This is a genomic window from Sphingopyxis sp. sgz302558 (assembly GCF_057220455.1).
Genome location: NZ_JBXPUZ010000005.1, coordinates 1 through 54,433 on the forward strand (window position 1 = coordinate 1; position 54,433 = coordinate 54,433).

Here is a 54,433-nt window from a genome sequence, read left to right on the forward strand (position 1 = left end):
GGCTCGTCAATGGCGATACGCTGAGCGGTCTGTTGGCAATTTCCGCCACGACGACCAGCAATGTCGGCAGCTATGCGATCATGCAGGGGACGCTGACCGCCGGCGACAACTATGCCTTGAGCTACACCGGCGCGCAGTTGGCGGTGACACCACGCGGGTTGACGATTACCGCTGACCCGCTGAGCCGGATTTACGGCGATGCGAACCCTGATCTGACCTATCAGGTTGGTGGTTTGGGCCTGGTCAATGGCGATGGACTAACCGGGTTGCTGGCCAATTCTGCTACCACGATCAGCAATGTCGGCAGCTATGACATCACGCAAGGCTCGCTAAGCGCGGGCGGCAACTATGCGCTGACCTATGTCGGCAGTCAGCTGGTGGTTACGCCGCGCGGCCTGACGGTCACCGCTGATTCACTGGGCCGGACTTATGGCGATGCCAATCCACTGAGTGGTTCAGCGACCGGCGTGGGCCTGGTCAATGGGGATACGGTCGGCGCGGTGACGTTGTCGAGCGCGGCTGATGCGGCGAGCGCGGTCGGTCGCTATGACCTGCTGGCATCCAACGCGGTTGGCACAGGTCTTGGCAATTACATGATCAGCTATGCCAAAAATGCCGGCGGCCTGACGGTCACTTCGCGCGGCCTGACCATCACTGCCGATCCGCTGAGCCGCGTCTACGGCGATGCGAACCCTGCGCTGACCTACCAGGTTGGCGGTCTGGGCCTCGTCAATGGCGATCGGCTGACCGGGGCGCTGGCGACTGCCGCCACGACCGCCAGCAATGTTGGTGGTTACGACATTACGCAAGGCTCGCTGAGCGCCGGCAGCAATTACGCGCTGACCTATGTCGGCAACCAGCTGGCGATCACGCCACGCGGCCTGACCATTACGGCGGACCCGCTGAGCCGGATTTACGGCGAGGCTAATCCGGTGCTGACCTATCAGGTCGGTGGCGCGGGCCTCGTCAATAGCGATGGGCTGACCGGGGCGCTGGCCACCGCGGCCACGACGACCAGCAGTGTTGGTAGCTATGTAATCATGCAAGGCTCGCTGAGCGCGGGCGGCAATTACGCGCTGACCTATGTACCGGCCACATTAACCATCCTTCATAGAATCATGTTGCCACCGGTCCAATTTTCGTCAGTTTTCCTTAATCGAGGGATTGAAGTCGCAACCATACCCGAGCCCGGGAAATTGGAGAGGATGGCGTCTGATCAATACCAGTCGGCTATAGCTTTGCAGACTCCAGAGTTTCTGCCGGTGCGAGTATGTCGAAAGGACATTCCATGCCCGGACGACCATCTTGCCATGCGTCGCCGCCAAAACAACGCACGTGAGGCTGGAGCAGCGGCAGACGGCACAGCTGCCGAGAATTCAACGGCTCATTAACGGCTACGCATCAGGCCATCCACAAGGGCCCAACCTTGGAGCGCCACGGTCTGGAAATTGCGTGCCTGCTCAGATCCGCTGGGCTAATCTCACTGGGTACCCTTATGGGACGATCGGGCAAGCCAAGTTGCAAAAGAAGCTGTCATGCGCAACGCTAGGTTTATTTGGCGAGTTTCCGATATTGCGACGGCGATATCCCCTGGACCTTCGTAAAGGCCGCCGTAAAGTTTGACTGGCTGGAAAACCCAACTGCCAGTGCGATATCCGCTAGGGTCCACTCCGTATTGCGAAGCAGTCTCTTCGCCTCTGCAATTCGCAATTCAGAGATATAGCGCTGCGGGGAAATCTTGAACGATAACTTGAACAGGCGACTGAAAGTGCGCTCCGCTTTTTTGACGACAGCAGCCAAGCTGGATGTCCGGATCGGCTTGTCGAGATTGCGCTCTATATAGGCCAACAGTGCGTTTCGTTCGTGTTCGGTGAGGGCCTGTACGGATGAGAGAGCGCAACAACCCAGATCGAGACCACGCGAGCCACTGAAATTTGCCAGCGCAGTAACGATAAGCGCGTTGACCGTGTCGGCATCGAAGGGCTTCTGCAAGAAGCCGTTTGGCCGCACCGACGCCACCCGCGCGACCAAATCGCGGCTCACATCGCTGGTTAGGAAAGCGATCGCCACGTCGTGTTCCTCCCGCAATTCCATGGCGAGCGCTGCACCGTCCCGCGATTCTTTCAAATGAAGGTTGAGAATAGCAAGGTCGGGCGAATATTCGAGGACGGCAGCAATCGCATCGCTAAAATTGCTCACGCAAGCGACGACTTCGTGGCCAAGGCTCTCCAGCATCCTTGCCAGATCTTCAGCCACAGCCTGCTCATCTTCGACAATTAATACACTCGCCATCAAAAATGGACCTATTAAATATTTCAACTAATAAATCGGTCTCGTATTTCCATTCAGTTATTCAAAGAAAACATCTTTTAAATTTTGTAAAAGCAAATAAATTCAATAGATTAAAAGGATGAATGCTGGAAAATGTGTCGGCATTCTCGTGGTAAGCCGCGGCGTCTGGCGGACTTGTCGAGGAGAAAGAAAGGAACAGATGCCCGATCCGCTGCAAAAAGCTGCCAAGATTGTCGCCATGGATCTGAGACATTTGCATCTAGGCACGCACACCCAAGAGCGAATCGAAGACCTCGTGCGAGGAAACATATCCTCGAAGGAACTCGGAGCTGCGAGTTAAGGAGTAGCTCACGCCCCAAACCAAAGCCGCTCCCGCTCTAACGGCCGATGAGCGACCAACGCAACCGCTTTAGACTACTTCTTGATAATAGAAGAAAAAGGGGATATTACCATCAATCTATTGTTCTCTAAAGTGAAATTTACAATTTCATTCTTTCTAATTACCCGCATTCGCAATTCTTGTTAGAATAGAGACAAGCTCCGAATTGGACAATAGCTCAACCTATGGGACCCCTTGTGACGAAAAATTGATATATTTCCCGGAATAAAATTAATCTATCTACCCATCAGAAGCGTATAATCGGTCATTATAATTGATTTTGGACATATTGTTTTACTATCTTCTATATGTTTACATATTAGTGTCTGCTTGCTTAAATATTATATGGTCATCGGATTCACGATTGACTGACGTTTTGATATTTATAAATGGAAAATAATGTTCGATGTCTCCTTGCTTTATTTCATTTTATTTGATTCAGTCTCAAAGGCGCCGGCATAGGAAAACATTGGGGTGAATTTAGTCACCGACGTCATTCGGTCAGCCCGTAGGCTGGTGACGCTTGGTGCCTGCGCCAAGGACGGACGAATTATTGCTCTCGAAATCGCAAGCGAGGGTTCGATCATGGTCGAGGCCACTAGGAGCTGCCAGAGTTGCGTCGGCGGAGCGTTCGAGATCACGCTTAACGCAGATCATGCATGGTCGAGGCGCAGTTGCACACATCCGTTGAGCCGACCGGCGACGTTTGGCACGTCTGATTCGTTGGTGTTCAACCTCCCTGGCTTTTCGGAGCGATTGAAGCAGCACTGCATCAGATACGGGCTGCCGGCACCGCATCTGGCGCAAAGAGTCGGCGTAAGCCGCCCGGCAGCCAGGACCCGCGAGCATGCAAAATGCGCTCTCCAATCCTGCCACGGCGACGGCGTCAAATTCGCGCGTGAAGTTGAAGTTCAGAAGGTCAGTAACAATCAGGGCAGGCCGGACATCATCGCGCTCGCTGGGTCGTACCGCCGGCAGAGGGTGATCAGATTTCTTGCGGTAAAGCCAAACCCATGATCCAGCAGATCATCAAGCGGCGTCACCATCGTCTCGTCGATGGCCTCGAGACGCAGCGAATACTCCCATCTAGCGACCTGCAGATGGTCGGCCCATATATTTTGCTCGACCATATTGGCCCGGTCGATTTGGTTCCTGGCTTCCCGATTTCCTGCGACGTACCACCACATCCACATATCGGCCTCGCCTCACTCACCTATCTTTTCGATGGCGCCCTGACACACCGAGACAGCCTCGGCTCCGAACAGGCGATTCGGCCAGGCGAAGTCAACTGGATGATTGCGGGACGCGGAATAACCCATTCCGAACGCTTTGAACTTGCCCGTGCCACGGGTGCGCGTATCCATGGATTTCAGATATGGGCAGCTCTCCCGCAAGAAGCGGAGCAAGCCCCCCCTTCATTTTCCCATTATCCCGAAGCTGTTCTTCCGCGCTGGACCGAGCAGGGTCTTGCTGGCCATGTCATTGCAGGATCAATCGAAGGATTAACGGCGCCGAGCCAAACATATTCGCCTCAGTTCTGCGCTCGATGGACAATCGCGGAAGGTACCCATCGCTTAGTCCCCGCAGAATACTCAGAACGTGCCGCCTATTTGGTATCAGGCCTGTTGGAGATCGCTGGTAGGCGCGTCCATCCCGGTCAGATGGTTGTGTTTGAGAAAGGCAAAGACGCTGCAATTATCGCGCGTGCAGGATCCACCATAATTATCTTTGGAGGCGAACCGATCGGCGACCGGATCATATTTTGGAACTTTGTCTCCTCATCGAGAGAGCGCATTCAACAGGCAGTTGTAGACTGGCAGCAACAGCGCTTTAAGCCGCCAATCAATGAGGATCGCGGCTTTACATACCACCCTGCAGCGATCGAGAGTACGGCGGTCAGCCTATATAACATTGACCGGAAAAGAAGCATTTCACTCATAAGGGGCGAAAAGCATAGAAATATTTCTCAAAGTAAAATCTCCTTTAGAGCTAGTTTTTTTGTAATTTGCGTTTCTTCATTATTTCTTTGGATTACAATTATTGCCGTCATTCAGAGAATTATTTCATAACTTTCATTAGAAGAAAATGACCATCTCATCAGCTGATAGAAATATGCTTACTCTTGATGAATCCGCTGAACCTTCGAAGCGACGCCGAACGCAAAAGATAGACGCCCCGAGAAACGCTCGCCTTTGATGCGTTGATCTGACCATTCGCCTCTGCAGTAAGCAGAAGGCATGATGGCGGACCAGCTTGGGTTTTTTGGTCTGTCGGCAGCAACAAACGCGAGAGGCAGAGTGGTGATACACCGGCGCGCGCCACCTGATCGCGCTGCACCGATGAAGGTGACAGCCATGAGGCCAAGCTGGTCAGATTCCGCGAACTGGCGCATTTTCTTTGGTGCCTTGCTGGAGGCGCGTTGCACCTCGCCGGCGTCTGACCGACCATGAAGTTGCGGTATTGCGCTGGATCGGGAACCACCGATTGGCGGCGCGCACCATTCTTGCGAAGCGAGAAACACTGGATTGCTGTTCTCGGTTATTCCGCATTCGATCTCCTGGCATAGTTTGTGGGAACGCGCCGCCGTCAGCGGTCAATGGCTGGAGAAGCTGCAATGAACGATGTCTTCCTTATCGCTGGTGTCCGAACCCCCTTCCTCAAGGCCGGAACCGGCTTTGCCAACGAAACCCCGCTGACGCTGTCTGTCCCTGTGATGCAATGGATGGCTGAACAGGCGCGCCCCGATCTTGTGGTATGGGGGCAGGTCATCCCCAGCCTTACGCTCTCCAATATTGCCCGCGAGGCGGCGCTAGATGCCGGCCTAGATCCCACAATCCCCGCCTATTCGACCCAGCTTGCCTGCTCGACCAGCATGATGGGAGCGATCCAGGTCTCGGGAATCGTGGCGCGCGGCGGACTTGAACTGGCGCTGGTCGGCGGAGTCGAACAAATGAGCCGCTCCCCGATTGCGCTGGACGAGAGAGTCTCAGCACGGCTCGCGGCGCTCGCGGCAAGCGACCCTGCCGCGGCGATGCAGGCCTTCGGGGAACTCGGCATCTCGGACTTCGCGCTGCCCAAAAAGGGCTGGGCCAACCGCATTTCAGGCCGATCGATGGGCGATCATATGGAAGAAACCGCTAAATTCCTCGGCATTGCCCGGGAGGAACAGGACGCGCTGGCACTCGCCAGCCACCGCAATGCGACCGACGCATGGACCCGCGGTGTCTTTAGTCCGCAGGTAATCCCTCATGGCGGCGCGGGGCGTGATGGGCTGGTCCGCACCGAGAGTTCGCTTCAGGCACTAGCCGCGCTGAAGCCTGTATTCGATCCGACCGAGGGCACGATTACGGCGGGCAACGCTTCGCCTCTCACCGACGGCGCCGCAGGCTTGTGGGTTGCTTCGCAGGCTGGCCTTGCACGGCTGGGGAGCGCAGTCGCGGCCGTAAAGTTGGTCGATTTCGAACTTGGCGCTTTAGATTTTGCGGTTGACGGGATGCTGATGGCGCCTGCCTATGCGATCCCGCGCTTGCTCGCACGCCACGGACTGACGTTTGAGGACATTGCGGTCTGGGAAATCCACGAGGCTTTCGCGGCACAGGTGCTCGCCAATATCGCAGTCGCATCCGACCCCGCAAAGCGGGCCAAACACGCTCCGGGCATTGCTAATCTCGGCACCTTCCCGCGCGAGCGGCTCAACCTCTGGGGCGGCAGCCTTGCACTCGGCCATCCCTTTGCAGCGACCGGCGCACGGATCATCAGTCAGACGGCCTATCAGCTCACCAGGCACTCGCCTGGAACCCGCGCGCTGGTTTCGATCTGTGCCGATGGCGGCCAAGGCACAGTTTTGTTGCTGGAAGCGGTGTGAAGTCTCTAGCACGAATGGCGTGGCTGGGTGAAGGTGAAGCACTGCCGCAAGTTCTGGCGGCCACTTGTCGCCCTTGGCGTCACGGTCTTTCGGTGGGCCGATGCTGTCGCGTCCTTCGCTCGCCAAGGCCTCCGCCTTCCGGTCATTTTCCCGCTATCATCTGGTTGCGCGCCGCCGCGCTGTCCCAGGTCGGTTCTGAAGGACCGCGCCAAACGGCTTCTAAATCATGCAAGCTTTGCGAGTGCAGTTTTCGTCGCAGGCCGAGCCTCAATTCGATCTATCCATACCCTTGTGGCGGGAAAGTCAGCAAGATTGAGGCCGGCGTAATCTGCACACCGTGCCCAGCAAAAATGGGCGATGTCGGCTATCGAATAGCTTTCGCCATTCAGCCACTGTTGCTCGGACAGCCGCACTTCGAGGAGCTCCATATATCGCGACGCTTCCCCTTTGAACCTGGCCAACGCATAGGGGTCCGGCGACTTAAGGGATCGGAAGTGCCCTGCATTTCCCATCATCGGACCCAAGCCTGCCACCTGCAGGAACAGCCAACTCAGAGTTTGCGCCATGGCTTGCGGTGAATGGCCGTTCAAGCCGTCAAATGTCGCGGCCAAGTACAAAAGAATAGCCCCTGATTCGAATAGAGTTACCTCCTCCATGTCAGGCACTACATGCCGGATTGCGGGAATCTTGGCATTGGGATTGAGTTTCAAGAATGACTCAGTCTTTAGCTCTTGCGAACCCAGATTGACCCTTCGTAAAACATAGGGCTTCCCGAATTCCTCCAAGGCCAAGGGTATTTTGATACCGTTCGGCGTATTGGCAGTGAACAGCTCAATCATTGGTCATCGCTCCGCACAAGAATTTATATGATCCGCATCAACACTCCGGGGTCGACGTCGGCAAAGCCTCCGCGCAGAAATTCACCGATCACGTCCCGATCGGTTTGGTCCGGCACTTCATACAGTCTGTTCTGCGATTCTGAGTTAAGGCTCCGCGCAGGACTTATGCCGAAGAGACAAGCCAAAAGCTGGTTCATTGGGCGGCCGAAGCCATAATCGCCTTCGCCTCCTCTTCGACTGCTGCAAGTTCCGTAGCCTTCAACCCAAGGCGAAGCGCGCGCTTACGTGTCTGCCTGATCAGTTCAGCCTCACCCGATTTCAGGGCGCAGGCGAATGCGAGCACCACAGTTGTCTTCATTGCAAAGCTGCGCCCATCTAAGGCCGCGTCGATCTCCGCGCCGGTCATGCCAGATGACCGCGCTGCAAGCTCAAGATTGCTGAGCGTCTTGCCGCAACCGCAATCTCCCAAAAGGGCCAGCTTCAGTTGCGCACGCGCACGTTCCCGAAATTCTTCAGGCATGGTTAGCATCCTGCCATGCGGAAGCTCGCTCGCGCAGGAACAATCTGCGGGCGAGGCCGAAGGCAACGACGACAACCAAGTTCAGCACAGCGGCTGTCATCGAGCCGCCTGCAAAGGCAGCGTTGACGGTGAACTGCCAATTGAACAATCGGTCCGATATTGGCGCGCCCGGTAGAGAATGTCCGATCTTTGACATCTTGGTGTCCTCGCCGATGCCGCAGCGTCTGGCCGGCGGGACCGGCGCAGATCACTGCAGCAGTTTCATTTTCAGAAGTTGGCCGCCGGGCCGTCAGAAGTTGAAGCTGAGACCGACCAGGGTCTGGTGGCGATCATATTGACCACCGTTGTTGCCGAAGTCGCTGTAGCGATATTCGGCGCGTGCGGAGACGCGGTCCGTGATGGCATATTCAACGCCTCCACCTACCAGCCAGCCGTCGAGGCTATTGCTGTCACGGATCAGGCCTGCCGGTGTTACGATAGAGGTGCGCACCCGCTGGCTGGCATAGCCGCCACGAACGTAGACGAGCGCTTTTTCAGAGACGATGTAGCCTGCCCGCGCAGTCAGATCGAAGCTGTAGCGCGGATCAATGGTCAGCGCTCCACCGCCCGATACCGCTCTGGCGCGGTCATCTACAGTGCCGCTGAAGCCAGCCTCCGCGCCGATGACGAACTTGTCAGCAACCTTGTGATTGTAGCCGGCGTAACCGCCCAGCAGGAGCGAATCCCTGCTCGCTTCCGCGACAATGGGTTGCGAATTGATGCTGTCGCTGATTTCGCCGCGGTCCCAGCCTGCCTGTACACCGATATAAGGTCCGTTGTAGGTTTCGGCCTGCGCGGGGGCGGACGCTGCAGCGACGGTGATCCCAATCGCTGCAAGATAAACGAGGGCTTTCATCTTTATTCTCCAGTCTGCACCCCGTATTGCGGGGTCGGACTGGAGATAGGCCCGCACGAACCAGATGATAATCGACCATCAACGGAAGATATTATTCCGCTAAGCGATGCAATGCTAATTGATCAGTCTATTTGCGCGCAACCTTGCGGTTGCAAAATCGACAAAGGCCCGCACCTTTGCGGAAGCATTGCGCCCTTCCGGATGGACAACATGAATAGGCAACGGGCCTTCCTCAAAATCCTCAAGAACGATCTGCAAATTGCCTGCCAGCAGGTCGGGCCCGATTTGATAGGATAGGACACGCGTCAATCCCCAACCCGAGCGAGCAGCACCGATGGCCGATTCATTCGAATTGCAATATAGATTCGGCCGTACCTGTATGGCTGATTTTCTATCGGAACCAAATCGCCACTCCAGCGATGCCCCTGCGCTTGAAGCAGCAATGACGCGATGATTGCTCAGGTCTGTCGGAACCAGCGGCACCCCATTGCGTTCAAAATAGTCTGGGGCCCCACAGATCACGCGGCGCACTGATCCCACCCTGGTGGCGCTATAACTGGAATCAGGCAGCTGGCCGATACGAATGGCGACATCAATGCCTTCGTCCACCAAATTGGTTACCCGATCAAGGAACAACATACGACCGGTGACATCCGGGAACTCATCCAAGAACTCCGTGATGATGGGCATAATATAAATCTGTCCGAACAGCACAGAAGCGGTTACCGTAAGCATGCCGGTTGGCCGTGCATAGGAACCTGCGGCAGACGCCTCCGCTTCTTCAACGGCTGTCAGTATCTGCCGACAATCTTCCACATATCTTCGGCCCGCATCCGTCAATTTCACCGAACGGGTGGTCCTTGTCAGGAGTCTAGCACCAATGACTTCCTCGAGCGCAACAACGGCCCGGGTCACGGCAGGTGGACTGAGGTGCATCTGCCGCGCTGCCTCTGCAAAACCGCCCGTGTCCGCGATTTTGACGAATACCCGCATGGCATGGAAACGGTCCATCAGGTCGCCCCTTTCACTCTATTCCCCGACAATTTTCTAACATCTGCAGGCCTTGATACAAGCGAATAATTCCGCAATGTGAAACGCTGACTTCACCAAGATGCCAGTTCTTTCATATTACGAACTGAGACATTGCGCTCCTGCCGAATTTGACGGCGTCCATCTACGCAGGAGCCCATGATGAAACTCTTTTTCCACCCGATTTCCGGCCACGCGCACCGCGCAAGACTATTCCTCTCACTGATCGGCGCTGATGTCGAAATCGTCGAAGTCGACCTAGCCAAAGGCCAGCACAAGTCACCCGAGTATCTGGCAATGGACCGTTTTGGCCAAGTGCCGGTGCTTGATGACGAAGGCACGATAATCGGGGATTCCAACGCGATCCTCGTTTATGCTGCCAAGAAGTTCGGCCGCACTGACTGGCTGCCCGAAGACGCCGCTGGGGCGGCAAAGGTACAGCGCTGGCTGTCGGTTGCGGCTGGTCACATCGCATTTGGCCCGGCTGCCGCTCGGCTGATTACTATCTTCAACGCTGGCTTCAATGCCGACGAGGTCATCGCCCGCGCGCATTCCATTCTCAAATTGATTGAGGCCGAGCTGGACGGACGCGATTGGATTGCAGCCGATCGTCCGACCATCGCCGATGTCGCGCTCTACAGCTACATCGCACGGGCGCCCGAGGGCAACGTCGACCTAGCCGATTATGCCAATGTAAACGCCTGGCTTGCGCGGGTCGAGGGGCTGGACGGCTTCGTCGCATTTGGCGAGACTGCTGTCGGTTTGAACGCCTGATCATTGCCTCACGGGGTCGGCCAAGGGTCGGCCCCAACCAGGAGAGAATATGCGATGATGCCGCCGCCAGAGACTCAATCCCCTTCTCCGTTTCACCCTGGCGAAGTTGCGCTGCAAAAGTCGGTCGGCGTCGCCGAGCGCATGGAGATTTTCGGTCGCCGGGTCATTCGCGATTTCATGACCGACCAGCACCGCGACTTCTTCCAACAGCTCCCGTTCGCCGTGCTTGGCTCGGTCGACCAGGTGGGCGATGCCTGGGTCACCCTGGTCGCCGGGCTGCCAGGTTTTATGACAAGCCCGGATCCCACGCTTCTGGCGTTTACTTCGCCTATGAACCCCCAGGATCCGGCAACACGTCACATTGTCGATGGCAGCGCCGTTGGCTTGCTGGGGATTGAGCTGCACACGCGGCGGCGCAACCGGATGAATGGCATTTGGTGTAAGCAGGCCGGTGGCGGGTTTGCGGTGCAGGTTGAGCATAGCTTCGGCAACTGCCCGCAATATATTCAGTTGCGTGATTTCGCCTTTGTGCGCGAACCCGATAACTTCAGCGGCCTGCCGCAACCCGAGGTGTGCGGAATTGAAGATGAATGTGTGCGCGCCATGATCGAGGGCGCGGACACCTTTTTCGTATCCTCCTATCTGGACGATGCAGCAGGCCGCCATGTCGACGCCTCCCACCGCGGGGGAAAGCCGGGATTTGTTCGCATAAATTCGGATGGATCGCTGACCATCCCCGATTTTGCGGGCAATCTCCATTTCAACACGCTGGGCAATTTCCTGCTCAATCCAAAGGCTGGTCTGGCTTTTCCCGATTTTGAAACTGGTGACCTGCTGCAGCTCACTGGCGATGCTGAAGTGGTCCTCGTCTCGGACGAGATTTCTGCTTTCCAGGGTGCCGAACGGCTCTGGGTTTTTCACCCCCGCAAGATTATCCTGCGTCGGAACGCGCTGCCGTTACGGTTCCGATTTCAGAAAAGTGGCTGGTCGCCCAACAGCCTAATGACCGGTGATTGGGAGCAAGCGGCCAGCCGTTTAGCCGCCGAGCAGGTGCGCAGCAGCTGGCGTCCGTTCAGAATTACGCGGATTGTTGATGAAAGCAGCGTCATCCGGTCCTTTCATCTCGAACCTGCCGACGGTAAGGGGCTGCTTGTCCATCAAGCCGGCCAGCATCTGCCGATCAGGGTCCGGCCTGATCCCGCTGGCCAGCCAGTACAACGCACCTACACCCTGTCGGCCGCGCCATCGGACGGCCATTATCGCATCAGCGTCAAGCGGCAGGGGCTGGTATCGCAATTTCTGCACGATCGCCTTGCGGTTGGCGATATCATCGAAGCTCGCGCCCCTGCAGGAAGCTTTGTGATTGATCCGCTGGAGCAGCGCCCGGCTGTGCTGCTGGCGGCGGGGGTGGGCATCACCCCAATGCTTGCAATGTTACGCTCGATTGTCTTCGAGGGGTTGCGCAAACGACGCGTTCGCCCGACCTTTTTGTTTTTTGCCGCCAATACATTGGCCGAACGCGCGTTCGACGCAGAGATAGCCGCACTGGTGCAACAGGCTCAGGGCGCCGTGCGGGTGGTGCGCGTGCTCGCTGACGTAACAGAGGCCGAACCGGGCCGCGACTTCGACGCACAGGGCCTCATCGGGCTGGATCTGTTCCGGGCGGTGCTGCCATTCGATGCCTATGATTTCTACATGTGCGGCCCGCCGCCCTTCATGCAGACAATCTATGACCAGCTGCGCGATCTTGGCACGCTCGACGAACGCATTCATGCCGAGGCATTTGGACCGGCCTCGCTTAAGCGCCGCACAGCCACAGAATCGCCGCCGCTTGCTCCACCAGCGACCAAGCCAGTGCCGGTCGCCTTTATGAAATCGGGCAAAGAGGCCCGTTGGGAACCGGATTCAGGTTCACTGCTTGACTTGGCCGAAGCGCGGGGGCTGGCGCCCGACTTCAGCTGCCGAACGGGCAGTTGCGGCACCTGTGCCACGCGCATCCTGGCTGGCAAGGTAACCTATGCCGAGCCGCCGCAAGCGAAGGTTGCCCATGACCATGCCCTCATCTGCTGCGCAGTCCCAGCCGCAGCAGAGGCCGGGGGCGGCGACCGGCTGATCCTAGACATCTGATCACCAAGGGGAGATCTCATGACCAAAAGAGTTTTGTTGCTGCTCGCCGACGGGTTCGAGCCGCTGGAGGCAGCGGGCTTCACCGATGTATTCGGCTGGGCCGCAATTGACGGCAATGAGCCCGTCGAGCTGGTGTCCGCCGGTCTTGCCTCACCGCTCAAGGCGACTTTCGGTTTCTCAGTCATCCCGCACGCGCTGGTTGTGGACCTCAACCTCGACGATTTCGACGCGCTCGCCGTTCCCGGCGGTTTCGACGGCGCTGGATTTTACAACGATGCCTTGTCCGAGCCGTTTCTGGAAATCATTCGGCATTTCAGCGGTTGCGACAAGCCCGTCGCGTCGGTCTGCGTTGCTTCGATTGCGCTGGGCGCGGCAGGGGTTTTGCACGGGCGTCGCAGTACCACCTATCATCAGGTCGGCGGCAAACGCAAAGCGCAGCTAGAGGCGCATGGAGCCATTTTTGTCGATCAGGCCGTGATAGAGGACGGTCACCTAATCAGCTCGACCGGGCCAGGAACGGCGATAGAGGTCGCGCTACGCCTACTCGGCAACTTGACCAGCCAAGCCAATGCCGATCATGTTCGTCACCTCATGCGGATTCCTGCACCCGATCCGGCTTGGCTGTCGACACCTCAGGTGCCGCTCGTATGAGCAGCCGTCCGGTCGACATCGCCTTCACGCCCGCCGTGAAAGCTGCGCAGGTTCGGAAGCGATCCCGCCAAATTTATGAACGTATGGAGATGGGCAACAGCATTGACCGCAATCTTGCTTCGTTCATTGCCGATGTGCGTAGCTTTTACCTCGCCACCGCCAGCGCTGAGGGACAACCCTATGTCCAGCATCGGGGTGGCCCGCCGGGCTTTTTGCGGGTCATGTCCGAGCACGTTTTGGCGTTTGCCGACTACCGGGGGAACCGCCAATACATTTCCACAGGCAACCTCAGCGAAAACCCTCGCGCCTTCATTTTCCTCATGGATTACGCCCACCGCCAACGCGTGAAAATCTGGGGCAAGGCAAAGGTCATCGACAATGATGATATTCTCACGACCAGCCTGATGCCCGAAGGTTACCGCGCTCGCGCGGAGCAAGCGATTGTTTTCGAGGTAGAAGCCTGGGACGCCAATTGCCCGCAGCATATCCCGCAAATGATTTATGCCGAAGATTTGCGGGAAGCGCTTGCCGTACGCGATGCGAAAATAGCGGCGCTCGAACGCGAACTGGCTTTGTTCCGTCAACCGTAATAATCTTTTGCCTGAAATTGGTGTTCTTGGAGGGTCGTGGGGAGCCTAAAGCCTGTTTGTTATCAGCTGTTTCCAACCTCCCGCTGATAACGGGCAGGGTCGCTGCTTACCCCGGTCGCGATCCTGTGTTGGACCGGGCGGGGTCCTGCGCAATTCCGCTCCGCCCGGTCCAATTTTTCATTCAACTGTTAAGGTGTTTGCCATGTCCCGTCCGCCGCTGCCGCCATTCACGGAAGAAACCGCGCGCCAGAAGGTCCGCCTTGCCGAAGACGGCTGGAACAGCCGCGACGCGGCCAAAGTCGCGCTGGCATATACCGAAGACACGATCTGGCGGAACCGTGCGGAATTTCCGCGTGGCCGTGCCGAGGTGCAGGCCTTTCTCGAGCGCAAATGGTCCAAAGAGCTTGACTACCGTCTAATAAAGGAACTGTGGGCCTTCAGCGGCAATCGTATCGCCGTCCGCTATGCCTATGAATATCACGACGACAGCGGCAATTGGTTTCGTGCTTATGGCAACGAGAATTGGGAATTCGCTGCCAACGGATTGATGCATCGCCGGCATGCCAGCATCAACGAGCATCCGATCCGCGAGGATGAGCGCAAGTTTCGTTGGCAGCTTGGCCGGAGGCCTGATGATCATCCGGGCCTATCCGACCTCGGTCTTTAATCGCCGCGACTATTCGCAGTTTAGAGCCCAGACTTTCTGCGGCGAGGCAATGACGTCGATCATGTAGCTGTCTGGCGTTAGATTATTTGGCACAAATTGGGGCGTCGTTTGGGTTGGAACCGTTGTTTCTTCGTGCCAGAATTCACGAGATTGCGGACAATGTCGGTAGAACAAGATACCTCTGCGACAAAGTTCGGTCTGCCCCCCGATGGTCTACGTGACCATCACACATCCAGCTTACTGACGCGCCGCAATTCCGACCGCAGCCGTTCCTCGTCAAAGGCATGTTGGGCAAATTGTCCGCCGCGTTCGACCCAGAACAGGAACAGGTGCGCCGACCAGCGGTTGGGATTGGGCAAGGTCCGACCATGGCGCAGATCCATGCCGCGATACAGCACCGCATCGCCCGGCTCCATCGCCACTGCCGCGTACGGCTCATCGCCCCAATCGTCGAAACACGGTCCTTCGGCGGTCACGCGGCGCGACCCGACTTCCAGCGGCCACGGCTTGTCGTCCCCATACACCAGCGTCAACGACACGCTGTGCTCGCACGATGGACGGTCCGAATGCACCCTGCACACATCGTCCTGATGATAGATGCGGAAATAATCATAGCTGGGCAGCAGATCCGCGCCCGTCAGCTGACACATCACCGGCGTTAGCCCCCATAGAAATGTGGTCAGCGGGCGATAAAAATGGCCCGAAATATCGATGGTCGCCTGCTTCGACAATGGCTGCGCCTGGGCAAAGGTCTGAAACGATTTGCCTGCCGCCTTCAGATCGAGATCAATCTGTTTGAACAGGTTCATCGCTACCTCCGGCGGGATCAAACCCCGGATGGTCGCATAGCCGTCTTTTTGATAGTCGCCTTCGATTCGCATGCCGCCCCATAACCTACATTGCGGCAGCATCGAAACCCGCCCTAGCGGACGCCATCTAGTGACGCGAAATAACGCTCCATCGCCTGCGTCGACTTGTCCGACAGGCCAATGAAAATCCGGCGCCCGTCGCGCGGGTCGGCGTGCCGTTCGAACAGGCCAGTATCGGTCATTGTCTTGATCCAGCGCAGCGCCGTGGTCGCAGGCACAGCAGCGGCGATGCACAAACTCGACACCGCAACCGACCGTCCCTCCAATCGTGCGGCGTAAAGGTCAAGCAGCATATCCCATGCCGGATCGGCAAACAGGTCAGCCGGGAAGAATTGCTCGCGCATTCGCCGCTGGCGCAGCAACCGCCGCACCGGGGCAGAGGGCCCCTCGCCCGGCTGAGGGCGCGTATGCGGCGCCAGATCTGCTTCGGAGCGATAATGCCGGGTCGTATCGCGCATCACCGGCGAAAAGCTGACTGGACCGCTCATTGGACGGTGGGGCGAAAAACCCTCAGCAAGCTGCGAATAGCCAAAAGGTCGGTCGGCCAGCGCGCCGAGCAGTGCGCTGATCCGGGCCACCTCGTCCTGCAACCGGTCGATGCGCTCTAGCGCATCGTCGCGCGCGCGGTCGGCAACGTGGGGACGGCGCGCTGCACCGGCAATCGCAATCGCCATTGCCCGCTCCACCGGCGTGGGTGATGACAAAAACTGCGCCGTGGGATCATCGGCGAAGGCGGCATAGGCCGAATCGAGTGCATCGCCCTGCGCTTCGACCACCAGTGCCGCGCCCAGCGCTGCCACACCTGAGCGCAAAACTGTTGCCGCCTTCTGGGCCAGCGGCGCATCCAGCCTCACCCAGATCAAGTCCAGCCTGCCCTGCTGCTCAAGGCGATCCCTGACTGATCCCAGCGCCACTCGGCCAGCAACACGCAGCGGCAACTCGCCGCAATCCAGCTCTGCGCCATCACCAACAAGCAAGGCCACTGGCGGCTCCAGATGCGCGTCAACCGCGAAGGCCGCCGCGTCTCCATCACCGACAATTTGTGAAATGGGCCGATACATTGGACGCACCTCCTGCGCTGTTCGGCACCGGAATGCCGCCATGCCTGATTGAACGCCACGGCTGATGAGTCCGGTTTTGGCGTCATTTTGTTCCTGTTCTGGTCATTATCAGTCGAACAAAGCAAAAACAACATCCGATTTGGACTATTATTGTTGTGGCTTGTGCCGCATCCTGCGCTGCGGCACCGGCATATCGTGCCCGAACCCCGCTACGCCCGCCACATTTGGCTCACGCGCCTGCGCGCCCTTCGCTGGACGCTAATCCTGTTCGCAATCTTGGCGGCACTCTGGCTGGTTCAGCGCCCACCCTTGCAAGAAGGCCGCATGGTTTTCGCCAGCGACGGCGACAGCTTCGCGATTCGGATCAATGGCGAAGTGCGCCAGATTCGCCTGCTCGGAATCGACGCGCCGGAACTGGTGCAGGACTGTCAGGATGCGAGCGGCCAGCCATGGCGGTGTGGCAGCCATGCGCGCGATGCCCTGACCACGCTGGCCCCACGCAGCGCTACCATCTCCTGTCGCAGCGAGGGCAAGGACCGCTTCGGCCGCGAATTGGCGCGGTGCACGCTGGCCGATGGACGCGATTTGGCGGACCAATTGGTGCGCGGCGGCTGGGCGCTTGCCACCGGCGAGGATTATCTGGTCGAACAGGAACTGGCCCGCGCGCAAAAGCGAGGCCTATGGCAAGGCAATTTCCTCACCCCTGCCGAATGGCGAGCGGCGAATCCGCACAAGTAGTCGCTATTCGCCTGCCATCTTCAGCAACAGTTTCCACTCCGTCGGCTTCACTCGCCCGACCGACAGACGCCCCAGCCGGATCAGATCCATGTCCGCCAGCTTCGGTTCAGCCTTGATGTCCGCCAGCGTCACCTCGCGCGGCAACGGACGCAGCGGCGCGACCCGCACCACCACCCAGGGCGACCCCTCGTCCGCCGTCGGGTCGGGCCAGGCAGTCTCGGTAATCGTCATCACCCCCACGCACGCTTTGCCGATGTTGCTGTGGTAGAACAGCGCCTCGTCACCCACGCGCATCGCCTTCAGGTTCAGCTTGGCCGTATGGTTGCGCACCCCGTCCCAGATGCCGGTGCCGTCGCGCACCAGATCGTCCCAGCTGTACACATCGGGTTCGGACTTCATCAGCCAATATTGCTTGCTCATACCGCGCGGCATAGCGGGCGAAGCGCGCGTGCGAAAGCGGGGTCTTTTCGTGGCAGCCGCAAAGGACTAGATGGACGGCATGACCACATCAGCCCTCGCCGCCGCGCCCACCGACCCCGCCCAAGTCCCCATGATCTCGCTTAACCAAAGCGACGCGGATTTCGCCGCCGCCTTCGGCGCCTCCTTCGAACGCTTCGGCTTTGCGATGGTGTGCGATCATGACATCGATATGGGCCTCATCCACGCCGCCTGGCGGAAATCGGCGGAATTTTTCGCGCTGCCCGAGCAGGTCAAACGCAAATATCAAATCCCCGGCATCGGCGGCGCGCGCGGCTATACCCCGTTCGGCACCGAAATTGCCAAAGGTGCCACGGAGGTTGACCTCAAGGAGTTCTGGCACGTCGGTCGCGATCTGCCGCAGGGCCATGTGCTCGCCGCGCAACAACCCAACAACGTCTGGCCGTCTGAAGTCGACAGCTTTCGCAGCACCTTCGAAACCCTCTACGCCGAATTCGACCGCCTCGGCGCACGGCTGCTGAGCGGTATCGCCCGCTATTTGGGCCTCGCCCCCGACTGGTTCGACACGACCATTCAGGACGGCAACAGCGTGATGCGCCTACTCCACTATCCGCCCGTCACTGGCCCGGCAAAGGGCATCCGCGCCGAAGCCCATGAAGACATCAACACCATCACGCTGCTGCTCGGCGCTGAAGAGGCCGGCCTCGAAATCCTCGATAAAGATGGCAGCTGGCTCCCCGTTGCCCCGCCGCCGGGCGCGCTCGCGGTCAATGTCGGCGACATGCTGCAACGCCTGACCAACCACAAACTCCCCTCGACCACCCACCGCGTCCGCAACCCCGACGCGGGCCGGGCAAGCGTCGCGCGCTATTCGATGCCCTTCTTCCTTCACTTCCGTTCGGACTATCTGATTGAGACGCTGCCCGGCTGCGTCGATGCCGACCACCCCGATCGCTACCCGGTACCGATAACGGCGGATGATTACTTGCAGCAGCGTCTGAGAGAGATTGGGTTGGTGAAGTAGCGAGGGACCGATGCAGCGGCGGCACATATTGTTGGGACTTGGAGCAGCAATATCTGCATCCGCATGGTTTTCGTTTAAGGGTGTCGCAATGCAATCCGACCCAAGCAATCTTCCCGAAGGTCATCCTGAAAGGGTCGCGGATTTGCTGCAGAAAATGCGAGCCGCGTTTCCTTTTGAATACGTCACGGTAAAGGGTGCAGAAACAGGAACGGCATGGGCTAAAATGCGTCAATCGACCGATACGGTGCCCGTCGTCATCGGTAACGACGAAAGCCTCGACGCTTTGGCCGAGCAATATAGCCTGGATAATATCGATCTTTTCGCTAACGGAGACGCGGCGGCAAAGGCCAGAATGGCGGCCATCACGCCTCCAACCAGAACTCTGTCTGAAATTTTAACATCCAGCGAGAGTATAAGTTTTCCTGAAGGTCTTCGCCGATGGGAGGGGGCCTACACTGAAGAAGATTTGACAGCTCCAGTAGGCAAATGGCCAGCTGATGTTGGTCAAAACCTGTTATCACCCGAATTCATTGCCGCCTATGATCTGTTGTCCGGACGCGTGTTCGATCAGGTTCACATCCTAAAGGTACCGGCCTCCAATAGCTGGGAAGTGCCAGCTCACTTGCGATGGGGAGGTTGGAATGCTTGCCCGCCGCCTGAATATCATGTGGCAGCGCTTAAAGAATGGAACGAGCGCTTTGGTGCCGAACTGGTTGGGATCAACCGTGATACCATAGAGCTGTGGGTTGAGAGTCCGCCACCAGATCGAGCCACTGCGTTGCAGGTTGCTAAGGACATATACCGATATTGCCCCGACTCCGTTGATCAAGGAACTGACACCATTGCTGCTCTTGCGGGCACAATGGTCATGCAAAAAAGCTGGACCTTTTGGTGGGACTAACTCGTCACCGACCTTCCCAAAACGCAAACACCCCCTCCTGCTGCTCCCTGATAAACCGCGCCGCCTGCGCCCCCTCCCACGGCCCGTCATAGCCCAGCAATAGCGCAGTCCCGCCGACCCACCACCCCTGCCCCGGCAGCCGGTCGCTCTCGCGCACTACCAGCACGGCGAGGTCGGGTTCGCCATCCGCTGCACACAATTCGTCGACCCGCATCAGCGTCCGGCAAATCGCGCGCATCTTGGGCCGGGTGAAGCGGAACCCCAGTTCGCCCAGCAATTCGGAATAGCTCACGCTGCGCCCCTCGCGCGCCGCCTGCGTCAGGATCGCGCGAATCCTTGGCGCATCGCCCAGCGCCGACACATCGGCAGGGGACGGCGTATCGGCATCGAGGCCGCCATCAATCGCCACGAACAATTCCTGTTCTCCGACGAAAGCAGGAGTTCAGGATGGACATCACGGCCTGTACCGCCCTTGACTCCGGCTTTCGCAGGAGAACAGTTGCACAGCCCTTCAACCCCGCTTCGGCGGCCACGGAAAAAACCCCGACGTCCGCTCGATATAATCCAGATAATCGGGCCGCGACCGCTTCAGCCCCTTTTCCAACAGCGCCTTCCCCGACCAGCGGGTCAGCGTGAAGGTCAAAAACACCGGCCCGATCAACCCCGCCAGCGCCACCCACAGCCCCGCATCGGCAGCAATCATCCAGATACCCCACCAGGTCGCGGCATCGCCGAAATAATTGGGATGCCGCGTATAGCGCCATAGGCCCGTATCCAGCACCCGTCCCTTATTTGCCGGATCGGCACGAAAGGCTTTGAGCTGCGCATCGCCCACCGTCTCGAAAACAATCCCGATCAGCGCCACCAGCGCGCCCAGAATCGCAAGAAAGCCCAGCGGCAGCCCGCCATCCTGTGCTGACGCGAAAATCCCCAACTGCGCTGGCAGACATGTGATGAACAGCAATGGCATTTGCAGCAGGAACACCACCTGCAACGCCGTGCGTTCCCAGCTCCAGCCGTTCTTTTCCATCGGGCCGCCGATGATTTTCTTGTAGCGCGGGTCCTCGCCATGCGCGCGCCAGCGGGCCCACAAATGCCAGCTCAGCCGCAATCCCCACAATGTCGTGAGCCCCAATATCAGCGCGCCGCGCTGGCCGTAATCGCTGACCTGCAACGCTGTCCCCCACGCCAGCAGCACCATGCCGAATGCCCAGAAAGCATCGATAAAACTCGCATCGCGGATTGCACAGGCATAGCGCCAGAGCAGCATGATCACCGCGAGCAGGCCGACAAGGTTGATAGCGAGCAGGATCAGGACGTCAGTAATCATGCTGCCAAATCGCTCCGCCGATCTTCCTCGCTGCCGACAATCTCCTCAATCGACGTCACCGCGCGCTCAGGGATTTTAGGAATGCAACTGCGGTACACCGCCAGCACCTTTTCCATATCGGCGCGAAAATCGCCTGTGGGCCAGATCATCGGCCCCAGCCCGCCGGTCTTTCGCCCATAATCCATCATACCAACTACCATCGGCACTTTGGCAGCGAGCGCAATTTGGTAAAAGCCCGTCTTCCACCGCTTCACCTTACCCCGCGTCCCCTCGGGCGCGACCGTCAGGATAAACTCCTTGCGGCGGGTGAACTCGTCCACCATCGCCTGCACATAATTTTGCGAGGATTTGCGGTCGATCGGAATGCCGCCCATCTGCCGCATGAACCCTGCCATCGGCCAGCGGAAGAGCGACAATTTGCCCATGAAATATGGGCGGATGCCCAGGTCGCTAGTTAACCCTAGAAAATTGGGAAAATCCCAATTGCTGGTGTGCGGCGCGGCGATCAACACAAACTTGCGCGGCTCGGGCACGGTCCCGACCACGGTCCACTTTCCCCAGCGATAGGGGCGCGTAAGCACCCAGCGCACAAAGCGTGCCAGCAGCCCCGGCTGGTCATCGGCAAAATCGGTCAACTCTCTCTCCCTGCGCGCAGAGCTAACGGGCGCAACAAGCTTTGCCAAGCGGCATCGCCCTTGCTATCGGCGCGCGACCATGACTGACAAGCCGCCGCCCGGCGACCTTCCCGAACCCATTCCGACCCCGTTCGACAGCGCGCTGTCCGAACGCTACCTCGTCTATGCGCTGTCGACGATCACGGCGCGCTCGCTGCCTGATTTGCGCGACGGGCTTAAACCCGTGCACCGCCGCCTGCTCTGGGCGATGCGCAACATGCGGCTCGACCCCAGCCAAGGTTATAAGAAATCGGCGCGCGTCGTTGGCGATGTCATCGGCAAATTCCATCCGCATGGTGACACTGCTGTGTACGACGCGATGGTCCGCCTCGCGCAGGATTTTTCGCTGCGCTATCCGCTCGTCGACGGGCAGGGCAATTTCGGTAACATCGACGGCGATAACGCGGCCGCCTATCGCTACACCGAAGCGCGACTAACGCGCGTCGCCATCGACCTGATGGCAGGACTCGACGAAGGCACAGTCGATTTCCGCCCGACCTATAATGGCGAAGACGAAGAGCCTGAGATCATGCCCGGCCTCTTCCCCAACTTGCTCGCCAACGGGGCGACGGGGATCGCGGTCGGCATGGCGACCAACATTCCGCCGCACAACGCCGCCGAAGTAATCGGCTCGGCGCTGGTGCTGCTCGATGACCCAAAGGCCTCGCTCGCCCAACTGCTTGACCATGTTCAAGGACCGGACTTTCCTACCGGCGGGCTGGTGGTGGACAGCCGCGATGCGATCCGTGCGGCATACGAAACCGGCCGCGGCGGCTTCCGCGTCCGCGCGCGCTTCTCCACCGGCAAGGACGCAACGGGCGCTTGGGAAGACAGCGGTATCGAAAAGCTGCCCGGCGGCACCTGGCAGCTGGTTGTCAGCGAAATTCCCTATGGCGTTGCCAAGGGCAAGTTGATCGAGCAGATCGCCCAGCTCATAGCCGACAAGAAATTGCCGATTTTGGAAGACGTCCGCGACGAATCCGACGCCGTCGTGCGGATTGTCCTCGAACCCAAAAGCCGCAATGTCGACCCAGAGGTGCTCAAGGAGAGCCTCTACCGCCTCACCGATCTCGAAAGCCGCTTCGCGCTAAACCTCAATGTCCTTGACGCCGACCGGACACCGCGCGTCATGGGCCTCCACGAGCTGCTCAGCGAATGGCTGGGGCACCAGATCATTGTCCTGGTCCGCCGCGCCCGGCATCGCATTGCGAAGATCGACGACCGTCTCGAACTGGTCGCGGGCTACCTCATCGCCTTCCTCAACCTCGACCGCATCATCGAAATCATCCGCACCGAGGATGAACCCAAGCCAGTGATGATCGCCGAATTTGCACTCACCGACCGGCAGGCCGAAGCCATCCTCAATATGCGCCTGCGCTCGCTGCGCAAGCTTGAAGAAATGGAGCTGAAGCGCGAGCAGGCCGACCTCACCGCTGAACGAGAAGAGCTCGTCAAACTGGTTGAAAGCCCGCAGCGCCAGCGCACCCGCCTACGCAAGGACCTTGAAAAGCTCCAGGCGGTTTACGGTCTAGGAACGGCCCTCGGCGCACGCCGCACGACGGTTGCCGAAGCCGCACCGGCCCGCGACATCCCGCTGGACGCAATGATCGAAAAAGAACCGGTCACCGTCATACTGTCGAAACGCGGCTGGATCCGTGCGCAGCGCGGCCATGTCGCCGCGGACCAGTGGGGCGAATTCAAGTTCAAGGAAGGCGACGAGCTCGCCTTCGCGGTCCACGCTCAGACCACCGACAAACTCCTCCTCGCCGCCAGCGACGGCCGGTTCTACACGCTTGGTGCCGACAAGCTCCCCGGCGGGCGCGGCTTTGGCGAACCCGTCCGCCTGATGCTCGACATCGACAATGAATCCTCAATTGCCGCGCTCATACCAGCTTCACCAGACCTCAAACTGCTGGTCGCCCAATCCAGTGGACATGGTTTCATTGTCACGGCGCAAGATGTTATCGCCGAAACCCGGAAAGGACGCGGGGTCGTCAACCTGCGCCCCAAATCGCGCCTCGCTGTCATTCGTCCGCTGGAACCGCCGCACGACAGCATCGCTGTCATCGGCGAGAACCGCAAATTGGTGGTCTTTCCGATAAGTGAAGTGCCGGTGATGGCTCGCGGTCAGGGCGTCATGCTGCAACGCTACCGCGACGGCGGTCTGTCTGATGCCACCAGCTTTACTCTGGCCGACGGCCTTAGCTGGGCTATGGGCGGCGAAACCGGACGCACGCGTACCGAAGCCGACATGACCCCTTGGCGCGTCGCGCGCGGCGCCGCGGGCCGTATGCCTCCCATCGGCTTCCCACGCGATAATCGTTTCTGATTGGTAAATTTGCGCATAAGCGTTTCCCGCACGTAAATTGCTTCTTCACGACTTTCCCCTACCCCGCAGCTAATGGGAAGGTCGCAACCTCGCATATCAGCACCGGCATTATCCGACGCGGCGCCCGCTGCGGCGTCGGACACGCAGGCCTGGCTGTCCGCGCTGCCGATTGCTGCAGCACTCATTCGCCCCGTGCCGCGCGGCCAGTTTCAACTCCATGCCAGCAATCGTCGCTTTGAACAGCTGGGCATTTCGAATGCGGGCCTGACGCCGCCGGTTGAACTCGCGCGGGCCATTGCCGCATTGGCCGATGGGTGCGCCCCGGCCGGCGATACCCCTTGCACCGTCGGCACCGGTGTCGCCAGCCGCGAATATCGCGCCACCCTTGCGCCAATGGGCGACGGGCTTTTCCTGCTCACGCTGGTTGACCGGACTCAGGAATTGCAGACCGAACGCAATTTGCGCCGCGAACTATTGTCAGACAGCCTGACCGGCCTGCCCAACCGCGCGGGTCTTGAAGACGCGCTTGAGGCACGCAGCCATGGGGCTACGGCCAGCGGTGACTTTGCACTGATGCTGCTTGATCTGTCGCGCTTCAGCAGAATCAACGAACACATCGGCCCGATGGCGGGCGACGAATTGCTGATCACCGTAGCGCGCCGTCTCCAATCCAGCCTGCGCTCCGACGACATTTTGGCGCGCACCGGCGGCGACGAATTCGCAATCGCCTCGCGCATTGGCGCGGGCAAAATTGACGTGCGCGAAATTGCGCGCCGCGTGCGCGGCGCCTTTGACCACCCGTTCCGCATCGGCGATTTGAAGGTCAGCATCGATTGCGCGGTGGGCTGCGCCATCCAGCCAGTCAGCGAGGTGGATGTCGCAGACTTGCTACGCCATGCTCAGATCGCGCTAAAGCGGGCGAAGCAGACGGACCGGATCGAAATTTACGAACCAGAGACGGCCTCGCTCGCCAACAACCGTTTCAGCCTGGAAACCGCGCTTCGCAACGCAATCGAAGCCGATGGTCTACAACTGGCCTTCCAGCCGCTCATCGAACTTGCCACTGGCCGCGTTGCCGGATTCGAAGCACTCGCCCGCTGGCAGCGCGACGATGGCCAGATGATCTCCCCAGCCGAGTTCATTCCCGTCGCTGAAGATTCAGGGTTGATCGTTCCTTTGGGTCAATGGGCCATCCACGCCGCCGCGCGCACGCTGGCTGACTGGGACCGGTCCAGTGGCGGCTGTGCCGTGTCGGCCTATATTGCGGTCAATGTCTCGGCGATCCAGTTGTCGCGCGATGACGTTGCAGGAATTGTCCGCCATGCTCTGACAGCAAACAGGGTCAATGCTGACCGGCTGATGATCGAGCTAACGGAAAGTGCCATCATCGGCGATCCAGACGTTGCGCTGTCAGTACTGCGTGAACTCAAATCGCTGGGCACCCGCATTGCCATGGACGATTTCGGCACTGGCTATTCGAACCTTGCATACTTGCAGGAACTACCGCTCGACGTGCTCAAAATCGACCGCAGCTTTGTTGACAGGATGACCGACGACAAAGACAAAGCGGCGATCGTCCGCACAATCCAGAGTCTTGCCGAAGCGCTGGAGATGCAGACCACGGCAGAAGGTGTCGAAACCGCTGAGCAAGCCGCGAAACTGAAAGCCATCGGCTGCAACTATGGACAGGGCTATTATTTCGCCCGGCCCATGGCCGCCGCCGACGCCCTCAACTATTGGGCCGCATCGCGCAGCGCCTGATCGACCAGCGCGTCGAGCGCCTCCCCGTTCGGAAATCCCGCCGCAATCCACTGCGCCTCAATTTGTCGCAGTGTCCGCGCCACTTTCGGCCCGGTTTCCAATCCACGCGCAATCAGGATGCTTCCTTTGACCGGGAAATGCGGGACCGACCATGTCGCCAGCGCGTCCAATGCGGGCGCAAGCTGTTCCGGCGCGCTCGCCAACAGCCAACGGTCTTTCGCGGCGTCCACGCCAATGCGATAGGCGAGCGCGCGCACGGGCATTTTCAGTGCATCTTTGCTGCCGTCGGTCATAGTCACCAGATACTCGCGTTGGCGCTTGGAAAGGCGCAGACGCGCGCTAGCGGCGTCCGCGGCTGCAGCGGATGGAAGCAAAGCAGCCAGCCGCCGCAACGCCTTTGCCGGGGCGGCAACCAGCGCTTCATTGTCGAGCAGCCGGGCCAGCCGTTCCAACCCGGCGAAATCGGCTTCAGGCAATATTTCGGCAAGCACACCGTCTGCCGCCATTTGCTCGACCACTGCAAGCGGCAAAGGCAGGCTCAATGTTTTCAGCAGTTCATCTGCCACCCGTTCACGCGACAGCGTGCGCAAGCTATGGCGCGCAGCGATCACTGCGGCATGACTAGCAGCGTCAGGTGCGCCATGCCCGAACCGTGCCACAAAGCGATAGTAACGTAGGATGCGCAGGTGATCCTCGGCGATCCGCCGCACGGCATCGCCAATGAAGCGGACTGTCCCGGACTTCAAATCATCGAGCCCGCCGAACCAGTCGTCAATGTTCCCAGTCGCCGGGTCGGCATAAAGCGCGTTGATGGTGAAATCGCGCCGCGCGGCATCCTCGCGCCAATCATCGGCAAAGGCGACTGTCGCGCGCCGACCGTCGGTGGCGACATCACGGCGCAGGCTCGTCACCTCGAACGGTCGACCGCCGCTAACCGCTGTGACCGTGCCGTGGGCAATTCCGGTCGGCACTGCCTTAATGCCCGCCGTTTCCAACAGAGCGATCACCGTATCGGGGCGCAGCGGCGTTGCCAGATCGACATCGGCGACCGGCAATCCCAACATGGTGTCGCGCACCGCGCCGCCGACATAGCGTACGGCACCACCATCAGCGGACAAAGCGTCGACCACGCGGGCCAGTTCGGGCCAGCGCCGCCATTCAGCGTCAGGTAGCGTCATCACGACCGCCACCCGGCCGGCAGCCGCTGCGCCAGATTGACGATGATCCCCGCCGTCACGCCCCAGATGCGCCGCTCGCCCCACATCATGTCATAATAACCGCGCAACCGCCCCTGCCAATGCGCCTGATGGAAACTGAAATTGGCGGGGTTGAACAGATGATCGAACGGCACCTCAAACCACGCTTCAACCTCGTTGGGATCGGGATCGAACGGCAGGTCGGGGGGGATCACACCCACCACAGGCGTAATACGAAACCCGCTGCCGGCATGATAGGGGTCACCAATTCCGGCCACCGTAACGTCGCGCGGATCGAGCCCGATTTCCTCGCGCGCCTCGCGCAGCGCGGCGGCGACAGCGTCGCTGTCTTCCTCCTCGATCTTGCCACCCGGAAACGCGACCTGCCCGGCGTGACTGCGCAGCCATTGTGGTCGCTGCGTCAAAATAACGCCCGGCTCAGGGCGGTCGGTAATGGCAATCAGCACTGCTGCATCGCGCAAACTGCCGCGCTCGGTCGGCCGATCATCATCATGAATGTCGCCGTCCAGTGCGGCCAGTGCAGCCGTCAGTCGATCCGCCAGAGTCATGCGGCAAACTCGAACCGCGCACCGTCCGACCAGATAGCAGGCGGGTCGACTGCGTCAGCAATCGCCAGCTCGACCAGCTCATAATAAAGGCTGCGGGTGAGTCGCGCTTCCAGTCCGTAACCGATGGACCCGCGCACATGCAGTGCTGGGCGCGGTTCACCTTTGTCTGTCGCCAACTTTAATGGATGATCTGCTCCCGCCCGCACCAGATCGCCATTGTCCAACCGGAACAGCAGCACCCGGTCGCGCCCGCAGCCATCGCTCAACATTTCGACCGCGCGAAAGGGCAGGTCGGCCACCGCAATCCGTTGCTTCTCATGCGGCGTCACCAGCCAGTAACTGCCATCGACATCACGCCGCAAAATGCTGGCGAACAGCCGTACCAGCGCGGGCCGCTTTATCTCGCTACCATCGTGCCACCAGCTACCATCGGCGCGGATTTCCATCCGACTATCACCGCGGTCGGGCGGGTCCCAGCGTTCGAGCGGCGGCCGGCGTTGCGCAGCAATGAGTCCTGCTGCCTCAACCAGTGATAGAGCACCAAACTGGGCAGGGAAATCTAGGGCATTGGCGTTCATCGTGCCTGAATTAGGGCAAATGGCGAGCGGCGCAAGCTAGGCGCGCGGTCCAATTGTCCCCGCGCCACCCGGAACTTCATGCCCGTCCACAGGGCTCGCCAGCAAGCGCCGCGCCTCTACCGGCCCTGGCAACCGCCAGGCACCCGTACCATCCGCCGAAAAACCAAAGAAGCGTCCATAATATTCAGGATCGCCAATCATCATCAGCGCTCCATCGGCTTGCGTTGGAACAGCCGCCATGACCGCGTCCATCAACGCGCGCCCCAACCCGAGCTGCTGAAATTGAGGTAGTACCGCAACTGGGCCGACCATGACCAGCGGCGTGACGCGACCATTATCGCCCAAATGCGCCACCGGCCAGCATTGCACCGTACCCGCAGTCTCGCCATCCATGGCCACGCCAAAGCTGAGCTCTGGGATCGCCGCCATGCCTGCGCGCAGCCGATATGCGGTGCGCCCTTGCCGGTCGGTACCAAACGCCGCGTCCAAAATCGCTTCAACCTCTGCGTTTGCTAGCTGTGCCAGCGGGAATATCTCGACCAATGCCCTGCCTTCCATTATGCGGCGGCGCCTTAACCGTTGCAGCAGAGAGATGAAAGCATCGTGGCCGACCAATTGTGGCTGGAAGTCGAAGGGTTGAAGGTAGACGTGCTGACCGGCGTCTACAGCGAGGAAACGCATTTGCCGCAGCCGCTGCGCATCAGCCTGCGGGCGCGGCTCGCCATGGCAGACCATTATGCGCCCACCACACCGCTCAGTGCCTCCAAAAGCTATATGGACCTCAAATTCGCGGCCACAGACGCATTGCCCAAAGACACGCACTTCGTGCTGATCGAAAGCGTTGCGGACCATATCATCGACACCATTTTCCTGCAGGACGGCAAAGTTCAGGAGGTCGAAGTCAAAATCATCAAGCTCGCGATCGCCGAGGCCGATGAAGCCATCGGCATAACCATGCGGCGGACGCGCAAGTGAACCCGATACCGCCGCTTGCACTCGTCACCGGCGGCATGCACCGGCTGGGCGCGGCCATCGCAGCGCGGCTGGCGGCGGCGGGCTATGCACTGGCGCTGCACAAGCACCACGCGCGCGATCCTGACCCTGTTCTGGCGGCGGCGCTCGCGCAACATGGCACCAAATGGCACCGCTTCCGCGCCGATTTGGCAGACGCCGAGGAAGTCGCGGGCCTCGTTCCCCGCGTCATCGGCCATTTCGGCCGCACCCCCGATTTGCTGGTCAACAATGCCGCGCTGTTTGCCGAGGGCGGATGGGAAGCGCTGACCGCCGCCGATTTGGCCCGCATGACCGCGGTCAATTTCCACGCGCCAGTGTTGCTCGCACAGGCGCTCGTTGGCGCGTCGCCTGAAAATTCGCAGCCCGCTATCGTCAACATCGTAGACCAGCGCGTCGCCAATCCGGTCCCCGACCAACTCGCCTACAGTCTCGGCAAGGGCGCGCTCTTTCAGGCGACCCGTACGCTCGCCGCCGCCTTCGGACCCCGCGCGCGCGTCAACGCCGTTGCGCCGGGGCTGACCATTGTGACCGACGACTACACTCCCGGCCAGGCCGACCGCCTCGCCGCGCGTATGCCGCTGGGACGCTTGCCGACGCCAACGGATGTTGCAGACGCCGTACTCTATCTGACAGGTGCCACCGCCACGACCGGCCAGACCATCTTCATCGACGGCGGCGCCGGCCTTGCCGCTCTGGGCCGCGATTTTGTGTATCTGGAGCGCGACGAATCTTGACATTGTCCAAGAAGTCGGACAATGAAGTGAGATGAAAGCTATTAGTTATTCCGAAGCACGCGACAATCTGAAGTCTGTAATCGATCAAGTCGTTGCCGACCGCGCGCCCATTGCAATCACGCGCCAGCGCGGCGAAGGTGCGGTGCTGATTTCCGAGAGCGAATGGGCATCGATCGAAGAAACCATGCATCTGCTGTCGACCCCGGCCAATGCCAAGCACCTGCTGGATGGTATCAAAGAGCTTGACGCCGGACTGGGCGTAGTGCGCGATCTCATTCACCCGTGATCGTTGCCTTTCGATCGGCTGCATGGGACGACTATGTCGGCTGGCAAAAGCAAGACCCCAAAATTCTCATCCGCATTAATGCATTGATCGCTGAATGCTGTCGGCATCCCTTCTCGGGTATAGGCAAGCCTGAACCCCTGCGGCAGCAGCTTTCGGGCTGGTGGTCGCGACGGATTACTGGCGAACATCGCCTTATCTATCGGGTGAGTGGATCGGGAGAAGGTCAACTACTCGAGATATTGGCGTGCCGCTTCCACTACTGATTTTGCTGCTGCCAAATCTTTTTCGCTTCCCAAAGGCTTTCGCGATTTGCGCCGCCAGCAAGCGAGGTGTCACGCCGCTGCGCGGGATCATCTTCCCAGCCACATATCGGACAAATCTCGTACCCACCTATCTATGCGATAGTTGGGTTCTCACAGCAAAGGCAAACAATAGGTCCGGCCACATGTTTACCCTTATCGATAATTGAAACTGATGCTGATCCGCTCGTCTTTGCCCGTGTGCTGCATCACCTCGTGGCGCAGCCAGCTTTCCCACAGAAAGACCGTCCCTTCTTCCGGCTCGGCATAGAAAAAGGGCTGCACCTCGGGCGGGGCGTCGTCGCTGCGCAGCGGCGCGGCCATCAGCATCGGCAGGCGCGGGTCCTCCAGCTTCAGCGCGCCTGATCCCGGCGGCACCACGACATAGAATGTGCCCGAGATAATGCTGTGCGGGTGGATATGCCCGCTGTGCGTCGCTCCCGGATTCATCACATTGACCCACAGGCTGTCGAGCTTCGGCGCACGGTCCAGATCGAAATGCGCGGCGCGCGCGAACACCTTGGCCTCGTGGTCCAGCAACCGCTTCAAATCGGCAAAGGCGGGGTCGCGCTGCGGCAAATCATTGAGGCTGGCATAACTGGTATAACCGCGATAGCCCTTGGCCTTGCTCCACGCGCGCCCCGCGCGATCGTCCTTGGCCAGCATCCGGCAGCTCGCCGCCAATTCAGCGAGCAACGCGGCGTCGCCAATCTGATTGTCATAAAAGGGGGTGGCGAACAGCGAGCGGACGGGCATAGTCTGTCAATAAACCAAGACCCGCTCATGTCGAGCGAAGTCGAGACATCAAGAGGGAGAATGGATTTGGCCGACTTCGAGCTCATCGCCGACGGCTTGCGTTTCCCCGAAGCACCCGTGGTCATGCCCGACGGCAGCGTCATCGTCACCGAAATCGCTGCTGGGCGCATCACCCGCTGCTGGCCGGGAGGGCGCAAGGAAGTAATTGCCACCCCCGGCGGCGGCCCCAACGGTCTGGCGCTCGGGCCCGACGGCAAGCTTTATTGCTGCAACAATGGCGGGTTCAACTATGTCGAGGCGAACGGCTATCTCGCCCCGCACGGCATCGCCGACGATTATTCGGGCGGGCGCATCGAACGCATCGACCTCGAAACCGGCGCTGTCGAAATTCTATACCAAAGCGGCGACCATGGCGTCACCTTGCGCGGGCCGAATGACATCGTTTTCGATGCGCACGGCGGCTTCTGGTTCACCGATCATGGCAAGGTCGATTACAAAAAACGCTGCCACGACATTGTCGGCATCTTTTATGCCAAAGCGGACGGCAGCTTTATCGAGGAAGTCATTTTCCCATCGAACAACCCCAACGGGATTGGCTTGTCCCCCGACGGCACCCGGCTCTACGCCGCCGAAACCTACACTTGCCGCCTGATGACGTTCAACATCGTCGCTCCAGGCAAAGTGGATGCCACCGCCGGCCCCGGCGGTCCCGGCATCCCGCTCTATCGCCCGGCAGGCTATAAATTTTTCGATAGTCTGGCGATGGAAGCATCGGGCAATATTGCCGTCGCGACTATCGGCGAATGTGGCATTTCGGTCGTCAGCGCGGATGGCGCGCTGGTCGAATTTGTCGCGACCGACGATATCTTCACCACCAACATCGCTTTTGGCGGGGCGGATATGTGTGACGCATACATCACCCTGTCGGGCAGCGGGCGGCTCGTAAAGACGCGTTGGGCGCGCCCAGGCCTGACGCTGAATCACTGACTGAAGCGGCGCACTCATGACTCCGCACGACGAATCGCACCGGATCGAGAGCATTGGCTGGCTGCGCGCGGCGGTCTTGGGGGCAAACGACGGCATTGTCTCGACGGCCAGCCTGCTGGTCGGCGTCGCCAGCGCAGGGCAAGACCGCGCTGCTCTGATTGTTACCGGCATCGCAGGCCTCGTCGCGGGTGCCATGTCGATGGCAGCGGGGGAATATGTATCCGTCAGTTCGCAAACGGATGCTGAAGCGGCCGACCGTGACCGTGAAGCCCGCGAACTGGCGACCCAGCCGGACGTGGAACGCGAGGAATTGATCCAGATTTACATGGCCAGAGGACTCGCCCGTCCGCTGGCAGTACAAGTCGCAGAAGAACTGACGCGGACCGATGCGCTGAAGACGCATTTGCGCGATGAATTGGGCTTGGCCGAAACCAGTTCGGCGCGGCCAGTGCAGGCCGCTGTCGCATCTGCTGCTGCTTTCGCCGGCGGCGCTGCCCTGCCCCTTGCCGTCGCAGCCATGGCCCCCGCATCTGCCCTTACGCTAGCGCTTACGATTACGTCATTGCTGTTTCTTGCGTTGCTAGGCGGACTTGGAGCGGCTGCCGGCGGTGCGCCAGTACCGCGCGCGGTCATTCGCGTGACATTCTGGGGAGCCTTTGCCATGGCCGTGACTGCTGCCATCGGCTCGTTGTTCGGGACAGGCGTCGTTTGATCGTCCGTTGGTTGATAGGGGAGAGAATATGACCACCGTCGGCTGGATTATCGCGATCGACCGTGACAACATTCGCCGCGCCGAAGTCGCTCCGCTTGCCCTCACCGCACTTGGAAATGGTCAGATCGAGGTTGCGATCACCAGCTATGCGATGACCGCCAACAATATCACCTATGCCGCGTTCGGCAAACCGATAGGGCTATTCGGTAATGACCAGGGCTATTGGGATTTCTTCAGCGAGAGCGGCGGTCCCGGTTACCTCCCCGTCTGGGGATTCGCCACGGTCACCGCCAGCAACGCCGAAGGCATCGCGGTAGGTGACGAATTTTACGGCTACTACCCCATGGCAAGCCACGCTGTGCTGACGCCTGCGAGGGTCGGGCCACATGGCTTTACCGATGTCACCCCGCACCGGACCACCCTGCCACCGATTTACAATAGCTATGCCCGCTTGACCGCACAGACCGATTACCGGGCCGAGCATCGCGACCTGTGGCCCATTTTCCGCCCGCTCTTCCTGACTGGCTGGCTGATCGCCGACCAGCTTGAGGAGGAGGGTGACTATGGCGCCGCGCAAATCTTGATTGCCAGCGCGTCGAGCAAGACCGCGATCGGCCTCGGCTTTGCACAGGGTCAGCGCAGCGCTCCGCACGCCGCCACGGTCGGCCTCACCAGCGCCGCCAACGCAGCATCGCTCGCTGCTCGAGGCATTTATGATGCCGTCATGGCATATGACGATATCGCAGCGCTCGACTCTACCGTCCCCAGCGTGCTGGTGGATATGGCAGGCAATGACGCGGTCACCGCCGCCGTCCACGCCCATTTCGGCGACGCGCTCAAGGCCTCGGTCATCGTCGGCAAGTCGCATTGGGACGCCAGCTCAGGCCAGGCTGCGCTTGCAGGCCCACCACGCCAGGGCTTTTTCGCTCCCGGCCGCAGCCAGAAACGCATTGCCGACTGGGGCAGCACAGAATTCCAGCGGCGCATTGCCGACGCTTGGCTTGTCTTTATGACCATCGCGCCGACCCTCGCCACCCCTGACCATCGCAGCGGCAGCGCCGCCGCACTTGCTGCCTATCAGGAAATGCTATCGGGCAAGGCGGACCCGGGCAAAGGGATGCTGATCACCCCATGAGCCGCCTCACCCCAAAGTTCACCCACGTGATCTTCGATTTCGGCGGAGTTATCACCTCGTCGCCGTTCGAGGCGTTCAACCGGCTTGAAAGCGAACGCGGCTTGCCGCGCGATTTCATCCGCAGCGTCAACGCCGCCAATCCGGACAATAATGCTTGGGCGCGTTTTGAGCGCGCCGAAATCGACGCCGCGGCTTTCGACAGCCTATTCGCCGAAGAAGCCGCGAGCATGGGCCACTGGCTAGAGGGCAGCGCGGTAATCGCCTGCCTGTCGGGCGACATCCGCCCAGCCATGGTCGCCGCACTCGACACCATCAAGGCTGCGGGGCTGGGGCTCGGCTGCATCACCAACAATGTACGCGGCGGGCACGGCACCGGTATGGCCGCAAGCGCCGAGAAAGCACGCGCCATCGCCGCTATCCTCTCACGCTTTGACCATGTTATCGAATCAAGCAAAGTCGGCGTCCGCAAGCCCGACCCGCGCATCTATCTTATGATGTGCGAGCTGCTGAGCACGGACCCTTCGGCATGCGTCTACCTTGACGACCTCGGTATCAACTGCAAGCCGGCTGCCGAACTTGGTATGCACGCCATCAAGGTGACCAGCGGCGATCAGGCGTTGGCCGACCTTGGCGCGGCGCTGACCCTCGATTTTCTCTCCGCCTGATTCGGCAGACCGAATCATTTGCGCTAGCGTGCGCAAGGGACTCGGGGAGGGATATCATGACACGCAAAGCATCGCTGCTGCTGGCCCTGCTGGCATCGCCGCTCGCTGCTCAGGAAACGTCATCATCAAAATACGGCGCCGGTGACACAAATGGTGCGATGAACAATCTGTCGGCCGAGGCCACGGTAAAGGCGGCGCAGCTCGTTAAGCACGGCAAAGTTTATGCGTTGGGTATCGTCACAGGCCCCGACACACCTGCTTGGCCCGGTCGTTCCACTTCTGTCGCGGTGATGGGCATTGACGACGGCGGCGGAATGCCGATGGGAGCCAACAAGGTGACTGGCCACGACGACGTCATCATGTCTTTCGTCGGGATTGGCACCCAGCTCGACGGTTTTGGCCACATCGGCATCGACCGCGTCCATTACAACGGCGTTCACGCCCGCGATTTCTATCGCCCCGACGGCGTCACCAAATTCGGAACCGAAGCGATTTTGCCCACTGCGACGCGCGGTGTCTTGCTCGACATGACCAAGCAGTTGAAACAAAATCCCCTGCCCCCGGGCACTGCTTTCAACCGCGCCGACATTGACGCAGCGGCAAAAGCGGCAGGCGTCACCATCGGCAAGGGCGATGTGGTGTTGTTCCACACCGGCTGGCTCGCTACCGCCAAAACCGATCCTGCCAGGTTCATCGCCACTCAGCCGGGATTGGGCCGCGAAGGCGCCGAGTATCTGGCCTCGCTGGGCGTCGTCATGGTCGGCGCCGACAGCAGCGCTTTGGAAGCCATCCCGTTTGAAGACCCAGCCGTCCCCTTCATCGTCCACCAGACCTTGCTAGTGAAGCACGGCGTTCACATCCTCGAAAATGTCGATACGGCTGCGCTTGCCGCCGACGGCGCGACTGAATTTCTGTTCGTCCTCGGCCAGCCGCGCATCAAGGGTACGGTGCAGGCCATCGTCAATCCGGTGGCGATCCGTTAATGCCCCAGCAGTAGGGGCACCCGCGCTTCGCGCAGCATGAATTTTGTTACCCCACCGAACAAGGTTTGCCGCAGCCGACTATGTCCAAAGGCACCCATTACCAAAAGCCCCGCGCCCAGGCTTTGAGCGATGCGCAAAATGGTCTCTTCAATCGTTTCAACCCCGCGCCGCTCCGACTGGGCAACGGCATGAATGCCGTGGCGCGACAGATAGGACAGCGCCTGATTGTCGGCGAACAAGCCATCCGCCTCGTCAATGTGAAGCAAGGTGACTGGCCGGTCATGAAGCAAAGGCACGGCCATACGCAGCGCTGCCGCAGCTTCGGTGCTGCCATTCCAAGCGATAATGGCCGGGCTGTTCGAATTCAGCAAGGGGCCGTCGGCTGGCAACGCAAGTACCGGCAAGCGCACCGCCAGCGCCAGATCGCCCGCGAGATTGGGGTATGGATCGACCTTGCCCGGCCCAGCGCAGTGCCGTTCGACGATGATCAGGTCGCTCAATGCTCCAGCGGCAGCCAGTGCCGCCACCAAATCGCCTTCGGTGGCGAGTACATCCCAAGGCACATCGTCCCGCTCTAATCGCGCAGCCAGCAACGCCTGCTGATTTTCCAATTCGGCGCGAGCCTGTGCCAAGGCTTCGGCCATCAGATAAGTACCGCCGAAGGGATCGGTCGACAAATAGCGATGCGTCGGCAAGTTGAGCATCGCCGTCAAATGCGCATCATGTTTTCGCGCTATATCTAGCGCTGCATCAATCTGCCGCGCCCCGCCGGCTCCGCCTTCGGCATGAACCAAAATCGACTTAATCATCTTCACCCTCCATCACGCTCATGCGATATTGGAACGGCAAGGCGGTCATGGCATTGACTTTGGTCAAAGACTGCCGGTTGACGCTATGACAGCGGCTTTCTATCCGGCTGCCATTCCTGTACCTTTAGCACCTTTGGTTCGGCGGAGCGACAGCGCGATGAAAAAACTTTACCCCGACGCCGCAGCTGCTCTCGACGGCCTGCTCTTTGACGGCATGCATTTGTGCGCAGGCGGCTTTGGTCTGTGCGGTATTCCCGAGCGGCTGATCGACGCCATCCGCGACAGCGGCGTGAAGGACCTGACCATCGCCAGCAACAACGCCGGCATCGACGGCGAAGGGCTGGGCAAGCTGTTACGCACACGGCAGGTAAAGAAGATGATCTCCTCCTATGTCGGCGAGAATAAGGAATTTGAGCGCCAGTATCTGGCTGGCGAGCTTGAAGTCGAATTCTGCCCGCAAGGCACGCTAGCCGAACGCTGCCGCGCGGGCGGCGCGGGCATCCCAGGTTTCTACACCAAGACCGGCGTCGGGACACAGGTCGCAGAGGGCAAAGAGGTCAAGCAGTTCAATGGCGAGGATTATATCCTGGAACGGGGTATCTTCGCCGACCTTGCCATCATCAAGGGGTGGAAGGCCGACGAAAGCGGCAACCTCATCTTCAGGAAGACCGCGCGCAATTTCAACCAGCCGATGGCGACTGCAGCAAAGATCTGTGTCGCCGAGGTCGAGGAAATCGTGCCCGTCGGCAGCCTCGACCCCGATGCCATCCACTTACCCGGCATCTATATAAAGCGCATGATCGTCGGTGCGCCTTATGACAAGAAAATCGAGTTCCGCACTGTGCGGACGCGCGAAAGCGCCTGAACCATGCATGGCGGCGCGACCGCGCTGCTAGGCGCCATGCTGGCTATGCCGTTATCGGGCTGCGTCGCGGCTGCCGTGCCTGTTGTCGCGGGCGCGGCAATCGCCGGGAGCGAGAGCCAACGCCGCGATCAGCGCGAAGCTTCAGCTTTCGCGCCGGTCGCCGAAGCTGCGCCGCCGCTGCCGCCCGTCCCGAGCACTGGCCCGGCATCGACGTCGCCCGTTTTCAGCCTTTTGATCGACCATGTCCGCCGCCGCGCGGCATTGTGGCGCGAAGGCGCGCCAATCAACTCGCTGGTGCTGGATGACCGGCAAACGGTGCTGAACCCTGTCGCTGTAGGCTGCGAGCGGCGGCCGCCCGTTGTGATCATCGATTTGGACATGGCCAACTTCGAGCTAGTGAAGCTGCCGGATTTAAGGCTGGTGGCCGCCGCTGGTTGGCCCGAAGCCTTAGCAGAACTGCGCCGCGCCGAGGTAGGCATCGTCTGGGTCACCGATTATCCTGCCGCCATGCGGGCCGAGGTAACGACGCTGCTCGCCTCGACGGGATTGGACACCGAAGGGCAGGACCGATTGCTAACAGTTGACGGCGGTGCATCGCGCAAACAGCTGCTTCGCCGCGATGTTGCGCGCGACGCTTGCGTGCTGGCGGTCGCCGGTGACAAACGCGGGGATGCTGACGAAGCGTATGACTATCTGCGCAGTGCCGATGCAAGCTTGCCAATTGACAGCAATTGGGGTGAAGGCTGGTTCTTGATGCCCGCGCCGCTGATGTTCAATAGTGCCAAAGACGATGAAGGAAGCCCCCCATGACCACCCATGATGGCCTTACCAGGGGTTGGACCCGCGACGAAATGGCCGCGCGCGCCGCGCAGGAGCTGCAGGACGGCTACTACGTCAACCTCGGTATCGGTATCCCGACATTGGTCGCCAATCACATCCCGGCGGGCATGGAAGTCACGCTCCAGTCGGAAAATGGGATGCTCGGCATAGGCCCATTCCCGCTCGAAGGAGAGGAGGACCCTGACCTTATCAACGCGGGCAAACAGACCATCAGCGAGCTGCCCAGCAGCGTCTATTTCAGTTCGTCCGACAGCTTTGCGATGATCCGCGGTGGCCACATCGACCTTACTGTGTTGGGCGCGATGGAAGTCGCCGAAAATGGTGACATCGCCAACTGGATGATCCCAGGCAAGATGATCAAGGGCATGGGCGGTGCGATGGACCTGGTCGCAGGGGTAAAAAAGATCATCGTCGTGATGGAACATACCAGTAAAAACGGTGACCCCAAGTTCATCCCTGCCTGCACGCTGCCGCTCACCGGACGCAATGTTGTCGATATGATCATAACCGACCTCGCTGTTTTCAAGCGCAGCGATCACGCCAGCCCGTTCAAGCTAATTGAGCTGGCACCCGGGGTTACGTCCGACGAAGTCGCGGCCAAAACCAGCGCGCATTACCAAACCGCGCTTTAGAGCCGATGCGGCGGCGCTGGATCATAGCCTTGCTGCTGACCGGCGCAGGATTTACGGCGTGGCAGGCCGCAGCGGACCGCCGGCCACTGGCGACGGTGTCGCTGGCTTCGCCTGCTCGCTATGACGTGCCCGACAAGCCCGCAGAATGGCACGGGCGCATCGATTATCGCGCGCTCGACCGCGACCTTGCCGCGCTGTCGCTGCGCCCCGAAATGGCGGGATTGGCGGTGGCGGTCGTCGAAGATGGCCGACTCAGCTTTGTTGGCACCTATGGCGCGGCAGACCGCTCGACCGGCGCGCCGGTGACGCCCGAAACCCTGTTCCGCTGGGCATCGGTCAGCAAGACTGCGACCGGCATGCTTGCGACCAAGCTTGCAGCGGACGGAACGGTTGATCTTGCGCGACCGGTTGCCAGCTGGCGCACCTCGCTGCGGCTGCCCGGCGGGGCAGAAGCACGGTTGACCCTTGCGCAAATCCTGAGCCAGCAAACCGGCCTGACCGAACATGCCTATGACGAGAAGCTGGAGGATGGACAGAATCCCGCTGTGCTGCGCGCCAGCCTCGCCTCTGCGCCGCTGCAATGCTCGCCAGGCACCTGTTATACGTACCAGAATATCGCTTTCGACACCGCCAGCGAAATCATCGCCCAGGCCGCGGGCACCAGTTTCGACAAAGCCATGACAGCGCGCTTGTTCCGCCCGCTCGGCATGACCAGTGCCGGCTTGGGCATGGCGCAGTTGACCGGCGCGCGCGACTGGGCGCGCCCGCACAATGGCAGTGCAGTGGTACCCGTGCGCGAAGCCTACTGGCGCGTCCCTGCCGCTGCAGGGATCGACAGCAACATCGTCGATTTCGCGACCTGGATGCGCGCTTCCATGGGCCTGCGCCCCGACGTGCTCCCGGCACCCGTATTGCAATCCGCGATGCAGCCGCGCGTTGCCACCGCACGCCCCTATGGCGGCGCGCTGCGGCAGGCGCTGTCCAATGCCCATTATGGCCTCGGCTGGCGGACCTTTTCCTATAATGGCCGCACGCTGGCGGGCCACTCGGGCGCAGTCGCGGGATACCGCGCGACGATGATCTTCGACCCCGCCACGCGCACCGGCGTCGTCGCCATGTGGAACAGCAATTGGGGCGTCCCCTTCCGCATCCCCTTCGCCGTTCTCGACCGCTATCATCAAGTCCCGGAAAGCCGCTGGCTCAATCTTGCTGACGTGCCTTTACCGAGCGGCGCGCCATCGCCGACCTGATCCTTCAGGGCGCAGTGGCCAGTCGCGCTTCCAGTGATTCAATCAATATCGTTTGATAGTAATCACCGCGCGACATCGGTTTGGCGGCCTCCAGAAAGCGGCGCATCTCCGCTTTGTCCTGGACTACCGCGCAGCCCCTGAACGCACCCTGAAGCGACCAATGCGGGAAACCGACTAACCCCGCATGCCGCCCCTTCAGCGCGGACCGGCGGATCAGTTCGCCCGCCTTGCACGCATCCTTGGGCGCATCGTTCAGGCCCAACAAATGTATGTAACCGACCACGAACAGCGCCTGCGGATACTCGGCCTTGACCGCCGCCTCGCGATAAGGCGCTGCCTCCTTGCCTCGCCCGGCATAGCCCAGTGCGCGCGCCAACTGATAGTTTAGGCGGCCATTGGTGGGGTCCGCCGCCACCGCCGCCTGACAGGCAGGAATCGCCGCTGCGGTATCAACCTTGCTTTCGGGCACACCGGCGGAAATCCGGTCAGGGTCGCTGGGGTGCGCCGCCAGCCGATCGCACTCGGTGACCACAGCAGGCGTACTTTGCAGAAGCAACGCAAGGACGGCGGTCAGCATAGGGCGTCTCCCGGGCACGGCGGCTTGACGCGCGGCCAAGCGGCTTTAAGCGATGGCTATGGCTTACACCCTCATCACCGCCAATCGCAACTATTCCAGCTGGTCGCTGCGCCCCTGGCTGCTGATGGCGGCCCTCGATATTGACTTCGACGATCGTATCGAACCCTTCACCAAGCCGAACAACTATGACGACTTCCGCGCCTTTTCGCCGACTGGGCAAGTGCCGGTGCTGATCGACGATGCGCCTGCCGATGACCCGCGCACCATCTGGGATTCGCTCGCCATCGCGCTTTACCTCGCAGACCGGCACGAAGGCGTATGGCCGACCCACCCCGCCGCGCGCGGCTGGGCCCAGAGCGCGGTGTGCGAAATGCACGGCGGCTTTGCGTCGCTACGCAATGATTGCACGATGAATGTTGGCGTGCGTGTGAGCCCCAAGCCAATGTCACCAGCGCTCGCCGCGAATGTCGCGCGTCTCGCCGAATTGTGGGCCGAGGGGCTCGACCGCTTCGGCGGGCCTTGGCTCGCAGGCGATGCCTTTTCGGCCGCCGATGCCTTCTACGCGCCGGTGGCCTTCCGCGCGCGCACTTATGGACTTGATGTCGGCGCGGCAGGACAGCGCTGGGTGGAAACTATGCTCGATCACCCGGCCATGCGCGAGTGGGAACGACAGGCGCTTGCTGAAGGATGGCGCGAGGCAGCGCATGAGGAAGAACTGCGCGCTTGCGGCACAATCACCGCGGATTACCGTCATGGCTAGCGCTCCACTAACACAGGAAAGCGCCATCACCGCAATGCGCGCAGCCGCCGCCGCGCTTCAGGCAGGCGACGGCGCGGGCGCACGCCGCCACCTTGCCCCAGTATTAGCCGCTGGCATCGACCATCCACAGCTGTGGATGCTGCTGGGCAGCGCTGCACGGATGACCGGCGACAAGGGTGCGCTCGAACATGCCGCTGATGCCCTCTTGCTCGGAGATCCACAACAGCCGCGCGCGCTCGCCTGGAAAGGCGAGGTGCTGCTGGCCGCTGGCGACCGGCGCGGCGCGGCCGCCTTTTTCCGGGCGTCAGCCAAAGCAATCGCTGCCGTCGCGGCGCCGCCGATCACGCTGACCCAGCTTGGCAGAGAAGTCGACAACCAGATCGCGGCGCTTGAGAGCGAATTTTCCGCGGCCCTCGACGCAGGATTGGCGCAGCGCGGCATCGATCTCGCCGCGACCTCGCCTAGCTTCGCGAGGTCGCTCGCGATAATGCGCGGCAAGGCGCAGGTGGAACTAAATCTGCAGCGCCCGGCCAGCTATTTCTACCCTGACCTACCGCAACGTCGCTTTTATGAGCGCGATGAATTTGCCTGGACTGAATCGGTCGAGGCGGCGACCCCGGCCATTCGCGCGGAACTGGCGGCAGCGCTCGCCGACCCCGGCCTGTTCCAGCCCTATTTGACCCACCAAACGCAGCGCCCGGCCAAACGCAATGCGCTCGACGATGACCCGGCATGGTCGGCCTTGCACCTCATCGATAACGGGCGCATCCGGCCGGACCTTGCGGACCGTTTTCCCGCGACGCTCGCCGCGATGGATCAAGTGCCGCTTTGCAGGATTTCGGTCCGGTCGCCGACGGTGATGTTCTCGCTGTTGCAACCAGGCGCGCACATCGACCCGCATCACGGCGAAATCAATGCCAGGCTGATCTGTCATTTGCCGCTCATCGTCCCCGGAGCAGGCGCGCTCGAAGTCGGCGGCGAAGCGCGACAGTGGGAGCAAGGCAAATTGCTGATCTTCGATGACAGTATCGAACACGCCGCCTGGAATCACGCCGATGCAGACCGTGTCGTCCTCATCTTCGACGTCTGGCGCCCCGAAATTGGTGAAACTGACCAGCGTGCAATTGCCGCGCTGTTCGAAACGGTCGACAGCTATGCTTAGCTAAAGGCGCAGATTGCTGCCGAACTGGTGGTCACGCCCAGAATCTCAGGATCCTTCAGCGCACGCACCTTGCGGAAAAACTGCTCGGGCGTCAGCTCGCGCAGCGGCTTGTCTCCCAGGCTGCCAAGCGCCGAAAGTCGCCGCAATTGCACCAGCGACAGCCGGTCGACCATGCGTTCAGCCATGCAGGTCGCCAGCGGCCTGGACAGCCCCGCCTCGACCAGCCCGTTGCGCAGCCGCGTTTCGGGAGTGGCACATCCCGCGAGCAGCGCACCCGTCACCGCCGCCAACACCAAAGTCCGCATACTCACCTCCCATGTCCCTCGGCCACTGCGCGCGACACTGCTTGCATCAACTGCATCCGCGCGGGGATCGACGCCGTTGTGTCGGCCAGCAATACAACGATAGCATAACGCGTTCCGTCGGGTGCGGTGGCGATGCCGATATCATTATAGCCTGCGGTGATTGGCGGCAAATTTTGTCCTGTGCCGGTCTTGTTGCCCCATCGCCAGCCCGGCGGCAATCCGGCACGCAACCGGTTGGGGCCGGTGCGCGTGCGCTCGAGCAGGTCCAACGCATATTTGGTTGATTCGGACGACAACAGCTCACCGCGCGCCAACCGCGTCAGCGCCCGTGCTGCCGCGCCAGGGCTCATCCCGTCGATTGGGTCGGCGAGGTAACGATCCATCGCCGCCTTACGCACCTCGGGCGGTAATTTGGCGCGCGCCGCTTCGAACCCCCGGTTCAACGACATCGATTGCTCCCACGTCAGGCCCGCGATCTGTGCCTGTAACAACCGCTCGCCAGGGCCAAAACGAATCGCGCCGAGCTTTTTGCGCGCGATAAAATCGCGCACCTTTTGCGGCCCGCCGATGTGCCGCTGCAGGCTGTCATTGGCAGTATTGTCGCTGCGATTGACCGCTTGCTCGAGTAGTTCAGCAACGGTGGGGCTGATACTGCCCTCTGCCAGCACGCGTGCCGCGATGGGCTGGCTGAACAGCGTCAGGTCATCGCGAGTTATGCGTACCCGGTCGGTCAGCTTGGCCTCGCCGCGATCGATAGCATCCAGCACAGAGAGCGCCACCCACAGCTTCGACACACTCTGTTGTGGGAAAAGGTCATTTTCGCGCCATGCCAGCTGCCAGTCGCCGTCGATGCGCGCCACGGCAATACCTGTCTTGCCGGGAAAGGCCTTCCAAAGCTGGAAAATCGTGTCGCTCAGCCCTGGCGGGGGCCGCGCAAATCCGGGGTCGAGCGACGCGGGCAGCGGCATCGGCGCGCGGCCTTCGCGCGGCAATGGCGCAGGCGCGGGTGTTGGCCGTGTCGCTGTGGGCGTCGTGCGCGTCGGCGGTGGGACGGAAGCCGGCACCACCGTCCCGGCGCAAGCCGACACGGCGAGCGCCGCCATCAGGATCAGGGAGCGGGGCGGTCGGTCCAATTTGGGCATAAATCTGCCTTACCGCACCAGCGCTGGCCCGCCACTGAACGATCGCGGCTTTGCGACGAACGATTCTCTGGCCGCGACCAACGGTGCAACCATTTAGCGTCCGACCTATCGGCGCAGCGCCACAACCATCCCAGCGAGCGCCACCAACCCGCCAGCAACCGATAAGGGTGCCCACATATATCCCTCGATAACGGTCGAAAATCCCATGGCAATGATGGGGATCAGCACGCTCGACCAAGCCGCTGGTCCGGGGCCGACCGCGCGGATAATCCCAAAGTAAAGCGGGAAGGTTATCGCACTGCCCACCACGCCCAGCCACAACAATCCAGCCAGATATTCGGGGCGGTTGTCCCACACCGGAGGCCCGACGGTGGCGTAGGCAAAACCAGCATCGGCGAGCGCGCCAAACAGCATCGCCCAGGCGACCATTACGAACATTGATTGGGCCTTGGCCAGCTGGCTGCCCTGCATAACATTCGAAGCCGATGCGCTCATCACCCCGGCCAGCGTCAACATTGTTCCGGCGATGACGGCTGCGGCGCCGCGATTGGCGGCGTCCACCTCGTGTGCAATCATCATGGCGATGCCAACAATCGCTATGCCACCGCCCACCAGAAAACGTCGCTCGATCGGCGTGCCAAGAAACAGGCGGCCCATCAGCGTGTTGGGTACGATGAGCAGAGCAAACAGAACCGCCACCAGCCCTGAGGTGATGAACGCTTCGGCGCGGTAGACAAAATTGAAATTGAAGCCGAACTGCGCCAACCCCAGCAACGCGGCAAATCCCCACACACGCCCGCGAAGCAGCATTGGCTCGCGGCGGATGGCTACGATCAGGAACATCGCAGCGGCAGCAATGGCGAAGCGATAGGTGACCGACCAGCTCGGCGGCACGCTGCCCAGCTGGTCGCGGATAACGATCCAGGTCGATCCCCAGATCATCGTCACCAGTACGAATGGGATCAGCACGCGCGGCGTGAGCAGGGTTGGAGCGGATGTGGTCACAGCGCCGTAATTGCCGCCGCAAGCCGTTCCAGATCGGCAACGTCCTGATCCCAGCTGACCACCAGCCGCGCCTGCCCCTCACCCCAATCGTAAAAATCAAAACCCGCGCCGCGCAGTCGCGACGCTTCGTCCGCCGTCAGCCGCACAAACAGCTCATTCGCCTCGACTGGGTGGAGCAAACGCTGGCCGCACGCCGCCGCCAGTGCCGCAGCCCCGGCATTGGCTGCGCGCGCGTTGGTCAGCCACAGATCATCTTTCAGCATCGCCAATATCTGCGCCGCAACGAAACGCCCCTTGCTGAGCAAATGGCCGCCGCGCTTTTTCAGTTCGCGCACGCCGGCACCGCCGCTGCCGCCGAAAAACACCAGCGCCTCAGCCATCATCGCGCCATTTTTGGTAAAACCAAACGACAGCGCATCAACGCCGGCACGCCAGGTCACATCGGCAGGCGCGCAGCCGACATGGTCGATGGCGTTGGCAAAGCGCGCACCATCCATGTGCACCTTCAATCCGCGTGCCTTGGCGATCGCCGCGACCTCGGCAACCTCCTCGGGTCGCCAGCTTAAGCCATATTCGGATGCGTTGGTGATGCTGACCGCCGCTGGCTGGACCTGATGCACATCGTTCCGGATCGACGAAAGCCGCGCCTCCAGCGCCGCCGGCGCCATCTTCGCGCCAGCTCCTGCCACCAAAATCAGCTTGGCACCGCCACTGTAAAAGCCCGGCGCGCCGCATTCATCGACCTCGATATGCGCCTCGTCGTGACAGACAATCGCCTGCCATGGCCTCACAAAATGGGCGAGCGCGATGCTGTTGGCGGCGGTGCCGGTCGCCACCCACACCACCTCGCACGCGGTTTCAAACAGGTCGGAAAACGCAGCGTCCAGTGCTTGCGACAGTCCATCGCCGTCATAGGCCGTATCGACCTGGTTGGCACGCGCCAGCGCCTCCATCACCTTCGGGTGAACGGTAGCGGCATTGTCGGAAAAGAGTCGGGTCGTCGAAGGCATGCCGAGGGCCGATGCCCGCAACTGGTCAAACGCGCAAGCACGCGTTTCCGATTAGAGTTAGAGGCCGAGTGCCAGCCGGATTTCGCGCCATCCGACCAGCTTAAAGTTCTGCGCCGCGGGGGCATTGTCGCCGTCCTGCGCGACGAATAGCCCCTCGGGATAGTCCGCGCCGAAATCACCGAGCATTAACTCGATGCCATCGGTTTCTTCCGTCGCACCAAATTTGCCCGCCGCGATCCGGAAACGCCCCAGCATTGGCAAAGCCGCTGCCGAATCAGCCGGCACTCCAAACACGACATAGGCATTGTCACCCTGGCTCGACGCGATCAGCAGCGAGCGCCCGCCGACCTCGACCAGCGCCAGCCCCTCGACGTCGGCGACCAATTGCTTGCCATCGGCGGGCACCACCAAAGTACCGGTTGTCGGCGCCCCCGCGTCAGCGGCGAACCGCCAGATACCAACATCCTCTTCGCCCACGAACAGGCTGCGGCTAGCAGGGTCGACGACACAGCCCTCGATCTGCGTATTCACCTTCATCGTGCGGACTATTGTCGCAGCAGGCGCGCCATTCGACAGGTCAATGGCAATCTGCCGAATGGAACCGTCCTTAATCGCGGCAAAGACCATCACCTTGTTGGAAGTACTCTTCATATAGTCGATGCAGACACCATAAGCCTCGCCCGGCCCACTCGATACCTTGCCCAGCGGCGTCAGTGTCGTGGCCTTGGGATCCAGTCCAAACAGGGCGAGCCGCGAATTGCGCGGATCATTGCGGTCGCTAGCAATCACGAAAATTCCGGCGGAAGTTTCGATCAGATCAACATTGTTGACCAGCCCCGCGTTGGCAAAAAACCGCGATTTCCCGTCCAGCGTGTAGACATGCAGCCCCGCCTTCTTGTCGGTTCCGACAATCAGGCTGGCAGCGGGATTGGCGGTGTTGCGCCAAATTGCCGGATCGTCGGCAGCATCGGCGGCCGCCGTGCCTACGGGGTCGGTTTCGGCTGCGGCGGTGACATTGTCGGCTGGCAGCGCATTGGCAATCCGCACCTCGACCGGCACTTCACGCGGCGCGCACGCCGCAATCAGCAATGTTGAGCCAAGCAGCACTGGAAAAAGCAATTTGTTCATAAGGGACCCCTTTGGTGGCCGCTGTGCCAGCGCCGCGCGTGCGCCGCAAATGTCATTTTTTTGTCCTTCAACAGTCACCTTCTAGACGCCATTGCATCATCTTGCTGTCGCCCGGCCCGCATAGCGGCGCACACAATTCTCTGGAAATGTCCGGAGTCGCTAAGGGGCACACTCACATGAAAACTCGCATCGCGCGCCGGCTGATGCTCGGCACCTCTGTTGTCATTTTGCTTCCTACCGCTGCCATGGCGCAGGACACGTCGGCTGCCGAGCCGCAGGATGAAGACGTCCAGTCCGCCCGTGAAATCGTGGTCACTGGCTCGATCGGCTATCGCTACCGTGAGGATGACGCCGCCGAACCTATCCTTGTCTATGACACTGACTATTTCCAGCGTTTCGAGCCCCTGACCGCCGGGGACGCACTGAAGCGTGTGCCGTCGGTGACGTTTCTGGCTGACGTCATCGAAAGCGATGGCGCACGGCTGCGCGGCCTGCCGCCCGGCTATACCCAAATCCTCATCAACGGCGAAAAGGTGCCTGGCGCTAACGCGGACCGCAGCTTTTTTCTGGACCGCATCCCGGCTGAATTGATCGAGCGCGTCGAAATCGTTCGCTCTTCTTCAGCTCGCCGCACTGGTGACGCCGTGGCCGGCACGCTCAACATCAAGCTGCGCGATGGCTATCAGATCGACGGCGGTTATCTGCGCGCCGGCGGCCTCTATTTCGATGACAAGGAAGTCGAACCCAGCCTCGGCGGTGTGTTCGGAGCCCAAGTTGGTCCCGGCCGTCTGCTTGTGGGCCTCAACTTCCAGGGCCGCCACAACCCCAAGAAGAAATTCTCTCTGCGTTATGGCGATTCGCCCGAAAACAACCCCAACTTCGCAACCGACGACTTCGACAATCGCGAAGACCAAAGCGACGTGCGCGACGGCAAGGATTATTCGGCGAACTTCAGCTATGAGATCCGCGGCGCCGCGACCGACCTGACGCTCAGCGCCTTTTACGTCCACACCGACCGCACCGAAACCGAGCGCAGCTTCGAATATGACGATCCGACCGCGATCAATGGTTCGGTGCGCAATCCGATCGATCCTGGCAACCTGCTGACCGACAACGCCAACGTGAACCGCATCAAGCAGGACAGCTATAGCATCCTCGGCAAGCTGTCGCACGAATGGTCGCTGGGCAAAACCTCGATCAAAGCTGCCTTCGCGAGCTTCGACGATGAGCAGAATGAGACCGAGTATGAGATTGATTTCGACCGGACAACACCGCGCTTCACCGGCGATGTTATTCGTGCGGACCTGACCGATACCGAGCTCAGCGCAGGCATCGATCATGAATTCCCGGTCGGCGACGATATCAAATTCGTCGTGGGGGGGTTCTATCAAGACAAGGACCGCGACACCTTCATCGGCGAGGACCGCAACCGTTTCAACCTCACGACTTCGGTCCATAACTGGAACCAGTTCGTTGGCGATCCGACCGATTTCGCAACGACCCCCGATCCACTGGTCGCCAATCCCGGCAGCGACAACCGCATCGAGGAAGAGCGCATCGACGGCTTCGCGCTGATCGAAGGCGAAACCGGCGCGCTGCGCTGGGAAATTGGCGTGCGCTATGAAACAACCAGCGTCACGATTGATGACTTCACGGTCGCCGCGGCGGACCAGCGCCAGACCAATGATTATGAGGAATGGCTGCCGTCGGCGTCACTGAAGCTCAACGTTGGCAACAATGGCCGCATCACGGCCTCGGTCGCGCGCACGTTGCGCCGCCCCGAGCTTAACTTCATCTCGCCTGCCGTGCTCGAGGCAGAACTGGGCGACAACGACCTGCTTGGCAACCCCCAGCTGGAACCCGAAACCGCATGGGGCGGCGACATCGGCTATGAACACCGCATTGGTTCGGGCATTGTTGGTGTCAATGTCTTTTACCGCGACGTCAGCAACCTGATCGAGCTCACCAATACCTTAGTCGAAGGCTCCGAAGGCCCCGGCACCTTTGTGCTCCAGCCACAGAATGTCGGCGACGGCAAAGTCTATGGCATCGAATTCGACGTTTCTACTGACCTTGGCTTCATCGGCCTGCCCGACACCGGCATCTTTGGCAATTTCAGCTATCTCGACAGCGAGATCACCGACGGGTTCGGCGACCGCCGCTTCAACGGCCAGTCGAAATATGTCTACAACGTGGGTTTCATCCAGGATGTGAAGAGCTGGGACGCGGCATTCGGTGCGACCTACCGCAAGCAGGGCCGGGCGTTCGACCGCATCGTGGGCGAGGAAATCTTCACCAGCTATGGCGCTGACCTTGAAATCTTTGTCGAGAAGCGGATTGGCGACAATTTCACCATTCGCGCGGTGGGCTCGAACCTGCTCGACGGAGCGAAGGACGAAGTGTTCAACAAGTTCACGACCATCGGCGACCAGACCACACGCGATTTCGACGAATATGAACTGGAATCGGAAACCGCCGGTCCGGTGTTCCAGATTGTCGCGCGGTTCGCCTTCTGATGCATCCCTTCCGCCGCTTCGCCAAAGTCAGGCTTTGGCGAAGCGGATAGGCAGGCGTTTGAGCCCGCCGACAAACACCGATTCCACGCGCGCTGGTTCGCCCGCTAGTTCGATGGAGGACAGGCGCGGCAGCAATTCTTCCATCAGGATCCGCATCTCCATCCGCGCCAGGTGCTGACCCAGGCAGACATGTGCCCCATGCCCAAAACTGATCTGCGGATTGGGGTTGCGGTAGGGATTAAAGGCAAAAGGATCGGTGAACACCGCTTCGTCGCGGTTCGCCGACACATAATTGAGCATCAGCCAATCGCCCGCGCGAATGGTTTGACCGCCAATCTCCGCATCCTCGCGCGCGCTGCGCATAAAATGCTGCACTGGCACCGACCAGCGTATTGCTTCCTCGATCAGTCCGGCCTTGTCGGCCTCGGCGGCGCGCACCTGTCCGAACAGGGCGGGCGACTTTGCGAGCTCCATCATGGCTCCAGCGGTCGAGGCGCTGGTGGTATCATGCCCCGCTGTGGCAATGATCATATAATAGCCCGACAGCTCGCGGTCGGGAATTTGCGCGCCGTTCACCTCGGCATTGGCCAACACCGTGGCAATATCATCGCGCGGATTGGCGCGGCGGTCGGCGGTCAGCGCGCCGAAATAGCTCTCAAAATCGGCGATGACATAGTTCAGCATCGCAATCGCCTGCTCGGCCGAGGTAATGGCCTCGCGGCTGCGGTTCAGCTCAGGGTCGGTTGGCCCGAACAATTGCTGCGTCAGCATCAGCATGCGCGGCTCATCCTCGCGCGGGACGCCCAAAATATTCATGATCACGCGCAGCGGATATTCCGCCGCAACGTCGCGGGCAAAATCGCATGTCCCGTCGAACGACAGCATGTGCTCCACGGTTTCGCGCGCGATTTCGCGGATGCGCGCTTCGACGTCGCGCAGGTTCTTGGGCATAAACCAGCTCTGCGTCAGCAGCCGGTATTTCATATGGTCGGGCGCATCCATCTGCACCAGCGAGCGGATCAGGTGCCCGTCGTTTCCGGGTGTCGCCGCGCGCGCCAGTGCCTCGCCCGCGCGGTCGGTCAGCACTGTCGGGCGCTCGCCGCTGGCAAAGCGCGCCGGATCGCGGCTTACCGCCATCACATCGGCGTGGCGCGTGACCAGCCAGAATGGGTCATGGTCGGGGTTTTCCGCCACGGCCAAAGGCGCATGCTGACGTGCCCACGTTAGCTTGGCGTGCAAATCGTCCCAATCGCCATAGGCGGCAGGATTAATCACGGCGTGCGCAATCTCGGCGGGCAGCACCTGCTGAGCCATATGTTCCTCCCCCAATCGGCGCCTTTATTTGAACAGGCTACCCAACAATCCACGCAGTAACTGGCCACCCGCCCGCCCGGCGATTTGGCGGCCGATGCTAGTGGCGGCAGAACGTGCCGCCGATTTGGCCATTTGTTCGGCGAGGCCCGGCTTTTCTGCTTCGCGCCGTGCGGCCGCCTCCGCCCGCAGCCGTTCCTTTTCTTCAGCCGCTTTGCGTTTGGCTTCTTCCTTGGCGGCGATAGCGGCCTGCTTGTCGGCCTCGGCCTGCGCTTTCGCCTCCGCGGCGGCGGCCACGGCTTGCTCGCGCTTGGCCGCTATCAACTCTTCTGCACTTTCGCGATCCACGGCCTCGTCATACTTGCCCGCCAGCGGCGAGATCGACTGGATGATCGCGCGTTCCTTGGCCTCGAGCGGCGCCACGCGCGAGCCCGGCGCGCGGATCAAGGTGCGCTCGACCGGCGACGGCGCACCATCGGCCATCAGCACCGACACCAGCGCCTCACCGACGCGCAGTTCGGTGATTTCGCGCGCGACATCAACCTTGGGGTTGGGGCGGAACGTGTCGGCGGCGGCCTTCACCGCTTTCTGGTCGCGCGGGGTGAAGGCGCGCAGCGCGTGCTGCACCCGGTTCCCCAACTGCCCCGCGACGGCCTCGGGAATATCGATCGGGTTTTGCGTGACGAAATAAACGCCGACACCCTTCGACCGGATCAGGCGGACCACCTGTTCAATCTTGTCCTGCAGCGCCGCCGGCGCATCGTCGAACAACAAATGCGCCTCGTCAAAGAAGAAAACGAGCTTGGGTTTGTCGGGATCGCCGACCTCAGGCAACGTCTCGAACATTTCAGCGAGCAGCCAGAGGAGGAAGGTCGCATAGAGTTTCGGGCTAGCCATCAATTTGTCGGCGGCGAGGATGTTGATGTAACCGCGCCCTTTTTCGTCGAGCCGGATCATGTCCATGATGTCGAGCGCGGGTTCGCCGAAGAAATGGTCGCCGCCCTGACTTTCGAGGGTCAGCAATTGGCGCTGGATCGTGCCGACGGTCGCCTTTGATACATTGCCATATTTCGTGGTGAGATCATCGGCATTCTCGGCGCACCAGCTGAGCATCGCCTGCAAATCGCCCATGTCGAGCAGCAGCATTCCCTGTTCGTCAGCAACGCGGAAGGCAATGGCCAGCACACCTTCCTGCACCTCGTTAAGACCCATCAGCCGCGCGAGCAGCAGCGGGCCCATTTCGGAAATGGTGGTGCGGATGGGGTGGCCCTGCTGCCCGAACAAATCCCAGAAAATTACAGGATTATCGGCATAGGCCCAATCGCTCTGGCCGATTTCGGCGGCGCGTTTGGCGAATATCTCGTGAAGTTTGCCCAGCGGACTGCCCGCCATAGCGAGGCCCGACAGATCGCCCTTCACGTCGGCAACAAACACCGGGACGCCGACGGCGGAGAAGCTTTCGGCAAGGCCCTGCAGCGTCACCGTCTTGCCCGTGCCAGTCGCGCCCGCGATCAGCCCGTGGCGGTTGGCACGTTTGAGCACAAGCGCCTGGCGCGGCCCATCCGCTGCGCCGCCGCCGCCAAGGCCGATGTAAAGTTCAGTCACGTCGCTCACGCCATTCTCTCCCCGCCAGCCTCACCGCCATCCCTATCGGGCGGGGGGAGGAAATCAAGCAAGGGCAGTCCGTTTAGAGCCCATCCTCCCCATTGAGCGGATGGGAAGAGGGACCATCGCGCAGCGATGGTGGAGGGGTGAATTGAACCGGCCAGATTACCCCTTCACGACCCTTTGGGTGGGCCCCCTCCCCATTCTGCGGATGGGGAGGAAAGGCCCGGAAAACTGCGCAACTTCACTCGCGATTGCGCCTAACTCCAACAGGCGCTCAACCCATGATGAAAGCATTGAGCTTGTTGCCGTCGGGGTCGCGGAAATAGGCCGCGTAAAAACCGCCGTCGCCGCGCGGGCCGGGCCCGCCCTCGTCGGTGCCGCCGTGCGCGAGGGCAATGTCATAGAGGCGTTGGATCTGGTCCTTGTCCTTCGCCTCCAGCGCAACCATCACACCGTTGCCGACGCTCGCGGCATTGCCGTCAAAGGGCTTGGTGATGCCGATCCCCGCGCCGCCGCCGGGCACACCCCAGGCGATGAAGCCGTCAAATTCCATCATCCGCCCGACGCCCAACTCGGCGCACAGCGCGTCGTAAAAGGTCGCGGCACGCGCAAGGTCGTTGGTTCCAAGGGTGACATAGCCGATCATGATATTGCTCCTGCTTGCGATTCGGGAATAGAACATAGGAAGAACATCATGCCGACACAAGCATCGATTCGGCCTTGGGTCCGGTGCGCTTCAGCCCCAATATCGGGCGGAGCCAATTGACGCGGCGCGCCGCTTCATAGGTGAGGGCGCAACCGATGATGGTGGTGGGCAATATGATGGCAAATTCGGCGAGTGGGCCCAAGGCCAAGCCCTTCAGCCCATAGCCGAGAAGGACGATGATCGTCTGGTGGACGATATAATATGGGAAAATCGCTTCGGTCAGATAGCGCCGCGCCGGGCCATCATGGTTGAGATATTGCCGCGCCATGCCGAGCAAACCCAGTATTGCCGTCCAAGCGAGAAGCGACCGGCTCGCCGCCGCGGCCAGCCGTACTGCTTCGCCATCGCCGCCTGCCGCGTGGAGGTAGAGGTTGAGGCCACAGCCGATCAGCGCGGCAGCAAGCGCGAGCGGCCAGTTGCGCGCGATGGCGCCCCAGGCCAAGTTCGCGCGCGCCAAGCCGACCCCAAAGAAAAAGGCGAAGCCGTAAACGGCGTGGGCATAAGGATCGTCGGTAAGTGCATGTGTTTCGCCAAATTCGGGATAGAGCAGCACGCGCGACAGAAAAAACCAAAGGATTGGCAGGGCAAACAGCCGCCACCCGGCAAAGAGGCGGTCAAAGCCCGCCTGGATCCGGGCGCGCATGGTTAGCGGCAACGACGCCGCCACCGCCAGCACGATCGAATAAACCCAGAGATAAGCGACGAACCACAGATGGTTCCACGTCGGCAAGACGAGGCCCCGGCTCGCGCCAAACTCAAAATAGTCGTTCAGCCAGAAATGAACGAAGCTTGCGCTATAGCGTCCCTGATCGCTGAGTTCTGCCCACGGCTGGGGGGCAACAAAAATGGCCATGCCAGCGGCCAAGGGTATCAACAACCTCGACGAGCGGCTTGCCGAAAAGGCGCCCGGACGCGCAAGTTTTGCCAACAACGCGCGCGACACCACGCCTGAAATCAGGAACAGCAGCGACAGCCGCCACGGGTTCACCGCCATCATCGGCCATTGCAGCCAAGCGAGCGGATCAGACGTTTTAACGTGCCAGCCCCACGGCACGAAGAACATGCCGACATGGTAAAGGATCAATAGGGCAAAGGCCCCGATCCGCAGCCAGTCGAGGCCATATTGGCGGCTGGTGGTAA

At 60.7% G+C, this 54,433-nt stretch carries 59 protein-coding genes (1 of these 59 cut by a window edge); 29 read left to right on the top strand and 30 right to left on the bottom strand.

The window, feature by feature from the left end; translation table 11 throughout:
* Positions 1-1,391, top strand: a 1,391-nt coding sequence (locus tag AC2TC0_RS14365; RefSeq protein ID WP_484718173.1) for an MBG domain-containing protein, incomplete at its 5' end; no start/stop codon positions are given.
* A 160-nt stretch (positions 1,392-1,551) separates the two neighbouring features.
* Here AC2TC0_RS14365 and AC2TC0_RS14370 read toward each other — a convergent pair.
* Positions 1,552-2,292 carry a helix-turn-helix domain-containing protein gene (locus AC2TC0_RS14370; protein WP_484718174.1) on the bottom strand — a complete coding sequence of 247 codons (741 nt, stop codon included), beginning with the start codon at positions 2,290-2,292 and terminating at the stop codon, positions 1,552-1,554.
* A gap of 1,392 nt (positions 2,293-3,684) precedes the next feature.
* On the opposite strand from AC2TC0_RS14370, the gene AC2TC0_RS14375 reads away from it, so the two are divergent.
* A complete protein-coding gene (locus AC2TC0_RS14375) occupies positions 3,685-4,740 on the top strand; it encodes a pirin family protein (RefSeq protein WP_484718175.1) in 1,056 nt (351 codons plus the stop codon).
* Positions 4,741-4,787: 47 nt separating this feature from the next.
* Here AC2TC0_RS14375 and AC2TC0_RS14380 read toward each other — a convergent pair whose 3' ends face one another.
* The gene (locus tag AC2TC0_RS14380; protein WP_484718176.1) at positions 4,788-5,063 is read right to left on the bottom strand and encodes a hypothetical protein; all 276 of its coding nucleotides are present in this window, start codon (positions 5,061-5,063) and stop codon (positions 4,788-4,790) included.
* Positions 5,064-5,285: 222 nt separating this feature from the next.
* Here AC2TC0_RS14380 and AC2TC0_RS14385 point away from each other — a divergent pair, with 222 nt between their 5' ends.
* Positions 5,286-6,536, top strand: coding sequence for a thiolase family protein (locus AC2TC0_RS14385; RefSeq protein WP_484718177.1), 1,251 nt, complete (start codon positions 5,286-5,288; stop codon positions 6,534-6,536).
* Between the two features lie 224 nt (positions 6,537-6,760).
* Here the strand turns inward: AC2TC0_RS14385 and AC2TC0_RS14390 are convergent, their stop codons facing one another.
* The 5 genes from AC2TC0_RS14390 to AC2TC0_RS14410 form a co-directional block, all read right to left on the bottom strand.
* A complete protein-coding gene (locus AC2TC0_RS14390; protein ID WP_484718178.1) occupies positions 6,761-7,375 on the bottom strand; it encodes a glutathione S-transferase family protein in 615 nt (204 codons plus the stop codon).
* A 193-nt stretch (positions 7,376-7,568) separates the two neighbouring features.
* Positions 7,569-7,895: a hypothetical protein gene (locus tag AC2TC0_RS14395; RefSeq protein ID WP_484718179.1), complete on the bottom strand. Its 327-nt coding sequence runs from the start codon at positions 7,893-7,895 to the stop codon at positions 7,569-7,571.
* Entirely contained in the window at positions 7,888-8,091 is a 204-nt protein-coding gene (locus AC2TC0_RS14400) for a hypothetical protein (RefSeq protein ID WP_484718180.1), read from the bottom strand. The genes AC2TC0_RS14395 and AC2TC0_RS14400 overlap by 8 nt, the downstream gene beginning before the upstream one ends.
* Before the next feature lie 93 nt (positions 8,092-8,184).
* On the bottom strand, positions 8,185-8,790 hold the full coding sequence (locus AC2TC0_RS14405; RefSeq protein ID WP_484718181.1) for an outer membrane protein: 606 nt from the start codon (positions 8,788-8,790) through the stop codon (positions 8,185-8,187).
* Positions 8,791-8,904: 114 nt separating this feature from the next.
* On the bottom strand, positions 8,905-9,801 hold the full coding sequence (locus AC2TC0_RS14410) for a LysR family transcriptional regulator (protein ID WP_484718182.1): 897 nt from the start codon (positions 9,799-9,801) through the stop codon (positions 8,905-8,907).
* A 180-nt stretch (positions 9,802-9,981) separates the two neighbouring features.
* On the opposite strand from AC2TC0_RS14410, the gene AC2TC0_RS14415 reads away from it, so the two are divergent.
* The 5 genes from AC2TC0_RS14415 (at position 9,982) to AC2TC0_RS14435 (ending at position 14,628) form a co-directional block, all read left to right on the top strand.
* Positions 9,982-10,593 (top strand): glutathione S-transferase family protein, encoded by a 612-nt coding sequence (locus AC2TC0_RS14415; protein WP_484718183.1) that lies wholly within the window; start codon positions 9,982-9,984, stop codon positions 10,591-10,593.
* A gap of 54 nt (positions 10,594-10,647) precedes the next feature.
* Positions 10,648-12,720, top strand: a complete 2,073-nt coding sequence (locus AC2TC0_RS14420; RefSeq protein ID WP_484718184.1) for a 2Fe-2S iron-sulfur cluster-binding protein — start codon at positions 10,648-10,650, stop codon at positions 12,718-12,720.
* Positions 12,721-12,738: 18 nt separating this feature from the next.
* Positions 12,739-13,371: a DJ-1/PfpI family protein gene (locus tag AC2TC0_RS14425; RefSeq protein ID WP_484718185.1), complete on the top strand. Its 633-nt coding sequence runs from the start codon at positions 12,739-12,741 to the stop codon at positions 13,369-13,371.
* The gene (locus tag AC2TC0_RS14430; RefSeq protein WP_484718186.1) at positions 13,338-13,961 is read left to right on the top strand and encodes a pyridoxamine 5'-phosphate oxidase family protein; all 624 of its coding nucleotides are present in this window, start codon (positions 13,338-13,340) and stop codon (positions 13,959-13,961) included. Before AC2TC0_RS14425 ends, AC2TC0_RS14430 begins: the two co-directional genes overlap by 34 nt.
* 202 nt (positions 13,962-14,163) lie before the next feature.
* A complete protein-coding gene (locus AC2TC0_RS14435; RefSeq protein ID WP_484718187.1) occupies positions 14,164-14,628 on the top strand; it encodes a nuclear transport factor 2 family protein in 465 nt (154 codons plus the stop codon).
* Between the two features lie 224 nt (positions 14,629-14,852).
* Here the strand turns inward: AC2TC0_RS14435 and AC2TC0_RS14440 are convergent, their stop codons facing one another.
* On the bottom strand, positions 14,853-15,509 hold the full coding sequence (locus AC2TC0_RS14440) for a hypothetical protein (RefSeq protein ID WP_484718188.1): 657 nt from the start codon (positions 15,507-15,509) through the stop codon (positions 14,853-14,855).
* Between the two features lie 41 nt (positions 15,510-15,550).
* Complete coding sequence (locus AC2TC0_RS14445) at positions 15,551-16,558, bottom strand: MarR family transcriptional regulator (protein WP_484718189.1); 1,008 nt, start codon at positions 16,556-16,558, stop codon at positions 15,551-15,553.
* A gap of 195 nt (positions 16,559-16,753) precedes the next feature.
* Between AC2TC0_RS14445 and AC2TC0_RS14450 the strand changes: the two genes are divergently transcribed.
* The gene (locus AC2TC0_RS14450; protein WP_484718190.1) at positions 16,754-17,296 is read left to right on the top strand and encodes a thermonuclease family protein; all 543 of its coding nucleotides are present in this window, start codon (positions 16,754-16,756) and stop codon (positions 17,294-17,296) included.
* Between the two features lie 3 nt (positions 17,297-17,299).
* On the opposite strand, the gene AC2TC0_RS14455 is transcribed toward AC2TC0_RS14450, so the two are convergent.
* Positions 17,300-17,716: an EVE domain-containing protein gene (locus AC2TC0_RS14455; RefSeq protein ID WP_484718191.1), complete on the bottom strand. Its 417-nt coding sequence runs from the start codon at positions 17,714-17,716 to the stop codon at positions 17,300-17,302.
* 79 nt (positions 17,717-17,795) lie between these two features.
* Here AC2TC0_RS14455 and AC2TC0_RS14460 point away from each other — a divergent pair, with 79 nt between their 5' ends.
* The gene (locus AC2TC0_RS14460) at positions 17,796-18,758 is read left to right on the top strand and encodes an isopenicillin N synthase family dioxygenase (protein ID WP_484718192.1); all 963 of its coding nucleotides are present in this window, start codon (positions 17,796-17,798) and stop codon (positions 18,756-18,758) included.
* Between the two features lie 88 nt (positions 18,759-18,846).
* On the top strand, positions 18,847-19,659 hold the full coding sequence (locus AC2TC0_RS14465) for a DUF4253 domain-containing protein (RefSeq protein ID WP_484718193.1): 813 nt from the start codon (positions 18,847-18,849) through the stop codon (positions 19,657-19,659).
* Positions 19,660-19,663: 4 nt separating this feature from the next.
* Here the strand turns inward: AC2TC0_RS14465 and AC2TC0_RS14470 are convergent, their stop codons facing one another.
* The 3 genes from AC2TC0_RS14470 to AC2TC0_RS14480 form a co-directional block, all read right to left on the bottom strand.
* Positions 19,664-20,068 (bottom strand): ribose-phosphate pyrophosphokinase, encoded by a 405-nt coding sequence (locus AC2TC0_RS14470; RefSeq protein ID WP_484718194.1) that lies wholly within the window; start codon positions 20,066-20,068, stop codon positions 19,664-19,666.
* 102 nt (positions 20,069-20,170) lie between these two features.
* Positions 20,171-20,989 carry a DUF1295 domain-containing protein gene (locus tag AC2TC0_RS14475; RefSeq protein ID WP_484718195.1) on the bottom strand — a complete coding sequence of 273 codons (819 nt, stop codon included), beginning with the start codon at positions 20,987-20,989 and terminating at the stop codon, positions 20,171-20,173.
* Positions 20,986-21,624 carry a lysophospholipid acyltransferase family protein gene (locus AC2TC0_RS14480; protein ID WP_484718196.1) on the bottom strand — a complete coding sequence of 213 codons (639 nt, stop codon included), beginning with the start codon at positions 21,622-21,624 and terminating at the stop codon, positions 20,986-20,988. Before AC2TC0_RS14480 ends, AC2TC0_RS14475 begins: the two co-directional genes overlap by 4 nt.
* 79 nt (positions 21,625-21,703) lie before the next feature.
* Here AC2TC0_RS14480 and parC point away from each other — a divergent pair, with 79 nt between their 5' ends.
* Both parC and AC2TC0_RS14490 read left to right on the top strand, forming a co-directional pair.
* Positions 21,704-23,992, top strand: a complete 2,289-nt coding sequence (parC, locus tag AC2TC0_RS14485) for a DNA topoisomerase IV subunit A (RefSeq protein ID WP_484718197.1) — start codon at positions 21,704-21,706, stop codon at positions 23,990-23,992.
* A gap of 72 nt (positions 23,993-24,064) precedes the next feature.
* The gene (locus AC2TC0_RS14490; protein ID WP_484718198.1) at positions 24,065-25,753 is read left to right on the top strand and encodes a putative bifunctional diguanylate cyclase/phosphodiesterase; all 1,689 of its coding nucleotides are present in this window, start codon (positions 24,065-24,067) and stop codon (positions 25,751-25,753) included.
* Here AC2TC0_RS14490 and AC2TC0_RS14495 read toward each other — a convergent pair.
* From AC2TC0_RS14495 to AC2TC0_RS14510, 4 genes are read right to left on the bottom strand one after another with little or no spacing between them, the layout of a single operon-like run.
* Positions 25,726-26,931 carry a CCA tRNA nucleotidyltransferase gene (locus AC2TC0_RS14495; protein WP_484718199.1) on the bottom strand — a complete coding sequence of 402 codons (1,206 nt, stop codon included), beginning with the start codon at positions 26,929-26,931 and terminating at the stop codon, positions 25,726-25,728. The two genes, AC2TC0_RS14490 and AC2TC0_RS14495, sit on opposite strands and share 28 nt — an antisense overlap.
* Positions 26,931-27,518, bottom strand: coding sequence for a CoA pyrophosphatase (locus AC2TC0_RS14500; RefSeq protein WP_484718200.1), 588 nt, complete (start codon positions 27,516-27,518; stop codon positions 26,931-26,933). The genes AC2TC0_RS14495 and AC2TC0_RS14500 overlap by 1 nt, the downstream gene beginning before the upstream one ends.
* On the bottom strand, positions 27,515-28,096 hold the full coding sequence (locus tag AC2TC0_RS14505) for a DUF1285 domain-containing protein (protein ID WP_484718201.1): 582 nt from the start codon (positions 28,094-28,096) through the stop codon (positions 27,515-27,517). Before AC2TC0_RS14505 ends, AC2TC0_RS14500 begins: the two co-directional genes overlap by 4 nt.
* A 36-nt stretch (positions 28,097-28,132) precedes the next feature.
* A complete protein-coding gene (locus tag AC2TC0_RS14510; RefSeq protein ID WP_484718202.1) occupies positions 28,133-28,654 on the bottom strand; it encodes a GNAT family N-acetyltransferase in 522 nt (173 codons plus the stop codon).
* A 45-nt stretch (positions 28,655-28,699) separates the two neighbouring features.
* Between AC2TC0_RS14510 and AC2TC0_RS14515 the strand changes: the two genes are divergently transcribed.
* The 4 genes from AC2TC0_RS14515 to AC2TC0_RS14530 are packed head-to-tail and all read left to right on the top strand — an operon-like array spanning position 28,700 to position 30,393.
* Complete coding sequence (locus AC2TC0_RS14515; protein WP_484718203.1) at positions 28,700-29,071, top strand: dihydroneopterin aldolase; 372 nt, start codon at positions 28,700-28,702, stop codon at positions 29,069-29,071.
* Complete coding sequence (locus AC2TC0_RS14520) at positions 29,068-29,844, top strand: SDR family oxidoreductase (protein WP_484718204.1); 777 nt, start codon at positions 29,068-29,070, stop codon at positions 29,842-29,844. Before AC2TC0_RS14515 ends, AC2TC0_RS14520 begins: the two co-directional genes overlap by 4 nt.
* A 31-nt stretch (positions 29,845-29,875) precedes the next feature.
* Complete coding sequence (locus tag AC2TC0_RS14525; protein WP_484718205.1) at positions 29,876-30,130, top strand: type II toxin-antitoxin system Phd/YefM family antitoxin; 255 nt, start codon at positions 29,876-29,878, stop codon at positions 30,128-30,130.
* Entirely contained in the window at positions 30,127-30,393 is a 267-nt protein-coding gene (locus AC2TC0_RS14530; RefSeq protein ID WP_484718206.1) for a Txe/YoeB family addiction module toxin, read from the top strand. Before AC2TC0_RS14525 ends, AC2TC0_RS14530 begins: the two co-directional genes overlap by 4 nt.
* On the opposite strand, the gene AC2TC0_RS14535 is transcribed toward AC2TC0_RS14530, so the two are convergent.
* A complete protein-coding gene (locus tag AC2TC0_RS14535; protein WP_484718245.1) occupies positions 30,387-30,524 on the bottom strand; it encodes a CPCC family cysteine-rich protein in 138 nt (45 codons plus the stop codon). The genes AC2TC0_RS14530 and AC2TC0_RS14535 overlap by 7 nt on opposite strands.
* A gap of 61 nt (positions 30,525-30,585) precedes the next feature.
* The gene (locus AC2TC0_RS14540; RefSeq protein ID WP_484718207.1) at positions 30,586-31,185 is read right to left on the bottom strand and encodes a TIGR02466 family protein; all 600 of its coding nucleotides are present in this window, start codon (positions 31,183-31,185) and stop codon (positions 30,586-30,588) included.
* A 60-nt stretch (positions 31,186-31,245) separates the two neighbouring features.
* Between AC2TC0_RS14540 and AC2TC0_RS14545 the strand changes: the two genes are divergently transcribed.
* The 5 genes from AC2TC0_RS14545 to AC2TC0_RS14565 are packed head-to-tail and all read left to right on the top strand — an operon-like array spanning position 31,246 to position 35,667.
* Positions 31,246-32,172 (top strand): SMP-30/gluconolactonase/LRE family protein, encoded by a 927-nt coding sequence (locus AC2TC0_RS14545; protein WP_484718208.1) that lies wholly within the window; start codon positions 31,246-31,248, stop codon positions 32,170-32,172.
* A gap of 16 nt (positions 32,173-32,188) precedes the next feature.
* Entirely contained in the window at positions 32,189-32,884 is a 696-nt protein-coding gene (locus AC2TC0_RS14550; RefSeq protein ID WP_484718209.1) for a VIT1/CCC1 transporter family protein, read from the top strand.
* 28 nt (positions 32,885-32,912) lie between these two features.
* On the top strand, positions 32,913-34,019 hold the full coding sequence (locus AC2TC0_RS14555) for a DUF2855 family protein (protein ID WP_484718210.1): 1,107 nt from the start codon (positions 32,913-32,915) through the stop codon (positions 34,017-34,019).
* Positions 34,016-34,684, top strand: coding sequence for an HAD-IA family hydrolase (locus tag AC2TC0_RS14560; protein ID WP_484718211.1), 669 nt, complete (start codon positions 34,016-34,018; stop codon positions 34,682-34,684). The genes AC2TC0_RS14555 and AC2TC0_RS14560 overlap by 4 nt, the downstream gene beginning before the upstream one ends.
* A gap of 56 nt (positions 34,685-34,740) precedes the next feature.
* A complete protein-coding gene (locus AC2TC0_RS14565) occupies positions 34,741-35,667 on the top strand; it encodes a cyclase family protein (RefSeq protein WP_484718212.1) in 927 nt (308 codons plus the stop codon).
* Here the strand turns inward: AC2TC0_RS14565 and AC2TC0_RS14570 are convergent.
* On the bottom strand, positions 35,664-36,476 hold the full coding sequence (locus tag AC2TC0_RS14570; RefSeq protein ID WP_484718213.1) for a universal stress protein: 813 nt from the start codon (positions 36,474-36,476) through the stop codon (positions 35,664-35,666). The two genes, AC2TC0_RS14565 and AC2TC0_RS14570, sit on opposite strands and share 4 nt — an antisense overlap.
* 157 nt (positions 36,477-36,633) lie before the next feature.
* Here AC2TC0_RS14570 and AC2TC0_RS14575 point away from each other — a divergent pair, with 157 nt between their 5' ends.
* The 4 genes from AC2TC0_RS14575 to AC2TC0_RS14590 are packed head-to-tail and all read left to right on the top strand — an operon-like array spanning position 36,634 to position 40,063.
* Positions 36,634-37,341: a CoA transferase subunit A gene (locus tag AC2TC0_RS14575; RefSeq protein ID WP_484718214.1), complete on the top strand. Its 708-nt coding sequence runs from the start codon at positions 36,634-36,636 to the stop codon at positions 37,339-37,341.
* Between the two features lie 3 nt (positions 37,342-37,344).
* Positions 37,345-38,151, top strand: coding sequence for a hypothetical protein (locus AC2TC0_RS14580; RefSeq protein ID WP_484718215.1), 807 nt, complete (start codon positions 37,345-37,347; stop codon positions 38,149-38,151).
* Entirely contained in the window at positions 38,148-38,813 is a 666-nt protein-coding gene (locus AC2TC0_RS14585; RefSeq protein WP_484718216.1) for a 3-oxoacid CoA-transferase subunit B, read from the top strand. The genes AC2TC0_RS14580 and AC2TC0_RS14585 overlap by 4 nt, the downstream gene beginning before the upstream one ends.
* Positions 38,814-38,842: 29 nt before the next feature.
* Complete coding sequence (locus AC2TC0_RS14590; RefSeq protein WP_484718217.1) at positions 38,843-40,063, top strand: serine hydrolase domain-containing protein; 1,221 nt, start codon at positions 38,843-38,845, stop codon at positions 40,061-40,063.
* 4 nt (positions 40,064-40,067) lie between these two features.
* Here the strand turns inward: AC2TC0_RS14590 and AC2TC0_RS14595 are convergent, their stop codons facing one another.
* Entirely contained in the window at positions 40,068-40,640 is a 573-nt protein-coding gene (locus AC2TC0_RS14595; protein WP_484718218.1) for a hypothetical protein, read from the bottom strand.
* Between the two features lie 58 nt (positions 40,641-40,698).
* Here AC2TC0_RS14595 and AC2TC0_RS14600 point away from each other — a divergent pair, with 58 nt between their 5' ends.
* Both AC2TC0_RS14600 and AC2TC0_RS14605 read left to right on the top strand, forming a co-directional pair.
* A complete protein-coding gene (locus tag AC2TC0_RS14600) occupies positions 40,699-41,400 on the top strand; it encodes a glutathione S-transferase family protein (protein WP_484718219.1) in 702 nt (233 codons plus the stop codon).
* Positions 41,393-42,562: an aspartyl/asparaginyl beta-hydroxylase domain-containing protein gene (locus tag AC2TC0_RS14605; RefSeq protein ID WP_484718220.1), complete on the top strand. Its 1,170-nt coding sequence runs from the start codon at positions 41,393-41,395 to the stop codon at positions 42,560-42,562. The genes AC2TC0_RS14600 and AC2TC0_RS14605 overlap by 8 nt, the downstream gene beginning before the upstream one ends.
* On the opposite strand, the gene AC2TC0_RS14610 is transcribed toward AC2TC0_RS14605, so the two are convergent.
* From AC2TC0_RS14610 to AC2TC0_RS14630, 5 genes are all read right to left on the bottom strand, one after another.
* Positions 42,559-42,867, bottom strand: a complete 309-nt coding sequence (locus AC2TC0_RS14610; RefSeq protein WP_484718246.1) for a hypothetical protein — start codon at positions 42,865-42,867, stop codon at positions 42,559-42,561. The genes AC2TC0_RS14605 and AC2TC0_RS14610 overlap by 4 nt on opposite strands.
* A 2-nt stretch (positions 42,868-42,869) precedes the next feature.
* The gene (locus AC2TC0_RS14615; protein ID WP_484718221.1) at positions 42,870-44,009 is read right to left on the bottom strand and encodes a serine hydrolase; all 1,140 of its coding nucleotides are present in this window, start codon (positions 44,007-44,009) and stop codon (positions 42,870-42,872) included.
* Positions 44,010-44,114: 105 nt separating this feature from the next.
* Positions 44,115-45,014: a DMT family transporter gene (locus tag AC2TC0_RS14620; RefSeq protein WP_484718222.1), complete on the bottom strand. Its 900-nt coding sequence runs from the start codon at positions 45,012-45,014 to the stop codon at positions 44,115-44,117.
* Positions 45,011-46,024: a threonine aldolase family protein gene (locus AC2TC0_RS14625; RefSeq protein WP_484718223.1), complete on the bottom strand. Its 1,014-nt coding sequence runs from the start codon at positions 46,022-46,024 to the stop codon at positions 45,011-45,013. Before AC2TC0_RS14625 ends, AC2TC0_RS14620 begins: the two co-directional genes overlap by 4 nt.
* A 57-nt stretch (positions 46,025-46,081) precedes the next feature.
* A complete protein-coding gene (locus AC2TC0_RS14630) occupies positions 46,082-47,152 on the bottom strand; it encodes a phytase (protein WP_484718224.1) in 1,071 nt (356 codons plus the stop codon).
* A gap of 176 nt (positions 47,153-47,328) precedes the next feature.
* Here AC2TC0_RS14630 and AC2TC0_RS14635 point away from each other — a divergent pair, with 176 nt between their 5' ends.
* On the top strand, positions 47,329-49,668 hold the full coding sequence (locus AC2TC0_RS14635) for a TonB-dependent receptor plug domain-containing protein (RefSeq protein WP_484718225.1): 2,340 nt from the start codon (positions 47,329-47,331) through the stop codon (positions 49,666-49,668).
* 27 nt (positions 49,669-49,695) lie between these two features.
* On the opposite strand, the gene AC2TC0_RS14640 is transcribed toward AC2TC0_RS14635, so the two are convergent.
* The 4 genes from AC2TC0_RS14640 to AC2TC0_RS14655 all read right to left on the bottom strand — a co-directional run.
* The gene (locus AC2TC0_RS14640; RefSeq protein WP_484718226.1) at positions 49,696-50,982 is read right to left on the bottom strand and encodes a cytochrome P450; all 1,287 of its coding nucleotides are present in this window, start codon (positions 50,980-50,982) and stop codon (positions 49,696-49,698) included.
* Between the two features lie 24 nt (positions 50,983-51,006).
* Positions 51,007-52,593, bottom strand: a complete 1,587-nt coding sequence (locus AC2TC0_RS14645; protein ID WP_484718227.1) for a helicase HerA-like domain-containing protein — start codon at positions 52,591-52,593, stop codon at positions 51,007-51,009.
* Between the two features lie 268 nt (positions 52,594-52,861).
* A complete protein-coding gene (locus AC2TC0_RS14650) occupies positions 52,862-53,233 on the bottom strand; it encodes a VOC family protein (protein WP_484718228.1) in 372 nt (123 codons plus the stop codon).
* 46 nt (positions 53,234-53,279) lie between these two features.
* Positions 53,280-54,433, bottom strand: the 3' portion of a protein-coding gene (locus tag AC2TC0_RS14655; RefSeq protein ID WP_484718229.1) for an acyltransferase family protein. 16 nt of this gene lie beyond the right edge of the window; 1,154 of the gene's 1,170 nt are visible here — the last part of the coding sequence; its start codon lies off the right edge, out of view; it ends in the stop codon at positions 53,280-53,282.

What these genes read in the sequence shown, in the direction of transcription:
- AC2TC0_RS14370 (WP_484718174.1), bottom strand. Translation starts at nt 2,292, where the DNA reads ATGGCGAGTGTATTAATTGTCGAAGATGAGCAGGCTGTGGCTGAAGAT.
- AC2TC0_RS14375 (WP_484718175.1), top strand. Translation starts at nt 3,685, where the DNA reads ATGATCCAGCAGATCATCAAGCGGCGTCACCATCGTCTCGTCGATGGC.
- AC2TC0_RS14380 (WP_484718176.1), bottom strand. Translation starts at nt 5,063, where the DNA reads ATGCGCCAGTTCGCGGAATCTGACCAGCTTGGCCTCATGGCTGTCACC.
- AC2TC0_RS14385 (WP_484718177.1), top strand. Translation starts at nt 5,286, where the DNA reads ATGAACGATGTCTTCCTTATCGCTGGTGTCCGAACCCCCTTCCTCAAG.
- AC2TC0_RS14390 (WP_484718178.1), bottom strand. Translation starts at nt 7,375, where the DNA reads ATGATTGAGCTGTTCACTGCCAATACGCCGAACGGTATCAAAATACCC.
- AC2TC0_RS14395 (WP_484718179.1), bottom strand. Translation starts at nt 7,895, where the DNA reads ATGCCTGAAGAATTTCGGGAACGTGCGCGTGCGCAACTGAAGCTGGCC.
- AC2TC0_RS14400 (WP_484718180.1), bottom strand. Translation starts at nt 8,091, where the DNA reads ATGTCAAAGATCGGACATTCTCTACCGGGCGCGCCAATATCGGACCGA.
- AC2TC0_RS14405 (WP_484718181.1), bottom strand. Translation starts at nt 8,790, where the DNA reads ATGAAAGCCCTCGTTTATCTTGCAGCGATTGGGATCACCGTCGCTGCA.
- AC2TC0_RS14410 (WP_484718182.1), bottom strand. Translation starts at nt 9,801, where the DNA reads ATGGACCGTTTCCATGCCATGCGGGTATTCGTCAAAATCGCGGACACG.
- AC2TC0_RS14415 (WP_484718183.1), top strand. Translation starts at nt 9,982, where the DNA reads ATGAAACTCTTTTTCCACCCGATTTCCGGCCACGCGCACCGCGCAAGA.
- AC2TC0_RS14420 (WP_484718184.1), top strand. Translation starts at nt 10,648, where the DNA reads ATGATGCCGCCGCCAGAGACTCAATCCCCTTCTCCGTTTCACCCTGGC.
- AC2TC0_RS14425 (WP_484718185.1), top strand. Translation starts at nt 12,739, where the DNA reads ATGACCAAAAGAGTTTTGTTGCTGCTCGCCGACGGGTTCGAGCCGCTG.
- AC2TC0_RS14435 (WP_484718187.1), top strand. Translation starts at nt 14,164, where the DNA reads ATGTCCCGTCCGCCGCTGCCGCCATTCACGGAAGAAACCGCGCGCCAG.
- AC2TC0_RS14440 (WP_484718188.1), bottom strand. Translation starts at nt 15,509, where the DNA reads ATGCGAATCGAAGGCGACTATCAAAAAGACGGCTATGCGACCATCCGG.
- AC2TC0_RS14445 (WP_484718189.1), bottom strand. Translation starts at nt 16,558, where the DNA reads ATGTATCGGCCCATTTCACAAATTGTCGGTGATGGAGACGCGGCGGCC.
- AC2TC0_RS14455 (WP_484718191.1), bottom strand. Translation starts at nt 17,716, where the DNA reads ATGAGCAAGCAATATTGGCTGATGAAGTCCGAACCCGATGTGTACAGC.
- AC2TC0_RS14460 (WP_484718192.1), top strand. Translation starts at nt 17,796, where the DNA reads ATGACCACATCAGCCCTCGCCGCCGCGCCCACCGACCCCGCCCAAGTC.
- AC2TC0_RS14465 (WP_484718193.1), top strand. Translation starts at nt 18,847, where the DNA reads ATGCAATCCGACCCAAGCAATCTTCCCGAAGGTCATCCTGAAAGGGTC.
- AC2TC0_RS14475 (WP_484718195.1), bottom strand. Translation starts at nt 20,989, where the DNA reads ATGATTACTGACGTCCTGATCCTGCTCGCTATCAACCTTGTCGGCCTG.
- parC (WP_484718197.1), top strand. Translation starts at nt 21,704, where the DNA reads ATGACTGACAAGCCGCCGCCCGGCGACCTTCCCGAACCCATTCCGACC.
- AC2TC0_RS14490 (WP_484718198.1), top strand. Translation starts at nt 24,065, where the DNA reads ATGGGAAGGTCGCAACCTCGCATATCAGCACCGGCATTATCCGACGCG.
- AC2TC0_RS14495 (WP_484718199.1), bottom strand. Translation starts at nt 26,931, where the DNA reads ATGACGCTACCTGACGCTGAATGGCGGCGCTGGCCCGAACTGGCCCGC.
- AC2TC0_RS14500 (WP_484718200.1), bottom strand. Translation starts at nt 27,518, where the DNA reads ATGACTCTGGCGGATCGACTGACGGCTGCACTGGCCGCACTGGACGGC.
- AC2TC0_RS14505 (WP_484718201.1), bottom strand. Translation starts at nt 28,096, where the DNA reads ATGAACGCCAATGCCCTAGATTTCCCTGCCCAGTTTGGTGCTCTATCA.
- AC2TC0_RS14510 (WP_484718202.1), bottom strand. Translation starts at nt 28,654, where the DNA reads ATGGAAGGCAGGGCATTGGTCGAGATATTCCCGCTGGCACAGCTAGCA.
- AC2TC0_RS14525 (WP_484718205.1), top strand. Translation starts at nt 29,876, where the DNA reads ATGAAAGCTATTAGTTATTCCGAAGCACGCGACAATCTGAAGTCTGTA.
- AC2TC0_RS14540 (WP_484718207.1), bottom strand. Translation starts at nt 31,185, where the DNA reads ATGCCCGTCCGCTCGCTGTTCGCCACCCCCTTTTATGACAATCAGATT.
- AC2TC0_RS14545 (WP_484718208.1), top strand. Translation starts at nt 31,246, where the DNA reads ATGGATTTGGCCGACTTCGAGCTCATCGCCGACGGCTTGCGTTTCCCC.
- AC2TC0_RS14550 (WP_484718209.1), top strand. Translation starts at nt 32,189, where the DNA reads ATGACTCCGCACGACGAATCGCACCGGATCGAGAGCATTGGCTGGCTG.
- AC2TC0_RS14555 (WP_484718210.1), top strand. Translation starts at nt 32,913, where the DNA reads ATGACCACCGTCGGCTGGATTATCGCGATCGACCGTGACAACATTCGC.
- AC2TC0_RS14560 (WP_484718211.1), top strand. Translation starts at nt 34,016, where the DNA reads ATGAGCCGCCTCACCCCAAAGTTCACCCACGTGATCTTCGATTTCGGC.
- AC2TC0_RS14565 (WP_484718212.1), top strand. Translation starts at nt 34,741, where the DNA reads ATGACACGCAAAGCATCGCTGCTGCTGGCCCTGCTGGCATCGCCGCTC.
- AC2TC0_RS14570 (WP_484718213.1), bottom strand. Translation starts at nt 36,476, where the DNA reads ATGATTAAGTCGATTTTGGTTCATGCCGAAGGCGGAGCCGGCGGGGCG.
- AC2TC0_RS14575 (WP_484718214.1), top strand. Translation starts at nt 36,634, where the DNA reads ATGAAAAAACTTTACCCCGACGCCGCAGCTGCTCTCGACGGCCTGCTC.
- AC2TC0_RS14580 (WP_484718215.1), top strand. Translation starts at nt 37,345, where the DNA reads ATGCATGGCGGCGCGACCGCGCTGCTAGGCGCCATGCTGGCTATGCCG.
- AC2TC0_RS14585 (WP_484718216.1), top strand. Translation starts at nt 38,148, where the DNA reads ATGACCACCCATGATGGCCTTACCAGGGGTTGGACCCGCGACGAAATG.
- AC2TC0_RS14595 (WP_484718218.1), bottom strand. Translation starts at nt 40,640, where the DNA reads ATGCTGACCGCCGTCCTTGCGTTGCTTCTGCAAAGTACGCCTGCTGTG.
- AC2TC0_RS14600 (WP_484718219.1), top strand. Translation starts at nt 40,699, where the DNA reads ATGGCTTACACCCTCATCACCGCCAATCGCAACTATTCCAGCTGGTCG.
- AC2TC0_RS14605 (WP_484718220.1), top strand. Translation starts at nt 41,393, where the DNA reads ATGGCTAGCGCTCCACTAACACAGGAAAGCGCCATCACCGCAATGCGC.
- AC2TC0_RS14610 (WP_484718246.1), bottom strand. Translation starts at nt 42,867, where the DNA reads ATGCGGACTTTGGTGTTGGCGGCGGTGACGGGTGCGCTGCTCGCGGGA.
- AC2TC0_RS14615 (WP_484718221.1), bottom strand. Translation starts at nt 44,009, where the DNA reads ATGCCCAAATTGGACCGACCGCCCCGCTCCCTGATCCTGATGGCGGCG.
- AC2TC0_RS14625 (WP_484718223.1), bottom strand. Translation starts at nt 46,024, where the DNA reads ATGCCTTCGACGACCCGACTCTTTTCCGACAATGCCGCTACCGTTCAC.
- AC2TC0_RS14630 (WP_484718224.1), bottom strand. Translation starts at nt 47,152, where the DNA reads ATGAACAAATTGCTTTTTCCAGTGCTGCTTGGCTCAACATTGCTGATT.
- AC2TC0_RS14635 (WP_484718225.1), top strand. Translation starts at nt 47,329, where the DNA reads ATGAAAACTCGCATCGCGCGCCGGCTGATGCTCGGCACCTCTGTTGTC.
- AC2TC0_RS14640 (WP_484718226.1), bottom strand. Translation starts at nt 50,982, where the DNA reads ATGGCTCAGCAGGTGCTGCCCGCCGAGATTGCGCACGCCGTGATTAAT.
- AC2TC0_RS14650 (WP_484718228.1), bottom strand. Translation starts at nt 53,233, where the DNA reads ATGATCGGCTATGTCACCCTTGGAACCAACGACCTTGCGCGTGCCGCG.